At 64.6% G+C, this 47,637-nt stretch carries 34 protein-coding genes, 3 tRNA genes and 1 pseudogene (1 of these 38 only partly in view); 17 read left to right on the forward strand and 21 right to left on the reverse strand.

What is annotated here, in order from left to right:
* Window positions 1-95: the 5' end (the start) of an FAD-binding oxidoreductase gene (locus tag L5014_RS14140; RefSeq protein ID WP_420800065.1), read on the reverse strand. The gene continues 1,330 nt to the left of window position 1, outside the view; 95 of the gene's 1,425 nt are visible here — the first part of the coding sequence; it begins with the start codon at window positions 93-95; the stop codon falls past the left edge of the window.
* A 180-nt stretch (window positions 96-275) separates the two neighbouring features.
* Here L5014_RS14140 and L5014_RS14145 point away from each other — a divergent pair, with 180 nt between their 5' ends.
* Both L5014_RS14145 and hmpA read left to right on the forward strand, forming a co-directional pair.
* Window positions 276-890, forward strand: a complete 615-nt coding sequence (locus L5014_RS14145; RefSeq protein WP_238464363.1) for a cob(I)yrinic acid a,c-diamide adenosyltransferase — start codon at window positions 276-278, stop codon at window positions 888-890.
* Between the two features lie 177 nt (window positions 891-1,067).
* Window positions 1,068-2,273, forward strand: a complete 1,206-nt coding sequence (gene hmpA / locus L5014_RS14150) for an NO-inducible flavohemoprotein (protein ID WP_238464364.1) — start codon at window positions 1,068-1,070, stop codon at window positions 2,271-2,273.
* 180 nt (window positions 2,274-2,453) lie between these two features.
* On the opposite strand, the gene aroG is transcribed toward hmpA, so the two are convergent.
* The 4 genes from aroG to L5014_RS14170 all read right to left on the reverse strand — a co-directional run bounded on the left by aroG (window position 2,454) and on the right by L5014_RS14170 (window position 11,145).
* Window positions 2,454-3,527 (reverse strand): 3-deoxy-7-phosphoheptulonate synthase AroG, encoded by a 1,074-nt coding sequence (gene aroG, locus L5014_RS14155; protein WP_238464365.1) that lies wholly within the window; start codon window positions 3,525-3,527, stop codon window positions 2,454-2,456.
* A 483-nt stretch (window positions 3,528-4,010) separates the two neighbouring features.
* Window positions 4,011-5,477 carry a metalloprotease TldD gene (gene tldD / locus L5014_RS14160; RefSeq protein ID WP_238464366.1) on the reverse strand — a complete coding sequence of 489 codons (1,467 nt, stop codon included), beginning with the start codon at window positions 5,475-5,477 and terminating at the stop codon, window positions 4,011-4,013.
* A gap of 108 nt (window positions 5,478-5,585) precedes the next feature.
* Entirely contained in the window at window positions 5,586-6,467 is an 882-nt protein-coding gene (locus L5014_RS14165) for a carbon-nitrogen hydrolase family protein (RefSeq protein WP_274389366.1), read from the reverse strand.
* Window positions 6,468-6,675: 208 nt separating this feature from the next.
* Window positions 6,676-11,145 (reverse strand): YhdP family protein, encoded by a 4,470-nt coding sequence (locus tag L5014_RS14170; protein ID WP_238464367.1) that lies wholly within the window; start codon window positions 11,143-11,145, stop codon window positions 6,676-6,678.
* Between the two features lie 209 nt (window positions 11,146-11,354).
* Between L5014_RS14170 and glnE the strand changes: the two genes are divergently transcribed.
* From glnE to L5014_RS14190, 4 genes are all read left to right on the forward strand, one after another.
* Window positions 11,355-14,156 (forward strand): bifunctional [glutamate--ammonia ligase]-adenylyl-L-tyrosine phosphorylase/[glutamate--ammonia-ligase] adenylyltransferase, encoded by a 2,802-nt coding sequence (glnE, locus tag L5014_RS14175; protein ID WP_238464368.1) that lies wholly within the window; start codon window positions 11,355-11,357, stop codon window positions 14,154-14,156.
* 413 nt (window positions 14,157-14,569) lie between these two features.
* Window positions 14,570-15,304 carry a gluconate 2-dehydrogenase subunit 3 family protein gene (locus L5014_RS14180; RefSeq protein WP_238464369.1) on the forward strand — a complete coding sequence of 245 codons (735 nt, stop codon included), beginning with the start codon at window positions 14,570-14,572 and terminating at the stop codon, window positions 15,302-15,304.
* A gap of 6 nt (window positions 15,305-15,310) precedes the next feature.
* On the forward strand, window positions 15,311-17,086 hold the full coding sequence (locus L5014_RS14185) for a GMC family oxidoreductase (protein ID WP_238464370.1): 1,776 nt from the start codon (window positions 15,311-15,313) through the stop codon (window positions 17,084-17,086).
* A gap of 10 nt (window positions 17,087-17,096) precedes the next feature.
* Entirely contained in the window at window positions 17,097-18,464 is a 1,368-nt protein-coding gene (locus L5014_RS14190) for a cytochrome c (RefSeq protein WP_274389367.1), read from the forward strand.
* A 121-nt stretch (window positions 18,465-18,585) separates the two neighbouring features.
* On the opposite strand, the gene recN is transcribed toward L5014_RS14190, so the two are convergent.
* Together recN and L5014_RS14200 are read right to left on the reverse strand one after the other, a co-directional pair.
* Window positions 18,586-20,265 (reverse strand): DNA repair protein RecN, encoded by a 1,680-nt coding sequence (gene recN, locus L5014_RS14195; protein WP_238464371.1) that lies wholly within the window; start codon window positions 20,263-20,265, stop codon window positions 18,586-18,588.
* Between the two features lie 7 nt (window positions 20,266-20,272).
* Window positions 20,273-21,184, reverse strand: a complete 912-nt coding sequence (locus tag L5014_RS14200) for an NAD kinase (protein ID WP_238464372.1) — start codon at window positions 21,182-21,184, stop codon at window positions 20,273-20,275.
* 266 nt (window positions 21,185-21,450) lie between these two features.
* On the opposite strand from L5014_RS14200, the gene hrcA reads away from it, so the two are divergent.
* The 3 genes from hrcA (at window position 21,451) to L5014_RS14215 (ending at window position 24,338) form a co-directional block, all read left to right on the forward strand.
* Window positions 21,451-22,470, forward strand: coding sequence for a heat-inducible transcriptional repressor HrcA (hrcA, locus tag L5014_RS14205; RefSeq protein WP_238464373.1), 1,020 nt, complete (start codon window positions 21,451-21,453; stop codon window positions 22,468-22,470).
* Window positions 22,471-22,724: 254 nt separating this feature from the next.
* Complete coding sequence (gene hemH / locus L5014_RS14210; protein WP_238464374.1) at window positions 22,725-23,792, forward strand: ferrochelatase; 1,068 nt, start codon at window positions 22,725-22,727, stop codon at window positions 23,790-23,792.
* Between the two features lie 138 nt (window positions 23,793-23,930).
* Window positions 23,931-24,338 carry an RNA-binding S4 domain-containing protein gene (locus L5014_RS14215; RefSeq protein WP_238464375.1) on the forward strand — a complete coding sequence of 136 codons (408 nt, stop codon included), beginning with the start codon at window positions 23,931-23,933 and terminating at the stop codon, window positions 24,336-24,338.
* Here the strand turns inward: L5014_RS14215 and L5014_RS14220 are convergent.
* Window positions 24,310-24,471, reverse strand: a complete 162-nt coding sequence (locus L5014_RS14220; RefSeq protein ID WP_238464376.1) for a hypothetical protein — start codon at window positions 24,469-24,471, stop codon at window positions 24,310-24,312. The two genes, L5014_RS14215 and L5014_RS14220, sit on opposite strands and share 29 nt — an antisense overlap.
* A 402-nt stretch (window positions 24,472-24,873) precedes the next feature.
* Between L5014_RS14220 and grpE the strand changes: the two genes are divergently transcribed.
* From grpE to pabB, 4 genes are all read left to right on the forward strand, one after another.
* A complete protein-coding gene (gene grpE / locus L5014_RS14225; protein WP_238464377.1) occupies window positions 24,874-25,446 on the forward strand; it encodes a nucleotide exchange factor GrpE in 573 nt (190 codons plus the stop codon).
* A gap of 271 nt (window positions 25,447-25,717) precedes the next feature.
* Window positions 25,718-27,661 carry a molecular chaperone DnaK gene (dnaK, locus tag L5014_RS14230; protein ID WP_238464378.1) on the forward strand — a complete coding sequence of 648 codons (1,944 nt, stop codon included), beginning with the start codon at window positions 25,718-25,720 and terminating at the stop codon, window positions 27,659-27,661.
* A gap of 315 nt (window positions 27,662-27,976) precedes the next feature.
* Entirely contained in the window at window positions 27,977-29,110 is a 1,134-nt protein-coding gene (dnaJ, locus tag L5014_RS14235; RefSeq protein WP_238464379.1) for a molecular chaperone DnaJ, read from the forward strand.
* Window positions 29,111-29,169: 59 nt separating this feature from the next.
* Complete coding sequence (gene pabB / locus L5014_RS14240; protein WP_238464380.1) at window positions 29,170-31,155, forward strand: aminodeoxychorismate synthase component I; 1,986 nt, start codon at window positions 29,170-29,172, stop codon at window positions 31,153-31,155.
* Between the two features lie 190 nt (window positions 31,156-31,345).
* Here pabB and panB read toward each other — a convergent pair whose 3' ends face one another.
* The 6 genes and pseudogenes from panB to hda form a co-directional block, all read right to left on the reverse strand.
* A complete protein-coding gene (panB, locus tag L5014_RS14245) occupies window positions 31,346-32,161 on the reverse strand; it encodes a 3-methyl-2-oxobutanoate hydroxymethyltransferase (protein ID WP_238464381.1) in 816 nt (271 codons plus the stop codon).
* 42 nt (window positions 32,162-32,203) lie between these two features.
* Window positions 32,204-32,887 carry a deoxynucleoside kinase gene (locus L5014_RS14250; protein ID WP_238464382.1) on the reverse strand — a complete coding sequence of 228 codons (684 nt, stop codon included), beginning with the start codon at window positions 32,885-32,887 and terminating at the stop codon, window positions 32,204-32,206.
* The gene (gene folK / locus L5014_RS14255) at window positions 32,884-33,525 is read right to left on the reverse strand and encodes a 2-amino-4-hydroxy-6-hydroxymethyldihydropteridine diphosphokinase (RefSeq protein WP_238464383.1); all 642 of its coding nucleotides are present in this window, start codon (window positions 33,523-33,525) and stop codon (window positions 32,884-32,886) included. The genes L5014_RS14250 and folK overlap by 4 nt, the downstream gene beginning before the upstream one ends.
* Before the next feature lie 66 nt (window positions 33,526-33,591).
* Window positions 33,592-35,220 (reverse strand): polynucleotide adenylyltransferase PcnB, encoded by a 1,629-nt coding sequence (gene pcnB, locus L5014_RS14260; protein ID WP_238464384.1) that lies wholly within the window; start codon window positions 35,218-35,220, stop codon window positions 33,592-33,594.
* Complete coding sequence (locus L5014_RS14265) at window positions 35,217-35,903, reverse strand: histidinol-phosphatase (protein ID WP_238464385.1); 687 nt, start codon at window positions 35,901-35,903, stop codon at window positions 35,217-35,219. Before L5014_RS14265 ends, pcnB begins: the two co-directional genes overlap by 4 nt.
* 881 nt (window positions 35,904-36,784) lie before the next feature.
* Window positions 36,785-37,483 (reverse strand): annotated as a pseudogene (gene hda / locus L5014_RS14270) (DnaA regulatory inactivator Hda); the annotation flags it as partial.
* 226 nt (window positions 37,484-37,709) lie between these two features.
* On the opposite strand from hda, the gene purM reads away from it, so the two are divergent.
* Window positions 37,710-38,771: a phosphoribosylformylglycinamidine cyclo-ligase gene (purM, locus tag L5014_RS14275; RefSeq protein ID WP_238464386.1), complete on the forward strand. Its 1,062-nt coding sequence runs from the start codon at window positions 37,710-37,712 to the stop codon at window positions 38,769-38,771.
* A gap of 96 nt (window positions 38,772-38,867) precedes the next feature.
* Here the strand turns inward: purM and L5014_RS14280 are convergent, their stop codons facing one another.
* Both L5014_RS14280 and L5014_RS14285 read right to left on the reverse strand, forming a co-directional pair.
* The gene (locus tag L5014_RS14280; RefSeq protein ID WP_238464387.1) at window positions 38,868-39,542 is read right to left on the reverse strand and encodes a Crp/Fnr family transcriptional regulator; all 675 of its coding nucleotides are present in this window, start codon (window positions 39,540-39,542) and stop codon (window positions 38,868-38,870) included.
* Between the two features lie 415 nt (window positions 39,543-39,957).
* Complete coding sequence (locus L5014_RS14285) at window positions 39,958-40,284, reverse strand: hypothetical protein (RefSeq protein ID WP_238464388.1); 327 nt, start codon at window positions 40,282-40,284, stop codon at window positions 39,958-39,960.
* 376 nt (window positions 40,285-40,660) lie between these two features.
* On the opposite strand from L5014_RS14285, the gene L5014_RS14290 reads away from it, so the two are divergent.
* Window positions 40,661-44,218 carry a hypothetical protein gene (locus tag L5014_RS14290; RefSeq protein WP_238464389.1) on the forward strand — a complete coding sequence of 1,186 codons (3,558 nt, stop codon included), beginning with the start codon at window positions 40,661-40,663 and terminating at the stop codon, window positions 44,216-44,218.
* A gap of 70 nt (window positions 44,219-44,288) precedes the next feature.
* Here the strand turns inward: L5014_RS14290 and L5014_RS14295 are convergent, their stop codons facing one another.
* Complete coding sequence (locus L5014_RS14295; RefSeq protein ID WP_238464390.1) at window positions 44,289-44,516, reverse strand: hypothetical protein; 228 nt, start codon at window positions 44,514-44,516, stop codon at window positions 44,289-44,291.
* Between the two features lie 17 nt (window positions 44,517-44,533).
* Here L5014_RS14295 and L5014_RS14300 point away from each other — a divergent pair, with 17 nt between their 5' ends.
* Window positions 44,534-44,653, forward strand: a complete 120-nt coding sequence (locus L5014_RS14300; protein ID WP_238464391.1) for a DUF6447 family protein — start codon at window positions 44,534-44,536, stop codon at window positions 44,651-44,653.
* Window positions 44,654-45,166: 513 nt separating this feature from the next.
* A complete protein-coding gene (locus L5014_RS14305) occupies window positions 45,167-45,409 on the forward strand; it encodes a hypothetical protein (RefSeq protein WP_238464392.1) in 243 nt (80 codons plus the stop codon).
* A gap of 560 nt (window positions 45,410-45,969) precedes the next feature.
* Here L5014_RS14305 and L5014_RS14310 read toward each other — a convergent pair.
* From L5014_RS14310 to L5014_RS14325, 4 genes are all read right to left on the reverse strand, one after another.
* Window positions 45,970-46,683: a Crp/Fnr family transcriptional regulator gene (locus L5014_RS14310; RefSeq protein ID WP_238464393.1), complete on the reverse strand. Its 714-nt coding sequence runs from the start codon at window positions 46,681-46,683 to the stop codon at window positions 45,970-45,972.
* 353 nt (window positions 46,684-47,036) lie between these two features.
* Window positions 47,037-47,111: transfer RNA gene (locus L5014_RS14315), tRNA-Thr, on the reverse strand.
* Window positions 47,112-47,124: 13 nt separating this feature from the next.
* Window positions 47,125-47,200 (reverse strand) — tRNA-Gly (locus L5014_RS14320).
* 5 nt (window positions 47,201-47,205) lie between these two features.
* Window positions 47,206-47,281, reverse strand: a tRNA-Asn gene (locus tag L5014_RS14325).
* Between the last annotated feature and the right edge of the window lie 356 nt (window positions 47,282-47,637).

The raw sequence follows: 47,637 nt of genomic DNA on the forward strand, positions 1-47,637 counted from the left end.
CGTTCGCCGAACGCGCTGCGCAGTGTGTCGAGGAGATCGGTGGGGAACGGGCGGCGAGGAACGGACGTACGGGCCAGCGGCGCGGGGTGGTTCACGCGGGGGTCTCCTTCGTTTGAACGTAATATTCAGCGCGTTTCATTTTACGCTCAAGGTTCGCTAGCGCGTCCTGCCGCCTGCGACGCGTTCGGGAATCGGCCCCGGGGCACGCGGGACACGCCCGGCTTTCGCGCGCGACAATGGCCATTCCACCTGTTTGCTATTCGGAGAGACACATCATGGGCAACCGCCTGAGCAAGATCGCCACGCGCACCGGCGACGACGGCACGACGGGCCTCGGCGACGGCAGCCGCGTGCGCAAGGACGACACGCGCATCGCCGCGATCGGCGAGGTCGACGAACTGAATTCGCACATCGGCGTGCTGCTGTGCGAGACGCTGCCCGACGACGTGCGCGCCGCGCTCACGGCGATCCAGCACGACCTGTTCGACCTGGGCGGCGAGTTGTGCATGCCAGGACACGCCATCGTCACGGACGCGCACCTCGCGCGCCTCGACGGCTGGCTTGCCGAGTACAACGCCACGCTGCCGCCGCTCAAGGAGTTCATCCTGCCAGGCGGCTCGCGCGCGGCGGCGCTCGCGCATGTTTGCCGCACCGTGTGCCGGCGCGCGGAGCGCCTGATCGTGGCGCTCGGCGCCGAGCAGGAGGCCCGTGCGGCGAGTCCATCCGACGCGCCGCTCGTGCAAATGCCGCGCCGCTACGTGAACCGGCTCTCCGACCTGATGTTCGTGTTCGCGCGCGTGCTCAACCGCGCGGCAGGCGGTGCCGATGTGCTCTGGCGCCACGACCGCGGTGCAACAAATGGATTGCCCGACACTGGCTCGGAAGAATAAAGGGATCGAAGCGAAGCGGCTGAAGAACAGCGCGCGGCCTGCAAATCCGGCCACCGATCCCGCTCGTCGTCCGCAATCAGGACAATTCAGGAAAATGCTGGGGTGCGACAAAATGCCTGGCCGGCGTGTCTCTTTAAACATGTATCGTATCTGCATGTTTAACAAGGAGAAGCCGCAATGACTGCGCTCACCGCTGACCAGATCGCCCGCGTCAAGGCCACCGCGCCCGTTTTCGCCGAACATGGCGCTACCATCACGAAGCACTTCTACAAGCGGATGTTCAAGGCGCATCCGGAACTGAAGAACATCTTCAACCAGACGCACCAGAAGAGCGGCAGCCAGCCCGAAACGCTCGCCCGCGCGGTCTACGCATACGCGGCGAATATCGACAACCTCGGCGCGCTCGGCGGCGCGGTCTCGCACATCGCGAACAAGCACGCGAGCCTGAACATCCGTCCGGAGCACTATCCGATCGTCGGCCGTCACTTGCTGGGTGCCGTGGTGGACGTGCTCGGCGAAGCCGTCGATCAACCCACGCTCGATGCCTGGGCGGTTGCCTACGAGCAACTCGCGAACATCATGATCGGTGCGGAGGCGAAGCTCTATGAAGCGGCGCCGTGGAGCGGCTTCCGTCCGTTCAAGGTGATGCGCAAGCACATCGAAAGCGACGAAATCACCTCGTTCTATCTCGCGCCCGCCGACGGCGCGCCGGCCGGCGGCTTCGAGCCGGGCCAGTACGTGAGCGTGACGCGCTATGTCGACAAGCTGGGCGTCGATCAGCCGCGCCAGTACAGCCTCTCCGACGCGCCGCACGGTCGCTGGCTGCGCATCTCGGTCAAGCGTGAAGACGGCCGCGGCGGAGTGGAGCCGGGCCACGTCTCGAACCTGATGCATGCCGGTGTGGAAGAGGGCGCGGTCGTGCACGTGAGCGCGCCGATGGGCGAATTCAAGCTCGATCGCAAGAAGACCACGCCGGTCGTGCTGATGAGTGGCGGCGTGGGCATCACGCCGATGGTGTCGATGCTCGCCACGTTGATGGCCGAGCGCAGCGAGCGCAAGGTGACCTTTGTGCATGCTTGCCGCGACAAGCGCGTACATGCGTTCCAAAGCTGGCTGCGCCATAACTCGGCCGAGCATCCGAACGTCAAGTGCGTGGTGTTCTACGAGGAAGTGGGCGCGTACGACCGCGTGGGCGTTGACTACGACTTCGAAGGTCGCGTTGATCTCGATCGCATTGCCGCCGACGCAATCCTGCCGGATGCCGACTACTACGTCTGCGGCCCGGTCGCGTTCATGCGCGCGCAGCGCGACGCGCTCGTCGAGCGCGGCGTGGATCCTGCACGCATCCACACGGAAATCTTCGGCTCGGGCATGCTCGATTGAGGTCAGGCGGCGTCTGCGGTTACTGCTGCCGCAGATGCAAAAAAAGCCCGGCGGACAGCGCCGGGCGAACTGGAAGATCCGATTCGGCTGATTCAGCGGATCGAAAAAAACGCCCGGCGAAAATCGGGGCGTTTTTCGTTGATGAGCGATGCAAAAACGCTCAGTTTCCCTCAGTTGCGCTCAGTTGCCGCTGCCGCGCGCGACGCGGCGCTGCTTGACCGCATCGGCGAGCCCTTCGAGCACGCCCACGCTTTCGTCCCAGCCGATGCACGCATCGGTGATGCTCTGGCCGTAGGTCAGCGCGCAGCCTTCCTTCAGATCCTGGCGGCCCGCCACGAGGTGCGACTCCACCATCACGCCGACGATGCGCTCGTCGCCCGCCGCCACCTGGCGGCCGATGTCGGCGCAGACCGGAATCTGGTTCTCGTGCTTCTTCGAGCTGTTCGCGTGGCTCGCGTCGATCATCAGGCGCGCCGCGAGCCCGGCCTTGCCGATGTCGCTGCACGCGACGTCCACGCTTGGCGCGTCATAGTTCGGCGTCTTGCCGCCGCGCAGGATCACGTGGCAGTCCTCGTTGCCGGCCGTCGAGACGATGGCCGAGTGGCCGCCCTTCGTCACCGAGAGGAAATGGTGCGGCTGCGAGGCGGCCTTGATCGCGTCCACGGCGATTTTCACGTTGCCGTCCGTGCCGTTCTTGAAGCCGACCGGGCACGAGAGGCCCGAAGCCAGCTCGCGGTGCACCTGCGACTCCGTCGTGCGCGCGCCGATCGCGCCCCACGAAACGAGGTCGGCGATGTACTGCGGGCTGATCATGTCGAGGTACTCGGTGCCCGCCGGCAGACCCAGCTCGTTGATCGAGACCAGCAGCTCGCGCGCGGTGCGCAGGCCGTCGTTGATCTTGAAGCTGTTGTCCATGTACGGATCGTTGATGAGGCCCTTCCAGCCCACCGTCGTGCGCGGCTTTTCGAAGTACACGCGCATCACGATCTCGAGCTCGTTCTTGAAGCGCTTGCGCTGCTCAACGAGCTTGTTCGCGTATTCGAGCGCGGCCTTGGTGTCGTGAATCGAGCACGGTCCGACGATGACGATGAGGCGATCGTCCATGCCGTGCAGGATGCGGTGCATGGCGCGGCGCGATTCGAAGATCAGCGTCGACGCGGCTTCCGAGCACGGGAACTCGCGGATCAGGTGTGCGGGCGGCGTGAGTTCCTTGAGTTCGCGGATGCGGACATCGTCGGTATTGTGCGGGGGCATGTCGTTTTCTCCTGATCCTGTGTGTAGCCTGTATGTCGCGTGCCGGCGGTTGCCCGGAGGCGATGCTTCGAAAATCGGTTAAATGAAAATTGCTGCTCGGTGACGTGCGGTTACGTGGAAGGCAAAAAAAAACCGCCAGACTTTGCTGGCGGTTTTTCGTGTATTCGGGGTCCTGCGCGTACTATCAACCCTCTCGATCCGCCAGCGGTCTGAGATACCAAAAAAAGTAAAAGTAAAACTTCGTGGCGAACATGGCGGGTTGCTTGTCTGCTTACGGGTAACGGGTTCGTTACATCGAAAAGGGTGATTGCCTTTATACCCCGAGGTTCTCGTGGCTGGCAAGCTGGGTCGAACAAAAATGCGGGCTTTCCGCGACATTTTGGTATTGCATGCAGAAAATCCGCGCGGCGATGCGGGTTTTCCGCATCGCCGCGCATGAATCCTGCAGTTCGGCGGCCTCCCGGCGGAGAGACGCCTGGTCGTTTAGACCGTGCCGCCCACCGTCATGCGGTCGATGCGCAGCGTCGGCTGGCCCACGCCCACGGGCACGCTCTGGCCCTCCTTGCCGCACACGCCCACGCCCGAGTCGAGGCGCATGTCGTTGCCGATCATGCTCACGTACTTGAGCGATTCCGGGCCGCTGCCGATCAGCGTCGCGCCCTTCACGGGGTAGGTGATCTTGCCGTCCTCGATCATGTATGCCTCGGAGGCCGAGAACACGAACTTGCCGTTGGTGATGTCGACCTGGCCGCCGCCGAAGTTCACGGCATAAAGGCCGTTCTTCACCGAAGCGATGATCTCCTGCGGATCCTTGTCGCCGTTGAGCATGTAGGTGTTGGTCATGCGCGGCATCGGCAGCGCGGCGTACGACTCGCGGCGCGCGTTGCCGGTCACGGGCATCTTCATGAGGCGCGCGTTGAGCGAGTCCTGGATGTAGCCCTTGAGAATGCCGTCCTCGATCAGCGTCGTGCACTGCGTGGGGTTGCCTTCGTCGTCGATGTTGAGCGACCCGCGGCGGTTGGGCAGCGTGCCGTCGTCGACCACCGTGACGCCCTTGGCGGCCACGCGCTGGCCGATCTGGCCCGCGAACGCCGACGAGCCCTTGCGGTTGAAGTCGCCTTCCAGGCCGTGGCCGATGGCTTCGTGCAGCAGCACGCCGGGCCAGCCCGGGCCGAGCACGACGGACATCGCGCCAGCCGGAGCCGGGCGCGCTTCCAGATTGACGAGCGCCGCGTGCACGGCGTCGTCGACGTACTTCGAGAGAATGTCGTCGGTGAAGTAGCCGTAGTCGAAGCGGCCGCCGCCGCCGCCGTTGCCGATTTCGCGGCGGCCGTTCTGCTCGGCGATCACCGTGACCGAGACGCGCACGAGCGGGCGGATGTCGGCGGCGAGCGCGCCGTCGCTGCGCGCGACCAGCACCACGTCGTATTCACCCGCGAGCGCGGCCATCACTTGGGTGACGCGCGGGTCGCGGCCACGCGCCATCTGCTCGATGCGCTCGAGCAGCTTCACCTTTTCGGTGGCTTCGAGCGAGGAAAGCGGATCGGAGGGCAGATACAGATCGCGGCCCGCGATGCCCGTGAGCGAGGTGGCCACCTTGATCTTCTGCTTGCCGCCGCCGGCCTGCGCGATCGAGCGCGTGGCGATGGCCGCCTGGCGGATCGCCTCGGGCGAGAGGTCGTCGGAATAGGCGAAGGCGGTGCGCTCGCCGGAGACGGCGCGCACGCCTACACCCTGGTCGATGCTGAAGCTGCCCGACTTGACGATGCCTTCCTCCAGGCTCCAGGCCTCGCTGCGCGTGGTCTGGAAGTAGAGGTCGGCGTAGTCGACGCGGTGCGTGAAAATCTCGCCGAGCGTGCGCGTGAGCACTGCCTCGTCGAGGCCGTAGGGCGTAAGGAGCAGGTCCTTCGCGGTCGCCAGATTGCGGATGCCGGGTTCGATGATATTCATGCGCTCAGTAAGCTTGTTAAGCAATCTCGGTAAGCAGTGGCTGTTGGATTAGATTCGGGCGTAGCGTCCTGAAATCAAGCGCTTCGGTTGCTGTTCCAGAATGGCGTGTCAGGGGCAATCGAGCACGCGGTGCCGCCACGCCGGCAGGCTCGCGCGCACGGCGGCCATGCGTTCGAGGTCGATGTCGCCGATCACCACGCCGGGATTTTCGTCGCGCACATCGACAATCTCGCCCCACGGGTCGATCAGCATGCTATGGCCCCAGGTGCGGCGGCCGTTCTCGTGCTGGCCGCCTTGCGCCGCAGCGAGCACGTAGCACTGGTTCTCGACCGCCCGGGCGCGCAGCAGGATTTCCCAGTGCGCGCGGCCCGTGGTGTACGTGAACGCGGACGGCACCACCATCAGCGCGCAGTCTCCCATGCGCCGGTAAAGCTCGGGAAAGCGCAGATCGTAGCAGACCGACAGCCCGACGCGGCCGAACGGCGCGTCGAAGGTGCGCACCTCGGCGCCGGGGCGGATCGTGCGCGCCTCGTCGAACGATTCGGTGCCTTTTTCGAAGCTGAAGAGGTGGATTTTGTCGTAGCGCGCCCGCTCGGCGCCGCTCGGGTCGAACACGAGCGTGGTGTTCAGCACGCGGGTTTCCTCTGGCGCTTTTAGTGGCAGCGTGCCGCCGATGATCCACACGCCGTGGCGCTTCGCGGCATCGGCGAGAAAACGCTGGATCGGGCCGTCTCCGTAGGCTTCGCGGATGGCGAGCTTGTCGTGCTCCTTGTGGCCCATGAAGCAGAAGTATTCGGGCAGCAGCACGAGGCGCGCGCCCTGGCTCGCAGCCTGCGCGATCAGGCGCCCGGCGTCGGCCAGGTTGCGCTCGCGATCGGGCGTGCTGACCATCTGCAACGCGGCGACGCGCGTGACGCGAAGTGGCGTGGCAGTCGGCGCGGCGGTCGAATCGCTGGAGGCGGGCGTTGCGGGAGAGGGCTTATCGCTCATCGACGGCTCTTGAATGAACAGAAAAGGGTGGTCCCGGGAACGGTGCGTCGTGTGGCGCAATCCTCGGCACAGACTCGCATGCTCCGTGCCCGGCAGGCGGCGGCCCTGGCCGCATCGGTGGCCCCGGCGGCCTCGGTGGCTTCGGTGACATCGGCCATCGGAGTCCGGCGCGAGGGCGCGCGGCGAGCCGATGGGTCTCTCAGGTCTCTCAATGCGCCGCCGCGGGAACCTGCGCGTTCATCTTACCCTGATCGCCCTGTACCCGCTCGACGAGCGGTTTGGACCAGGAACCCGTGATTGCGTAGGTGCGCGCCAGCGTCGCTTCGACGGTATGCAGGAGCGCGAAATCGGCGATCAGCGCGCCAAGGCCGAAGAGCGGGTTGATGATCGCCGCGGCAATCACGCCCGCGCCGGCGCTCACCGTGGGCACGACATGCACGCGCAGGTCCTGGGTCTTGCCGGCGAGGTCGATGTTGCCCGTCATCTGCGCGCGGCCCGGCGCGGTCACGATCTTGAAGTCGTCCGTGCGGCCGATGCCGTTCTGGATCGTTCCGGTGCCCGTCACGCTCGTGAAGGGCAGGCCGGTGCCCATCACGTCGCGGAAGTCCATGTCGGGATAGTGCGCGAGGCTTTGCAGGCTCAGCACCCCGAGCAGCGACGCCACGCCCTGATTGACCTTGAGGATCTGGCCGTGGTGCAGGTCGAGCGCGAGGTTGCCGTCGAGCGTCGGATAGTCGACCACGGTGGGGCCGCCGCGCCACGCCAGCTTGCCGGTCAGCGTGCCTTGGCCGCCCTTGATCACATGCGCCACGCCCGCGCGTTCGAGCAGCGCGCCCGCGTCCTTGATGTCGAGGTGGAAGTCGAGCGCGGTGCGGCGCGGCGTTTCGGTGGTGTGGCCGGCGATATCGGCGGGCGGCGATTCGTCGCCGATGGCGCGCCAGCTCTCGGTCGCGGTGAAATGCGCGGCCGGGTTGGCGATGTCGAGCGTGTCGAGCTGCCAGACCGGCACGCCGTTGTCGACGTAGTTATGGGCGTTCATCTGCAGGCGGCCGAGGTCGTGGCCGCGCACGATGAGCTGGTTCACGACGAGGTCGATCGACGGCATGTTCTGGGCGCGCTGCGACATGGCCTGGCCGAGCAGGTCGTTCTCGGTCGCGGCGGGCACGACGAGGCGGGCGAGCTGCGCTTCGAGCGTGCCGGGCGAGCCCGCCACGGGGCCGGGCTTCCACGCGACGTGGCCCGAGACCTGGTTCGACGCGACGTTGGCCTGCCACTCCTTGCCGGTGCGCGTGGCGCCCACGATCACGTTTTCCCAGTGACGCTTGAGCAGCGTGAGCATGCCGACGTGGACGGCGAAGCGCGAGGGCAGGTAGGGCGCGAACGCGCTGCCGGGGATGGGCGGATTGACGGTGCTCGCCGTTGCCTGCGACGCGGGTTGTGCCGGCGTGGCGGTTGCCGACGTTTGCGAAGCGGGGCGCGCGGCTGACGCGTCCGCTTGCTCGCCGCCACGGGCTTCGTGCGTGGCGCTTGCTGCGCTTTGCGCCGGATGGGTTGCCGGGCTGGCTGCGGGACCCGTCGCCGGGGTTACCGTTGCCGGGGTTACCGTCGCGATAGCCGCTGCGGCTTCGCTCGCCGCCGCCGTGCCGCGCAGCTCCTGCGCGACGCGGCGCCATGCATCGGCGTCGAAGGTGGGCACGTCGACCACCGCGATCACACCATCGGCGGGCAGATCGGCGGACCGGTTCATGGCGATCACGCCGCGCACCACGCCCGGCACGTGGCCCGGATTGCGGCGCAGCACGTAGCGCGCCGCGAGCGGTCCGAGCGCGAGATCGGCGTGTTCGTACTGGGAGGCGTCGGTGGCGGCCATCACCGTGCTCGTATCGTTGCTGTCGCCGGTGCCGGGCTGCAGCTCGAAGCGCAGCGGCATCCGCGCGCCGGCGGCCTTGCCGAACGGCGCGGGCAGGTCGATGGCCAGATCGGTCAGATCCGAGTGCGCCTTCACGTCGGGCAGGTGGCCGCGCTCGCCCGCCACCGAGAGCGACCAGGGCGCCGAGCCCGAGAAGCGGCCGAGCACCGCGGCCGCCGTGCCATGCAGGTTCAGGCTGCGCGCCGCGTTCGCATCCACGGCCACGTTGCCCGCGAGGTTCATGGCATAGCGGCCGTCCTCGCTCAAGCCGCCGTTTGCGCGCACGTCGCCGCCGAGGAAGCGTCCGGTGAGCCGCTCCACTTGCGCGCTGCGGTTCGTGAAGCGCACCTTGCCGGTGAGGCTGGAAAGCGGCGGCACGTTATCGGTGGTGAGCGTGTCGTTTTCGAAGCCGATGGCGCCCGCCACGTTCACCTTCGGCATCGGCTTGCGCGGGATCGTGAGCTTGAGCGCGAAGGTGGCCGGACCCTGGGCGTGTATCTTCTCGGTCGCATGCTTCGTCATCGCGCCGATCGAGCTGTTATCCGCGTAGTCGAGCAGATCCGCGAGCGGCCCGCGTCCGGCGCCCTCGATCACGAGATCGGAGCCCTTGATGCCCAACTCGTCGATGCGCCCGCTCACGTCGCGCAGCACGAAGTCGCGGTAATGGCCGCGCGTCACGTCAAAGCGCAGCTTGTTCTCGTGGAGCCGGAACACACCGTCGATGCCATCGAACGCGGGCCAGACGTTGGGCGCGCCGTTGCGCATCGTCTTCGGCGGATACGGCGTCGGGTCGAAGCGCCCATGCTGGAACGGCGCGACGATGCGAAACTGGCCCGCTTGCGGGTCGCGCGAGTAGGGGAATTTGGCGAGATCGCCATGAATCTCGATCGTCCCGCCCTTCGAGACACCCGCCCGGAGCCCGTGGTCCAGATAGGTGCGGGTCTTCTCGCTGATGCTGGTGGGCAGATAGCGCGGGATGGCCGCGACCTGTGCCGTGTCGAATTTGGCGACGAGGTCGAGCGCGCCGCGCCCGTGGCCGGGGTTCGTGTAGTGCGCGGTCATGTTCGCGCGCGCGTCGGCGTTCTGCACGCCCAGCTCGCTCACATCGACGGCAAATGCCTTGAGCTTGTCGCCGGGTTGGCGCTGCGCGGCGATCGTCCAGCTCATCGCGCCCCAGAGCCGGTCGAACTTCAGGCGCGGATCGTCGAACACGCCCGGCAGCGTGAGGATGGTCGCGGCCGTATCGAGGTGGAGCTTGCCGTGCGATTCGTCGGCATCGACTTGCCCCCAGAGGTTCTCGACACCGGGCAGGCCCGCGCGCGGATGGCCGCGCGGCGTGAGGCCGGGCCCCGGCTCCTGGGCCGCCACACTGATACCTTGCAGGTCGCCCTTGAAGCGGTAACGGACCACCGGCTCGACGCTCGTGGCGCGCTGCTCGGCGGCCGCTTCGCCCCCTTCGGGCGTGGCGCGTTCCATCGCGAGTTCGTAATCGGCGATCACGCCTTGCGGATTGAAGCGCACGAGCGCGTTCTGCACGCGCCCCGGCAGCGGCAGCGCGCGCATGAATTCGGTGAGGATGCCCAGGTCGATGCGGTCGCCGTTCACCGAAAAGAGCTGGCCGTGCTGCAGCGACTCCCGGCGCAAACGCCCATCCAGCGTCGTGAACGCGAGCGAGCGCGTGAGCGGCGTGCCGTCGTCGAGCGGCGGCTGCCCGAGCTCGGCATGGAAGTCGTGCATCTGCAGCGTGTAGTCGCCGGGCTCGATGCCGAGGCGCCAGCTGAACTGCGCGACCGGCAAGTCGAGGCGCGGCTGGGTCGGCTTGGTGCGCAGCGCGACGTCGTTGCCGTTCAGAACGCCGTCGGCGGACTTGATGCGGCCCGCCTCGAAGTGCGCCCAGATCGCATTGTCGATGCGTCCTGCATATGTCTCGAGCGGCAAGTGGATGTAGCGCGCGAGCGTCGGCAGGTCGACGGGGCCGGTCGAGATATAGGCGTCGCCGCTCCAGGCGATGGGCTTGCCCGCCTGGGCGAAGCGCCCGTGCCGGAAGTGCGCGCGGAAATCGAGCGGCCCGTGCAGCACCGTGCCCTCGGCGGGCGCCTGCAGCGCGATGCGGTGGTCGTAGCCGTCGTTGAGGATGGCGACGCGAATGTTCGAGAGCTTGAGTTCGGGCACATCGCGCGTGGCGTCGTTCCAGCGCAGCGTGCCGCCTCGCAGGACGATGGCCTGCTGGCGCATGAGCCAGGTCGTGAAGGTTGCATTGCCCGTGTGCGCCGTGGGCACGGGCACGCCGGCGACCGTGAGCGTGCCGTCGTCTTCGCGGGCAATCAGCACGTCGGGGCGCTCGACCACGACGCTCGAGAGCAGCGGCTCGAAGAGCACGAGCGAGCGCCACGAGAGCGCCGCCGTGGCGTGCGGCACGTTCAGCGCGATATTGCCGTGGCGGTCGCGGATCGTCAGGCCCGCGACATCGATGCCGGGCTGAAAGCCCGACCAGTGTGGCGAGAGCTTGCCGATGCGAAATTCGGCGTGGATCTTCTCGGAGACGAGCTTTTCGATGCGCGGACGAAAATCGTCGACGTAAGGCAGCACCACATAGCGCATCCCGAGCAGCAGCACCGCGACGATGAAATAGAGGACCAGCGCGATACACGCCAGCACGCGAAACGTGTGACGAAGAACAGGGTGATGGTCGTGTGAGCCCGCACCTGCATTCTCCCGGCGGGCATGTCCGGTTTGTTGCGGGCCGGCGGGGTCGTTACGCTCGGACATGCTGCGGCGGGTGGGGTATGGTAGCGTTGCGTTCTGACGTCGAAATGTATCACAGGGGGCCATGGGGCCGGCCATCCGGAGAAGCCGGGATGGCTTGCTGCGCGCTTGTGCACGGGGTTCTTCGCACGGCGGCGGGGGCGGCTGAAGCAATGCCGATGTTCACCCACCCTCCACCCAGCCCCCGCTCCACGAGCCGGGCAAGATCCACCATGACTGACATTACCCTTCTGAGTTCCTGCTATTCGCGCTATGCGGCGCGTGCCTACGCGGCGCGCGCCGGTCTGGCCGACCAGGTTCAGGCGCTCGCGGCCTCGCCGCTCACGCGCGAGCGCATCGCCGCGCGGCTCGATGCGTTGTGCGACGAGGCACGCGGCAGCACGGGCAATCCCGCGCCGCTCACCGACGAGCAGCTGAAAAAGGCGCTGCGCCAGTTGCGTGCCGAGGTCATCTGCGTGGTGATGGAGCGCGACCTCGCCGGTGTGGCCGACGTTGGCGAAGTCACCGGCGCCATGACCGATCTGGCCGAAGTGGCGATCCAGCGCGCGCTGGCGGTTGTGAGCGCGGACCTCGAAACGGTCTTCGGCGAGCCGCGCGGGCCGAACGGCGAGCGCCTGACGCTTGGCGTGGTGGGCATGGGCAAGCTCGGCGGCCGCGAGCTCAACGTTTCATCGGACATCGACCTGATCTTCGTCTACGAGGACGACGGCGAGACCACGGGCGGCCAGCGCTCGCCCATCGCCACCCAGGACTTCTTCGCGCGAGTGGGCAAGCGCTTGATCGGCGCGCTCTCCGACGTGACGGCGGACGGCTTCGTGTTTCGCGTCGACATGCGCCTGCGCCCCAACGGCGACTCGGGCCCGCTCGTGTGCAGCCTCGGCATGCTCGAGGAGTACTTCTACGTGCAGGGCCGCGAATGGGAGCGCTACGCGTGGATCAAGGGGCGGCTCGTCTCGGAGACGGCAAGCGAGAGCGCGCTGCGCCTCGCCTCGCAGCTCGAAAGGCTCGTGAAGCCCTTTGTCTACCGGCGCTATCTGGACTTCGGCGTGATCAGCGCGATTCGCTCGCTGCACATGCAGATTCGCCAGGAGGCGCAGCGCCGCGCCTCCATGCGTCCCGACAAGGCCGATGACATCAAGCTCGGGCGCGGCGGCATTCGCGAGATCGAGTTCAGCGCGCAGGTGTTCCAGCTGATTCGCGGCGGCCAGGACGCGGGCTTTCGCGTGCGGCCGACGCTCGCGGTGCTCGGCTACGCGGCGGCGCGCGGGCTGATCGCGCCCGAGGTCTGCGGCGAGCTCACGTGCGCTTACAACTTCCTGCGCGCGCTCGAACACCGGCTGCAATACCGCGACGACGCGCAGACCCACGCGATGCCCGTCGATCCCGAAGAGCGCGCGGCGCTCGCGAAGTCGATGGGTTTTGACGACTATGCCGCGCTGATGGCGGTGCTCGACGCGCACCGCGAGAAGGTCGAGCATCAGTTCGACCAGATCTTCTCCGACAAGGTGGGCGGCGGCTGCGCCGCGCCCGAAGACGGCGCGGCCGCCTGGGTCTGGAGCGATGCGCTGACCGAAGAGGGTGCCGACGGCGCGCTGCTCGAACGCCTCGCGGAACTCGGCATCGACGACCCGGCGCCGCTGCTCGCGCGCCTGCGCGGGCTGTGGCAGTCATCGCGCTATACGGGCCTGCCCGAGAAGAGCCGCGAGCGCTTCGACAGCGTCGCGCAGCGCGCGCTCGAAGCGGCGCGCACGCTGGAGCCACGCGAGCGGCGCGGCGCCACGCTCGCGCGCACGTTCGACTTGCTCGAAGCGGTGATACGGCGCGGCGCGTATCTCGCGCTGCTCACCGAATACCCGGATGCGCTCAACCGCGTGCTCAAGGTGCTGGGCGCGTCGCGCTGGGCGGCCGGCTATCTGGTTCGCCATCCGCAACTGCTCGACGAACTGCTCGACGATGAAGCCGTTGCCACGCCGTTCGACTGGCCGGAGTTCTCGCGCCTGCTGCGCGCGCGGCTCGCGGCTGCCGCCGACGTCGAATTGCAGATGGATCTGCTGCGCCACGCGCACCAGGCCGAGGTTTTCCGCATTCTGCTCAACGATCTCGCCGGCCGGCTTTCGGTCGAGCACGTGAGCGACCGGCTCTCCGAACTCGCGGACGCGGTACTCGACGTGACCATCGAGACGGTGTGGAAGCAGTTTCCGAAGCGCCACCGCGAGGTGCCGCGCTTCGCGGCGATCGCCTATGGCAAGCTCGGCGGCAAAGAGCTTGGCTACGCGTCGGATCTCGACATCATCTTCCTCTACGACGACGAGGACGAGCGCGCCTCGGAAATCTACTCGACGTTCGCGCGCCGCCTCATCACGTGGCTCACGACGTCCACGGGCGCGGGCACGCTCTTCGACGTGGACCTGCGCCTGCGGCCCAACGGCGAATCGGGGCTGCTCGTCACCGATCTCGGGTCGTTCCGGCGCTATCAGTTGCGCGAGGGCGACGCCGCGAATACCGCCTGGGTGTGGGAGCATCAGGCGCTCACGCGCGCGCGCTTTTCGGCGGGCGACGCGGCTATCGGCAATGCGTTCGAGGCGATTCGCGTGCAGGTGCTCACGACGCCGCGCGATGCGGCGCCGCTGGCTCGGGAGATCGTCGAGATGCGCCAGCGCGTCGGGGACGGCCACCCGAACCGCACCGAGCTATTCGATCTGAAGCACGACCGCGGCGGCATGGTCGACATCGAGTTCCTCGTGCAGTACTGGGTGCTGCTGCACGCGGCGCAGGATCCCGAGCTGATCCGCAACACGGGCAATATCGCGCTGTTGCGCGAGGTGTCGCGCTTCGGGCTGATGAGCGAGGAGGAGGCCGACACGATTGGCTCGGCGTACCGGCTTTATCGCAAGCTCCAGCACCAGTTGCGCCTCGACGGCATGGAGACGGCGCGCGTCGATCCCGCGCGGGTCGAGCGCGAGCGCGAAGCCGTGCTCGCGCTGTGGAAGCGGGTGTTTGGGGAGCAGGGGTGAGGTGAGGTACGGCGCCCGAGCGGGGGGCGCCGTCTTTGTCGTGCGTGTTTCGCCTGAAATATTTAGAGATCCGATTCAATTAAATCGATAACGGATCTGGACTAACGGCTCGATCGCCATTGCCAAGTCTGAAAGTTAAACATTTTCTGTCGGATGTCGGCGCTTATTCCGTGCGCCTTGTAGGCCTCTGGCTGACTTGCATCAATCCATCTGAATGAAACGTTCGGCGGGCTACTCGCAGAGCCTGGCGCATCGTTTAAGGTGTTCGTGCAATTTTCGCATGAACATCTTATGACGATCGTTGCTTGCGCATCTAAATCGAGAAAGATCGCGTTGATTGGCCCGCCTTGCGGGTTTTTACATCGTGTGTTGGCGTCGATTTCAGCGTGTCGCAGGCCAAACCGGAACAGGTCATGTCAAACAATCACGAACCGCGCCGCCGCTTCTTGCGGCAGATGCTGGCCGTCGTGCCCGCTGCTTCCGTCTCGACAGGCGCTGCGCTTTCGCTTACGGCATGCAGCGACACCGCGGCACCATCTCCCGCAAGCAGTGACGGCAGAGGCAACGCCGCGCATCCCGACTACTTCACCGCCGACGAGTGGCGCTTCCTCCAGGCCGCCGTCGATCGCCTGATTCCCGAAGACGCGTCGGGCCCCGGCGCGCTCAAGGCTGGCGTGCCGGAGTATATCGACGCCCAGATGGACACGCCTTATGGCCACGGCAAGATCTGGTACATGCAGGGGCCGTTCCACCCCGACCAGCCGCCGGAGCTTGGCTTCCAGTTGAATCTCGCGCCACGCGACATCTATCGCCACGGCATCAAGGCTTGCGACGACCATTGCCGCAAGCACTACGGCGGCAAGCCCTTCGCCCAACTCGCCGCAGCCGACCAGGACGCCGTGCTCGGTCAGGTGGAGCATGGAAAGATCGAATTCGAAACCGTACCCGCGGTTACTTTCTTCGCTTTTTTGCTAAGCAATACGAAAGAAGGTTTCTTCGCCGATCCGATCTATGGCGGCAACAAGGGCATGGTGGGCTGGAAGATGATCGGCTTCCCGGGCGCGCGCGCGGATTACGCAGACTGGATCGATCAGCCCGGGGCCAAGTACCCATACGGGCCGGTCTCGATCGACGGTAGAAGGGGGTGAAGTGTCATGACCATCAAGAAAAAGAAAGTTGACTGCGTGATCGTGGGTTTTGGCTGGACCGGCGCGATTCTCGCTCAGGAGTTGACCGATGCAGGCCTCGATGTCGTCGCGCTGGAGCGCGGCGACATGCGCGATACGCCCACCGACGCCGAATATCCCAAGGTCATCGACGAACTCAAATACGCAGTACGCGGCAAGCTGTTCCAGGATCTCTCGAAGGAAACGGTGACGATACGGCACGGCATGAACGATCTCGCCGTGCCGTATCGCCAGCACGGTTCGTTTTATCTGGGCAACGGCGTAGGCGGCGCGGGATTTCACTGGAACGGCATGCACTATCGCGTGCTGCCCGAAGAATTGCAGTTGCGCACGCGTTATGAAGAGCGCTACGGCAAGCGCTTCATGCCCGAAGGCATGCAGGTGCAGGACTTCGGCGTCACTTACGACGAACTCGAGCCGCACTTCGATTTCGCGGAGAAGGTGTTCGGCACCTCCGGCAAGGCCGGCAATCTGAACGGGGCGCTCCAGCCTGGCGGCAATCCGTTCGAAGGACGCCGCACGAGCGAATATCCCACGCCAGCGCTGAAAAATTCTCTCGGCGCGACGCTATTCGAGCAGGCCGCGCGCGAAGCGGGTTTTCATCCCTATTCGGCCCCCGCGGCCAATTGCTCGCAACCGCATACGAATCCGTATGGCGTGCGTCTCGGCCCCTGCAACTTCTGCGGCTTTTGCGAGGACTTCGGCTGCTACATGTATGCGAAGGCATCGCCGCAGACCACCATTCTGCCGGTGTTGCTCAAGAAGCCCCATTTCGAACTGCGAACCAATGCATACGTGACGAAGGTGCTGCTCGACTCGGACAAGAAGCGCGCAACCGGCGTGACTTACATCGATGCTCAGGGCCGCACGGTCGAGCAGAGCGCCGACCTGGTGATCGTCGCGGCGTTCCAGATGCACAACGTGCGTCTGTTGCTGCTCTCCGGCATCGGCAAGCCATACGACCCGAAGACGGGCGAGGGCGTCGTCGGCCGCAATTACGCGTACCAGATGAACGGCGGTGTGAATGTGCTGCTGCCCAAAGGCACGCTGCTCAACCCGTTCATCGGCACGGGCGCGGGCGGCATCAGCCTCGACGACCTCAACGGCGATCAGTTCGATCACGGCCCACTCGGCTTCGTCGGCGGCGCGAACATCCGGCACGTGCGCTACGGCGGGCGTCCGATCCAGACGACCCCGACCGTGCCCGGCACGCCTGCGTGGGGCCCGAAGTGGAAGGAAGGTGTGACCGACGCCTACCAGCGCTTCCTGACGATCGGCATCTCGGGCTCGGTCATGCCGTATCGCGACGCTTACCTCGATCTCGATCCTAACTATCGGGACGCTCATGGCCTGCCGCTTCTGCGCATGACCTTCGACTGGCACGACAACGAGTACGCCATGCTCGGCTATATGGGCAACCGCATGGAAGAAGTCGCGAAGGCGATGAAGCACGACGCATATTTCAAGGCGATCCGCGTAAAGGGGCAGCACTACGACACGCGCGCCTACCAGTCGACGCATACGACGGGCGGGGCGGTGATGGGCGCGTCGCCGCAAACGAGCGTGGTCAACAAGTACCTGCAGAGCTGGGACGTGCCCAACGTGTTCGTGACGGGCGCATCGGCTTTTCCGCAGAACATGGGCTACAACCCGACGGGCCTCGTGGCGGCGCTTGCCTGGCACACGGCGAAGGCCATCCGCAAGCAATACCTGAAGCAGCCGGCGCCGCTGGTGCAGGCTTGAGGAGACGGCCATGACGATAAAAAAACTGACGATGGCCGTGGCTTCATCGGCGCTGCTGGCAACGGCGGCGTGGACCGCGCATGCGCTTGCGCAGGATCAGCCGGCGAAGGCGCAGCAGCCCCAGGCGCCGGCGGGCAAGGGCGCCGAAGCGCAACTGCGCGAACAAGGCCGCTACCTCGCGACGGCCGCCGACTGCATCGCGTGCCACACGGCCAAGGGCGGCAAGCCGTATGCGGGCGGATTGGGCATCGCCTCGCCAATCGGCACGATCTACTCGCCCAACATCACGCCCGACAAGGCGACGGGCATCGGCGGCTATAGCTTCGAGGCGTTCGATAACGCCGTGCGCCGCGGCATCGCAAAGGATGGCTCGACGCTGTATCCCGCCATGCCTTACCCGTCCTACGCGAAGATGAAGCCATCGGACGTGAAGGCGCTGTACGCGTACTTCATGCACGATGTCACGCCGGTCGAGCAGCAGAACAAGGCCACGGCCATTCCCTGGCCGCTTTCCATGCGCTGGCCGCTGCGCTTCTGGCGCATGGCGTTTGCGCCCGATGCCGTGGGCGAGGGCGTACCTGGCGCACCTGCAACCACGAGCGAAACGGTCGCGCGCGGCCGCTATCTGGTGGAAGGCGCCGCGCACTGCGGCACGTGTCACACGCCGCGCGGCCTGGGCCTGCAGGAGAAGGCGTTGACCGATGACTTCCGGGTCTACCTGTCCGGTGGCGTGGTCGATGGCTACGTCGCGAAGAACCTGCGCGGCGACCGCAAGGACGGCCTCGGCGAATGGACGCCGGAGCAGATCGTCGCGTTCCTCAAGAGCGGGCGGAACAATCATGCGGCGGCGTTCGGCGGCATGGCGGAAGTCGTCCAGCGCAGCACGCAGAACATGAGCGACGCGGATCTCGAGGCAATTGCGGCTTATCTCAAGACGCTTTCGCCCGCGAATCCCGCGCAGTCGCCGCTGGCGGCGGACGCCACCGCCACCCAGCAACTGCGCGCAGGCACGGATCGCAGCAATGGCGCGCTGACCTTCGTGGACAACTGCGCGGCTTGCCACCGCACGAGCGGCAGCGGCTACGAAAGTACGTTCCCGACGCTCGCGCTTAGCTCCGTGGTCAATAGCGACGATCCGACCTCGCTGATCCACATCGTGCTCAAGGGCGGCCAGATGCCGTGGACGAAGGCAGCGCCGACGCACTACGGCATGCCCGGCTTCGCCGCGCGTCTCACCGACCGCGATATCGCCGACGTGCTGACCTTCGTGCGTTCGAGCTGGGGCAATCGCGCGCCGGCGGTGAGCGCCAGCGATGTCGCGAAGGTGCGCAAGGCGGTGCGTGCGGCGCCGCAGCCGGCGCGGCCAGAAAACGGCTAAGGAGGGAAGCTCGCGGGCGCGGCAATTGCCGCCACGCCTGCGGGGATCGTGCGCTGCGCCTGGAGGCGGCTATTCAGACGCATATCGACGCCGGTGCGGTGTGCCGGACGTCCCGGCAGCCTCAAGCCGCCAGCATCTCCTTCGCGTGCCGGCGCGTGGTGGCGGTGATCTCCAGCCCGCCCAGCATGCGCGCGACTTCCTCCACGCGGCCAGGCCTGTCGAGCGGCGTGACGACCGAGACGGTGCCGCCGTTGCCGTCGCCGGATTTCGAGACCTGGAAGTGGTGATCGCCGCGCGCGGCAACCTGGGGCAGGTGTGTGACGCACAGCACCTGGCGCTGGTGTCCAAGCTGATGCAACAGGCGCCCGACCACTTCGGCGACGCCGCCGCCAATGCCGGTGTCCACTTCGTCGAAGATCAGCGTGGGCGTGGGGCTCGCGGCGCTCGCGATCACGGCGAGCGCGAGGCTGATACGCGCGAGCTCGCCGCCCGAAGCGATCTTCGCGAGCGGCCGCAGCGGTACGCCCGCGTGACCCGCCACGCGAAATTCGATTTGCTCGAGACCGTGCGCGCCGCCGATCGGCTCGCCGTTCGCGCTGCTGCCGAGCGGCACCAGCGCGACCTCGAAGCTGCCGCCCGCCATCGAGAGTTCCTGCATGCCTTGCGTGACCGCCGCACCAAGTGCCTTGGCGGCTTTGGCGCGCGCCTTCGAAAGCTGGCGGGCCTCGGTGAGATACGCCTCGTGCGCCTTGTCGGCGACGGCGCGCAGCACGTCGAGATCGGAGGCGGCGTCGAGCGCGGCGAGCTGAGCGCGCCGCGCTGCGTGTTCTTCGGGCAGCGATTCCGCCTGGAGGCGGAACTTGCGCGCCGCCGAATGCAGCGCGTCGAGGCGGTACTCGACCTGCGCGAGCCGCTGCGGATCGAGATCGAGCCGTTGCGCGTAATGGGAAAGCGAATACGCCGCTTCCTGCAACTGGATCGCGGCGGGCTCGAGCGCGGCGAGCGCGTCGCCGAGCGCGGGGTCGACTTCAGCGAGATCGCGCAGCTTCGAGAGGATCGAGTTCAGATGCGAGATCATCGCTTCGTCGGATTCGGAGAGCGCCGTGAGCACGCCTTGCACACCTTCGATCAGACTCGCCGAATTCGCGAGCCGCACGTGTTCGGCGTTCACTTCTTCCCACTCGCCCGGTTGCGGCGCGAGCTTGTCGAGCTCGGCAAGCTGCCACGCGAGACGCTCGCGCTCGAGCTGCAGTTCGCGGTCGCGCGACATCGCGGTCTGCACGGCGAGGCGCGCGTCGCGGGCGACGCGCCACGTGCGCGTGACGGCGGCGGCCATGTCGATCAGGCCCGCGTGCGCGTCGAACAGTTCGCGCTGCGCGTCCGGGCGCATGAGCAACTGATGCGCGTGCTGGCCGTGAATATCGACGAGCCGCTCGCCCACGTCGCGCAACTGCGCGAGAGTGGCCGGCGTGCCGTTGATGAACGCGCGCGAGCGCCCGCCGCTATCGATCACACGGCGCAGCATCACGGTATTTTCGCCGTCGGAGGTGGCGAGCGCCTGCTCGTCGAGCCATTGCGCGACGTGCGGCGGGGCATCGAACTCGGCGGTGATGTCGGCGCGGTTTTCGCCCGTGCGCACGACGCCTGCGTCGGCGCGCGCACCGAGCGTGAGCGCGAGGGCATCGATCAGGATCGACTTGCCTGCGCCGGTCTCGCCGGAGAACACGGAAAAGCCGCTGTCGAATTCGAGGTCGAGCGCGGCGACGATCACGAAGTCGCGGATCGAAAGGTGGCGGAGCATGGCGGCGTCAGTCTTCCGGATCGTCTTGTAGCGAGGGGTGTTCGTTCCAGTGCAGCTTCTGGCGCAGGGTCCGGAAGTAGCTGTAGCCGATCGGGTGCAGGAAAGGCACGGTATGGCGCGAGCGGCGGACTTCGATCACGTCGTTGAGCTCGAGGGCCGTGAACGACTGCATGTCGAAATTCACGTTGACGTCGCGGCCCGCGACGATCTGGATGCTCACCTTGCAGTCGTCGGGCAGCACGATCGGGCGGTTCGAGAGCGCGTGCGGCGCGATTGGCACGAGCACGATGCCCTGCAACTGCGGATGCAACAGCGGCCCCTGCGACGAGAGCGAATAAGCGGTCGAGCCCGTGGGCGTGGCGACAATCAAGCCGTCCGAGCGCTGGTTGTACATGAAGCGGCCGTCCACGTGCACGCGCAGCTCTGCCATGCCCGAAAAACCGCTGCGGTTCACGACCACGTCGTTGAACGCGAGCGCGTGGTAGATCGGGTCGCCGTCGCGCGTGATGCGCGATTCGAGCAGCGAGCGCTCCTCGCGCTCGAAGCTGCCCGCGAGCAGTTGCGGCACGACTTCCTGCATGTCGGAGAACGGGATGTCCGTGATGAAGCCCAGACGACCGTGGTTGATGCCGATGAGCGGCGTGCGGTAGGGCGCAAGCTGGCGCCCGATGCCGAGCATCGTGCCGTCGCCGCCGAGCACCACGGCCACGTCCGCGCGCGCGCCGATTTCGGCGATCTGCAGCGCCGGATAGCCGATGGTGCCGATCTCCTGGGCGGTGTGCGCTTCGAACACCACGTCGAAGCCGCGCTGCGCAATATTTTGAGCGAGCGCCATCAGCGGCTCGCCGATGCCGGGCGTATTGCTGCGCCCGACGAGCGCAACCGTCTTGAACTGGCTCTGAATCTTCTGGATCTGCATGCCGGCATTACACCATAGTCGGGTCTCGAAAAGAACCTGGCGCCCCCTGCCCACGGGGCGTGGGCAAGCGCTGCGCCCCTTTTTTGCAGCTGAGCGTGACACTGCGATGACACACCGCCGGTAGCGGCGCAATTGCCGCAACCTTTCCGGATGGCGCCGGTGGCCCTAGTGGCCCCGGCAATGCCCGCCAGCCCCTGGTTTCCGGCCGCCGGCGCGCTTGCGAGCGGACTCGCCGCCAACCCGGCATTAGGCTAGAATTTTCAGTCATGCTAGATCCTCGCGCACAAACCCTCCTCAAAACGCTGATCGAGCGCTACATCGCCGAAGGTCAGCCGGTCGGCTCGCGCACGCTGTCGCGCTTTTCCGGCCTGGAGTTGAGCCCCGCGACGATCCGCAACGTGATGTCTGACCTCGAGGAGCTGGGGCTCGTGTCCAGCCCGCACACCTCGGCGGGGCGCGTGCCCACGCCGCGCGGCTACCGCCTGTTCGTCGACACCATGCTCACCGTCGAGCCCTCGGCCGACGAGGACGCGCTCACGCGCGCGGTCAAAACCACGTTGCGCCCCGGCGAGCCGCAGAAGGTCGTGGCGGCGGCAGCCAGCGTGCTCTCGAACCTCTCGCAGTTCGCGGGCGTGGTGCTCACGCCGCGGCGCAGCCACGTGTTCAAGCAGGTCGAGTTCATGCGCCTTTCGGACAAGCGCATCCTGCTCATCATCGTGACGCCCGAAGGCGACGTGCAGAACCGCATCATGGCGACGCAGCGTGATTTCACGCTTTCCGAGCTCATCGAAGCCTCCAATTACATCAATGCGCATTTCGCGGGCCTCTCGTTCGACGAGGTGCGCCAGCGCCTGCGCGAAGAGATCGACGCGCTGCGCGGCGATATGACCACGCTGATGCACGCTGCCGTGACCGCGAGCACCGACGAAACCGACACGGGCGAAACCGTGCTCATTTCCGGCGAGCGCAACCTGCTCGAGGTGGCCGATCTATCGTCGGACATGGCGCGCTTGCGCAAGCTCTTCGACGTGTTCGACCAGAAAACGAGCCTTCTGCAACTGCTCGACGTGTCGAGCCACGCCCAGGGCGTGCAGATCTTCATTGGCGGCGAGTCGAACCTCGTGCCGATCGAGGAAATGAGCGTGGTGACCGCGCCCTACGAAGTGAACGGCAAGATCGTCGGCACGCTTGGCGTGATCGGCCCGACACGTATGGCCTACAACCGCGTGATTCCGATCGTGGATATCACCGCGCGCCTGCTTTCCCTCGCGCTCAGCCAGAACTGAGCGCGCTTTCCTTGCATTTTCCTCGCGCGTTCCGCTCGTTTCCCCCTGTGGTTCCGATCATCGCCCGAAGCGGCGCGGCGCGCCATTGGCCGAATGGCCAGCGCTGCGGTCCGGCGCGCGGCGCTGCGGCGAGCGCCTCGGGGGAACGCCGTGGGTTTGCTTCGGAGCCGGCACGGCGCATCGAAACGCGCCCGCTATAATGCGCACTTGTGCAACCCTTGCCGCGCGTTGAAGTGCGGCGTTCCTGATCGCCTATGCGTTTCGACCTGGAGCGGCCCCTGCAGTCCGCCGTCGCGCATCGTGTCGCGGTGCTGCTCATCAATCTGGGCACGCCCGACGCGCCCACGCCGCGTGCCGTGCGCCGCTATCTGGCGCAGTTCCTCTCTGATCCGCGGGTGGTCGAGATTCCCGCGCCCATCTGGCAAGTCATCCTGCGCGGACTGATCCTGCCGTTTCGCGGCCGATCGTCGGCGAAAAAATACGCGGCGGTCTGGACGCCAGAAGGCTCCCCGCTGCGCGTGCACACCCAGAAGCAGGCCGACGGCCTGCGCCATCTGCTGCATCTGAACGACTACACGGTGCTCGTGGACTACGCGATGCGTTACGGCACGCCCGACATCGCTGCGATGCTCAGTCAGCTCAAGCTCGCCGGCGCCGAGCGCATCCTGCTGGTGCCGATGTATCCGCAATATTCGGCGTCGACCACGGCCACGGCTTTCGACGCTGCGTTCGCCAAGCTGCGGCGCATGCGCAATCAGCCGGAAATCCGCACGGTGCGCGCGTATCACGACCATCCGGCCTATATCGCGGCGCTCGCGGCGCAGGTGCAACAGTACTGGCAGGCGCATGGCCGCCCCGACTTCGCGGCCGGCGACCGCCTCGTGCTGAGCTTTCACGGCGTGCCGAGCCGCACGCTCGACCTCGGCGACCCGTACCATGATCAATGCCAGCAGACGGCGGCGCTCCTCACGCATGCGCTGGAGCTCACGCCCGTGGAATGCCGCGTCACGTTTCAGTCCCGCTTCGGGCGGGCCCAGTGGTTGCAGCCCTATACCGCGCCGACGCTCAGGGAGCTCGGGCAGGGCGGCGTGCGCCGCGCCGATGTGTTCTGCCCCGGTTTCACGGCGGACTGCCTCGAGACCATCGAGGAAATCGGCATGGAGGTCCGCGACGAGTTTCTGCATGGCGGCGGCAAGGAGTTCCACCGCATTCCATGCCTGAACGCGTCGCCTGCGTGGATCGCCGCGCTTGGCGAGATCGTCGCGCAGAACCTGCAGGGCTGGCCGGTGAAGGCCATGGTCCCGGCGGGCGCGGCGGCCTGAGCGCAGTGTTCTGCATGGGGCTGATGTAACGCACCGACGCTACAAGGAAGGCACCGCAAGCCGCGATATGGCGCCAAAGTGGGCGCCAAAGTGCTGATGCAGGCCGCCAGCCCCGGCGCTCAATCAGGAAGCATCGTTATGAATTACAAGATTTCGACCGAACCCGGCGCACGCCTGCGCATCGATAAATGGCTGTGGGCCGCCCGCTTCTTCAAGACGCGTTCGCTGGCGTCGGACGCCATTGGCAAGGGCCGCGTGCGCATCGGCGGCGACATCGTGAAGGCTTCCCGGGACGTGCGCGTGGGCGATCTGGTGGAAATCGAGATCGATCACGTGCTTTGGGAAGTGCAGGTGCTCGGTATCTGCGAGGTGCGCGGGCCCGCGAGCATTGCCCAGACGCTCTACGCGGAAAGCGAGCCTAGCCGTGCACGGCGCGCGGCGGAGCAGGAGCGGCGCCGGCTTTTTCGCGAGCCGGCCGCCGTGTTGCACGGCAGGCCGACCAAGCGCGACCGGCGCACTATCGACAAACTTTCACGTGAGGATTGAAGAGGGCTTCCATCGTGGCGTGGACGCCACCGTATTCTGTCGTGTTCTCGTTCACGACGCCGGACAGGCAGATGGTGGTGGTTCCGGCGATGAGTACCAGGGCGACCACCGAGATGGCAAAGGTCAGTTTCACGGTACTCCCCAAGGGAAAGCTGCAAAACGCCCAGTACGAGGCCCACTGGCAGACCGTTGGCGAGAAACATCCGCGAACGACAGAGGCCCATTCGGTGCGGTGCCGGACTCAGGGTAAACGCGTCGTGAGCAGCACCTAATGTTAAGTCTAGGTCAGGGTTGCCCCGTACTCAATTTCATTCTTGCGGCACTGCGGTAATGGTTGTAACGACCGATTTCGGTGGCTTGACCATGTATAAAAAACCGCGCGAAGCCCTTGAAATAAGCGATCCGGCACCCAAGTGCTGTCGCAATGGACAAAGCGGTCATCGCTCCGGCGCAACGCTCGCCGGCGTGACTGACACGGCGGGCAAAACGGCTCGTGCTTTGTTCCCCTTTTTACTATTCAACGACGTTCAGCGACATGGAAAACACGCAAGAGAACCCGACGAGCCAGAACCCCACGCCCGCGGACGAGGCGTCGCAGGCCGCTGCCCAGCCGCAACAACAACCGGCTGAAGGTGCCGCGCCGGCGCCGGAAGGCGATGCGCAAGCGGCTCTCGCCGAAGCTCAAGCCAAGGTTGCCGAGCTGCAAGACGCATTCGTGCGCGCCAAGGCCGAGACGGAAAACGTCCGCCGCCGCGGGCAGGAGGACGTCGCCAAGGCGCACAAGTTCGCCATCGAGAGCTTCGCCGAGCATCTGCTGCCGGTCATGGATAGCCTCGAAGCCGCGCTAGCCCACGGCTCGGACGACCTCGCCAAGGTCAACGAAGGTGTCGAGCTTACGCTCAAGCAGCTCGTCGGCGCGCTGGAGAAAGGCAAGGTGCTCCAGATCAACCCGGTCGGCGAGAAGTTCGACCCGCATCGCCACCAGGCCATCTCGATGGTGCCTTCGGAGCAGGATGCGAACACGGTCGTTGCCGTGCTGCAAAAGGGCTATGTGATTGCCGACCGCGTGCTGCGTCCGGCGCTGGTCACGGTTTCGCAGCCGAAGTAACGCACGACGTAACACACGACGTAACGCACTTCGGGCGACCGATTTGTAATGCATTGGAAAGTTTGGGCGGTGCTGCATCGATCAACGCGCCGCCGATCAAAAAAATTTAACGAATTCATAGCCCAAAGCTCTTGAAAACGCCCTTGCGGCACACATTTGGGCAGCAGTGAATTGAAACCGAATTGAACTGAGGCGAACGCCCCCGCACCACGCGAGAAGCGGCGGAGAAGCGGCGAGCGCCCAGCGATCAAAATCTGGAGATCTGGAAAAAATGGGCAAAATCATTGGTATCGACCTCGGCACCACCAACTCGTGCGTGGCGCTGATGGAAGGCAATCAGGTCAAGGTGATCGAGAACTCGGAAGGCGCCCGCACGACGCCGTCGATCATCGCCTACATGGACGACAACGAAGTGCTGGTCGGCGCGCCGGCCAAGCGCCAGTCGGTCACCAACCCGAAGAACACGCTGTACGCGGTCAAGCGCCTGATCGGCCGCCGCTTCGACGAAAAGGAAGTGCAAAAGGACATCAACCTGATGCCCTACAAGATCGTCAAGCACGACAACGGCGACGCATGGGTCGAAGCGCACGGCAACAACCTCGCGCCGTCGCAGGTTTCGGCCGAAGTGCTGCGCAAGATGAAGAAGACCGCTGAAGACTACCTCGGCGAGCCGGTCACCGAAGCCGTGATCACGGTTCCCGCGTACTTCAACGACAGCCAGCGTCAGGCCACGAAGGACGCCGGCCGCATCGCGGGTCTGGAAGTCAAGCGCATCATCAACGAGCCGACGGCAGCCGCGCTCGCCTTCGGTCTGGACAAGGCCGAAAAGGGCGATCGCAAGATCGCCGTGTTCGACCTCGGCGGCGGCACGTTCGACATCTCGATCATCGAAATCGCGGACGTTGACGGCGAAATGCAGTTCGAAGTGCTGTCGACCAACGGCGACACGTTCCTCGGCGGCGAAGACTTCGACCAGCGCATCATCGATTACATCATCGGCGAGTTCAAGAAGGAGCAGGGCGTCGACCTCTCGAAGGACGTGCTCGCGCTGCAACGCCTGAAGGAAGCCGCTGAAAAGGCCAAGATCGAGCTCTCGTCGGGCCAGCAGACCGAAATCAACCTGCCGTACATCACGGCGGATGCCTCGGGTCCGAAGCACTTGAACCTGAAGATCACGCGCGCCAAGCTGGAAGCGCTGGTCGAAGACCTGATCGAGCGCACCATCGAGCCGTGCCGTGTGGCGATCAAGGACGCGGGCGTGAAGGTTGGCGACATCGACGACGTGATTCTCGTCGGCGGCCAGACGCGCATGCCGAAGGTGCAGGAGAAGGTCAAGGAGTTCTTCGGCAAGGATCCGCGCCGTGACGTGAACCCGGACGAAGCCGTGGCCGTCGGCGCCGCGATTCAGGGCCAGGTTCTCTCGGGCGACCGCAAGGACGTGCTGCTCCTCGACGTCACCCCGCTCTCGCTCGGTATCGAGACGCTCGGCGGCGTGATGACGAAGATGATCAACAAGAACACCACGATCCCGACGAAGCACGCGCAGGTGTACTCGACGGCCGACGACAACCAAGGCGCCGTGACGATCAAGGTGTTCCAGGGCGAGCGCGAAATGGCGGTCGGCAACAAGCTGCTGGGCGAGTTCAACCTCGAAGGCATTCCGCCCGCACCGCGTGGCGTGCCGCAGATCGAAGTGAGCTTCGACATCGACGCGAACGGCATTCTGCACGTTGGCGCGAAGGACAAGGCGACCGGCAAGGAAAACCGCATCACCATCAAGGCGAACTCGGGTCTTTCGGAAGCCGAGATCGAGAAGATGGTGAAGGACGCCGAGGCGAACGCGGAAGAAGACCACCGTCTGCGTGAGCTGGCCGACGCGCGCAACCAGGGTGATGCGCTGGTTCACAGCACGAAGAAGGCCGTGGCCGAGTACGGCGACAAGATCGATGCCTCCGAAAAGGAAAAGATCGAAGCCGCGCTGAAGGACCTCGAAGAAACGCTGAAGAACGGGTCGGCCGACAAGGCCACGATCGAGGCGAAGGTCGAGGCGCTGTCGGCAGCGTCGCAGAAGCTCGGCGAGAAGATGTACGCCGACATGCAGGCGCAGCAAGGCGCGGCGGGTGCGGCAGCAGGCGCCGCAGGTGCCGAAGCTACCGCGCAGAATGCCGCCGACGACGTGGTCGACGCCGAGTTCAAGGAAGTCAAGAAGGACTAAGTCGGTTCGTTCAGGGCCAGGGCATCCGGCGTGATTCGCGCCGGATGCCGCGAGAATCGGGCCCGGACCGAAAGGGCTGAACAGACCGAAGCACGGCCGCATCGGTTACGATGCGGGTCGGCATTGCAGCGCCTGGCGGGCCTTTTGGCTCTCCGGGCACATTTGTTTTATGGAGGCCGTTCTCTTGCAGGGGCCGCCGGGGCGTGAAAGCGCCCGCGCGCGGAGGTTCGCAAGCAACGGCAAACGGGTCACGAGATCCAGCATTCAAGAGGAGCCGGCGCGTGCCGAAAGGTGGGCGGCCGGCGTTGAACCGATATGGCGAAACGGGATTACTACGAGGTTCTGGGCGTCGCGAAGAACGCGAGCGACGACGAAATCAAGAAGGCGTATCGCAAGCTGGCGATGAAGTACCACCCCGACCGTAATCCGGACAACAAGGATGCGGAAGAGCATTTCAAAGAGGTAAAAGAAGCCTACGAGATGCTGTCGGACTCGCAAAAGCGCGCGGCTTACGACCAGTACGGCCATGCGGGCGTCGATCCAAATATGGGCGGCGCCGGTGCGCAGGGCTTCGGCGGTTTCGCGGACGCCTTCGGCGACATCTTCGGTGATATTTTCGGCCAGGCCGCAGGCGGTGGCCGCGGTGCGCGCGGCGGCCCGCAGGTGTATCGCGGCGCGGATCTGCGCTACAGCATGGAAATCACGCTGGAGCAGGCGGCGCACGGCTACGAGACGCAGATTCGCGTGCCGGGCTGGAGCGGCTGTGAGGTCTGCCACGGTTCGGGCGCGAAGCCCGGCACCAAGCCTGAAACCTGCCCGACCTGCCATGGCTCGGGTCAGGTGCGTATGTCGCAGGGCTTCTTCAGCATCCAGCAGACCTGCCCGAAGTGCCATGGCACGGGTTCCTACATTCCCGAGCCCTGCACGAACTGCCACGGCGCGGGCAAGGTGAAGGAAACCAAGACGCTCGAAGTGAAGATTCCGGCGGGCATCGACGACGGCATGCGCATCCGCTCGGCCGGCAACGGCGAGCCGGGCATCAACGGCGGGCCGTCGGGCGATCTCTACGTCGAGATCCACATCAAGCAGCATTCGGTGTTCGAGCGCGACGGCGACGACCTCCATTGCCAGATGCCGATTCCGTTCACCACGGCGGCGCTTGGCGGCGAGATCGAAGTGCCTACGCTCGCGGGCCGCGCGAGCTTCACGGTGCCCGAAGGCACGCAGTCGGGCAAGACGTTCCGCCTGCGCGGCAAGGGCATCAAGGGCCTGCGCTCGAGCATCGCCGGCGATCTGTACGTGCATGTGCAGGTCGAAACGCCGGTCAAGCTCACCGAGCAGCAACGCGACCTGCTCCAACAGTTCGAGAAGTCGCTCGTGGAAGGCGGCGCGCGCCACAGTCCGCAGAGCAAGAGCTGGTTCGATCGCGTGAAGAGCTTCTTCGATTGATGCACGGCTTTGTCCAATCGCTTCGTGCGATGTTCGTTCGGTAGCAGGCGGTAACGTCAATGGCAGTGAATCAAGGCGGTGCGACGGGTGACGTGGTTTTCGCGCTGCTCGATGACGGCGACTCGACGGCGGCCAGCCGTTCGAGCCGCCTTTACACGGGGTTCGTGCGCGAGATCGCGTGCGAGCGCGCAGCGGATCTCGACGCGGCGTGCCGCGCGTTGAACGATGAGTTGCGCAATGCCGGATCGGGTGCGGCTCTTCATGCGCTCGTGCTCGGCGACTACGAATTCGGGCGCGCGCTCGAATTCGCGAAGCGCGAAATCGAAGTTCACGACCGCGGGACTCGCGACCGTCAGACTCGCGACAACGAACAACCCGACAGCGCCTCATCCAGCAAAACGCAGCACGGCAACGCCGCGCTGCGTTTTTTATTGTTTGAACGCTGCGAGCGCCTCTCGCGCGAGGAGGCCGATGCCTGGCTTGCCGCGCATGAGGGCGGCAGCGAGACGTCGGGGCCAGCGCCGGCAGGCATTGCCGACGTGACGATGGGCGTCGACCGCGAGCGTTTCGAGCGCGACATCGGCGCGGTGCAAGATGCGCTGCGCATCGGCGACTCGTATCAGATCAACTACACGTATCGGCTGAGCTTCGAGGCGTTCGGCGCGCCGGTGGCGTTGTACCGGCGCTTGCGCGAGCGTCAGCGCGTGCGCTACGGCGCGCTTATCGCGTTGCCGGGCGACCGCTGGGTGCTCTCGTGCTCGCCGGAGCTGTTCGTCGAGAAGCAGGGCGAAACGTTGCGCGCAAGGCCGATGAAGGGCACCGCCGCGCGTTGCGCCGATGCGGCCGAGGACGCCGCAGCCGCGCAATTCCTCGCGAACGATCCCAAGAATCGCGCTGAAAACGTGATGATCGTCGACCTGCTGCGCAACGACGTGTCGCGCGTCGCGCAGACGGGTTCGGTTCGCGTGCCGGCGCTCTTCAGCGTCGAGCCCTACGCGTCTGTCTGGCAGATGACCTCCACGGTCGAGGCGAAAATGCGCCCCGGCACGACTTTCGCCGACACGATGCGCGCGCTGTTTCCGTGTGGCTCGATCACGGGCGCGCCCAAGCACCACACGATGGAATTGATCGAGGCGCTCGAGCACGGTCCGCGCGGGCTCTACACGGGCACCATCGGCTGGCTGGAGGCGCCGCGCGATGGCGAGGCCTGCGGCGACTTCTGCCTCTCGGTCGTGATCCGCACGCTCACGCTCGATGCGCCTGGCGCGGGCAATGGCGCTACACGACGCGGCGAAATGGGCGTGGGCGCGGGCATCGTGCTCGACAGTGTGGCCGCAGACGAATACGAGGAGTGCCGATTGAAAGCGCGTTTTCTCACCCAGGCTGATCCCGGCATCGAACTCTTCGAAACGATGTACGCGACGCGCGCGCAAGGCGTGCGTCACGTCGAGCGCCATCTTGCGCGGCTTGCGGCTAGCGCGGCCTGGCTCGGCTTTCCGTGCGACGTTCAAGCGTTACGCGCGCGTCTCGAACAAGCATGTGCGGCATTCGCGGACGGTGATGAAAATGCGCCACATCGCTTGCGGCTTGCGCTCGGCAAGAGCGGGGCGGCAACGCTGACCGGCGCACCGCTTGCACCGCTCGCGCGCGATACGGTCGGTGTGCTGCTCGCGCCGGATCACGGCTTCGCACCGGTCGAGTCGGCCGATGCGCTGCTGTTGCGCAAGTCGACGCGCCGCGCCGAATTCGACCGCGCATGGCGCGAGGCCGAAGCACAGGGTGGCTTCGACATGCTGTTCTTCAACGAGCGCGGCGAGCTAACCGAAGGCGGGCGCTCGAACGTGTTCGTGAAACTCGATGGGCAATGGTGGACGCCGCCGCTGGCGTCGGGGCTGTTGCCCGGCGTGATGCGCGGCGTACTGCTCGACGATGCGGCGTTTGGGGCGCGGGAGCGCGTGCTCACGCGCGAGGACGTGCTGAATGCTGAGGCGCTCATGCTCACCAATGCGCTGCGCGGAGCCGTGGCCGCGCGCCTGATCCGATAAGCTGAGCGCGCGGCAGGCGCATTGGCTTGATCGGCTTGATCGGCGCGCAGGTGAACGGCCGGGCGCAGAGCCACAGGTAGAAAACAGCGAGCAATAAAAAAGCGCGTCCCGCAAGGAACGCGCTTTTTTGCATTTCGCAGTGGCGCTATGTTCTGCTGCCCGCCGCGCGTCTTGCATGGGCGAGCAGGTATCAGAACGCGTGCTCGGGTCCGGGAAAGGTGCCTTCCTTCACGGCCTTCACATAGGCGCGCACGGCCGATTCGATATCGGGCTGTCCCGCCATGAAGTCCTTCACGAAGCGCGGACGCTTGCCAGGGAAGATGCCGAGCATGTCGTGCAGCACGAGCACCTGGCCCGAGCAATCGAGGCCCGCACCAATGCCGATCGTCGGAATGCGCAGTTGCTTCGTGACTTGCGCGCCGAGCGTCGCGGGCACCGCCTCGATCACCACGAGCTGCGCGCCTGCGGCCTCGAGCGCCAGTGCGTCGCGCACGAGCTGCTCGGCGGCCGCGTCGGTCTTGCCTTGCACCTTGAAGCCGCCGAACGCGTGCACCGATTGCGGCGTGAGGCCGATGTGCGCGCACACCGGCACCGCGCGCTCGACCAGCATCTTCACCGTGGGCGCGAGCCATTCGCCGCCCTCGATCTTCACCATCTGCGCGCCCGCGCGCATGAGCTTCACCGAATTCGCAAAGGCCTCCTCGGGCGTGCCGAACGTGCCGAACGGCAGATCGGCGATGATCAACGCCTTGGGTTGCGCGCGCGCGACGCAGGCCGTGTGATAGGCGACGTCTTCGAGTGTGACGGGCAGCGTCGTGGTATGGCCCTGGAGCACATTGCCGAGCGAGTCGCCGATCAGCACGGTATCGACGCCCGCGCGGTCGCACAGCGCCGAGAAGCTCGCGTCGTAGCACGTGAGCATCGAGATCTTCTCGCCGGCGTCGCGCATCGCCTGGAGTTTGGGCACGGTGACCGCGCTGCGGCTCGTTTCCTGCAGGTAAGTCATGGGGAATCCGTTAGGGAAAAGAAAAACCGGACGGCGCGACGCTTAGAGCGACGTGCCCTTGACGAACGATTCCTTGCGGCCGCGCATCGTTTCGATACGTTCGGCGATCAGCGCAAGGTCCGCATCGGAGTCGAGCGGGTTCAGATTCTCGACGCCGACGGTCAGCACCGGCGCACGGTCGTAATGATAGAAAAATTCGTTATAGCTGTCGCACAACGCCCGCAGGAAGGTGTCGGAGATGTGCTGCTCCGCCGCCACCGCGCGCTTCTGGATACGTGCATAGAGCGCTTCGGGGCTCGCCTGCAGATACACCACGAGGTCGGGCGCAGGGGCTTCTACACGCAAGCGCGCGGCCAGCGCCTGAAAGAGCGGCAGCTCTTCTTCGGAGAGCGTCAGGCGCGCGAACAGGTCGTTGCGCTCGGCAAGGAAGTTCGTCACGAGCGGCGTACCGGCGGCGCGCTGCGCGGCCACTTGCTGCGAGAGATGCTCGCGCTGCAACGCCACGGAGAGTTGCGCGGCCAGCGCGTGGCGCGTCGTATCGCGGTAGAAGCGTTCGAGAAACGGGTTGTCAGCGCGCGAGCCAAGCAGCGTCTGCATCGACCAGCGCTCGGCCAGCCGTGTCGCGAGCGCGGTCTTGCCCGCGCCGATCGGCCCTTCGATCGCGATGTACTGGAGCGCGGTGGGGCGTGCGGCCACCGTGGTGGTGAAAGACAGGGGCGTGCTCATCGGCAAGTGCCCGGAGCGCGCTGCGACGTGTCGGCGGAGGTGTCGTCAGCCGGTTTTCCGGTACCAGCGGCAGCACCAGCAGCGGCACCAGCGGCGGCACCAGCGGCGGCACCAGCAGCGACACCAGCACCAGCACCGGACTCGGCGAGGCACTGGCACAGTGGCTTCATTTTTTCGATGCGCTGTTCCGCGACGGCGGACAAGAAGGTGCTGACCACGCCATGGCCCGGAATGGTGAGTCCGGGATCGATCTCGGCGAGCGGCGCGAGCACGAACGCGCGGGCCGTCATGCGTGGATGCGGCACGATCAGGTCGGGCTCGTCGATCACGGCCTCGCCATATAGCAGGATGTCGATGTCGAGGGTGCGCGGCGCGTTGCGAAAGGGGCGCTCGCGGCCGAAGTGGTGCTCGATGCGATGGCACAGGCCGAGCAGCTCGCGCACCGAAAGCCGCGTGTCGAGCTTCACGACGCAGTTGAAATAGTCGTCACCGCCCGCGTCGATGGGCGCGGTGCGGTACAGACTCGATTTGGCGAGCACGGTGATGGTGTGCTGCTGAGCAAGACACACCACCGCGTCTTTCAGGGTCTGGCGCGCATCCCCCAGATTCGCGCCGATTCCCAGCCAGGCAACCGTCATGGCTTCAGTTCCTGTGTTGCGCAAAGGCATTCGATATACCTGCACGGGGCTGCGTACTGCATGGCTTCAGTCCTCGTGCGGCTCGTCGTTGCCCCCGCCGTAGGTGGATGCCGCTGCGGCGCTTTCGGCACCCGCTGCGGCTTCGCCCGTCTTGCGGTTCTTTGCGCCGCCGCGACGGCGGCGCTTGCGCGGCGCGCGCTCCTTGCTGCCGCCCTGGGCGAGCAGCGTCTCGCGTGCGGCCGGGTCGCCGCTGATGAAGTCGGTCCACCATTGGCCGACTTCGGCGTCGAGCTCGCCCGATTCGCAGCGCAGCAGGAGGAAATCATACCCCGCTCTGAATCTCGGGTGTTCCAGCAGCTTGATCGCGCTGCGGCCCCGCTTTTCGAGGCGCAGTTGCAGGCCCCAGATCTCGCGCATGTCCGACGAGTAGCGGCGATGGATCGCGAGTTTTTCCGTCTGCGCGTCGATCACGTCGTCCATTGCACGATGCAGCGCCGGCACCGGGAAATCGCCCTCGGCCGTGTATTGTTGCAGGCGCTGCTGCACGTCGTGCCACAGCAGCGTGGCGAACAGGAAGCCCGGCGAGACCGGCTTGCCCGCGCGCACGCGCGCGTCGGTGTTCGAGAGCGCGAGCGTGATGAAGCGCTCGCCTTGCGGTTGCTCGAGAATCACGTCGAGCAAGGGCAGCAGACCGTGGTGCAAGCCTTCCTTGCGCAGCCACTTGAGACACTCGAGCGCGTGACCCGAGAGCAGCAGCTTGAGCATTTCGTCGAACAGACGCGCGGCCGGCACATTGTTGATGAGGTCCGCGAGCTCCAGGATCGGCGCGCGCGTATGCTCTTCGATCTCGAAGCCGAGCTTCGCCGCGAAACGCACCACGCGCATCATGCGCACCGGGTCTTCGCGGTAGCGCGTGGCCGGGTCGCCGATCATGCGCAACAGGCGCGCGCGCATGTCGGCCATGCCGTTGTGATAGTCGAGCACCGTCTGCGTGGACGGATCGTAGTACATCGCGTTGATCGTGAAGTCGCGGCGCGTGGCGTCTTCGTGCTGCTCGCCCCAGACGTTGTCGCGCAGCACGCGGCCGCTCGCGTCCACGGCGTGGGTCTTGCGGTCGAGCTCGTCGCGGCGCAGGCGCTTCGCGGGCGCGGCGTCGGCCGGCGCAGCAGGGGCGGCCGGGGCGTCCACGAGCGCGCGGAAGGTCGAGACCTCGATGATCTCCTGGCCGAACTGCACGTGCACGATCTGGAAGCGCCGGCCGATGATGCGGGCGCGGCGGAACAGCTTCTGCACCTGGTCGGGCGTGGCGTCGGTGGCGACGTCGAAGTCCTTGGGCGCGATGCCGAGCAGCAGATCGCGCACCGCGCCGCCCACGATGAACGCGCGAAAGCCCGCTTGCTGCAGGCCATCGGTCACGCGCACGGCGTTGCGGGAGATGAGCGAGGGATCGATGCCGTGGATGTCGGCGGAGAGGACGATGGGCGTGGCCGGATCGCCGACGCCCTTGCCCGCGCGGGGCTTGGGCGTCTTCTTCGCGGTGACCGTCTTGCGGCGCGGGCGGCCAGTGGCTTCGTCTGCGGCTTCGCTGTCATGCGATGCCGCGGCCAGTGCTGTGTCGCTGTTGCCGGTAGCGGCGCCTTGCGTTGCGGAGGCGTCGTCCTGGCCGAACAGCTTGCGGATGAATTTCTTGATCACGATGCCTGGAACAAATCGAGGATGCGCCAGCCTGCTTTTTGCGCGTGGGCGCGCAGGGTGTCGTCGGGGTTGGTCGCGATCGGGTCGGTGACTTTTTCGAGCAGCGGAATGTCGTTGTGCGAGTCGCTATAGAAGTAGCTGTGCTCGAAGTCGGACCAGCGCTTGCCGAGCGAAGCAAGCCATGCCTCCACACGCAGGATCTTGCCTTCGCGGTAGCTCGGCGTGCCCGTCGGGCGGCCGGTGAAGGCCGACGCCGGATGGCCGTCGACGGTTTCGACTTCGCAGCCGATCAGCTTGTCCACGCCGAACACCTCGGCGATGGGCGCCGTGATGAACTCGTTGGTGGCCGTGACCACGCAGCAGAGATCGCCCGCTTCCTTGTGCTGTTGCACGAGTTCGACGGCGGCCGGCAGGATGGTCGGCTTGATGACCTCGTGCATGTACTGGTCGTGCCATTCCTTCAACTGCGCGCGCGAATACTTCGCGAGCGGCGTGAGCATGGCGACGAGATACGCGTGGATGTCGAGCTGGCCGGCCTTGTAGTCGGCGTAGAAGCGGTCGTTCTGCTCGGCGAAGCGCTCGGCGTCGACAATGCCGAGCTTCACCATGAAGCGGCCCCATTCGTGGTCGCTGTCGGTGGGGATCAGCGTGTGATCGAGATCGAAAAGTGCAAGATTAGCCATGGGCGCTCATTTTACTTGAAGCGGGTAAAGCCGTTGCCGGTACCGGCTGCGGCCGGCGAGGCGGGGCGCTCCGGGTGTTTCGGGTCTTCTGGGCTTTCCGGTCTTTCCGGGTTTTTCTGGCGCTGGGGCCCGGAATCGGATTGCGGTGCGTCCGGAGACGCGGAGGACGTTTCGGACGATGGCGCCGACGGCGGCGTGTTCGCCGCCGTGGGCCCGGTGGGCGGATTCGCGTGCGCAGCGCCGGGCGATGCCGGATCGGTGGACGTGGTGGAGCCGGCAGGATCGGCGACGGTCGGGGCGCTCGCGGGATCGGCGGGAGGATCGAGGTCGCCGTTGAGCTCGCCGCTCATTTCGTTGCTCACGTCGGCGTTGACCTCGCCCTGGAGCTCGGCGCCCAGTTCACGGTGGACGACGTCGCGGAATCTGGCCCCCAGTTCACCTTCGACGTTGTCGGTCGGCGGCTGGAACGGCGGGGGGCCGAGCGGCGCGCGCGGTTGCAGGGCTGGAGCCTTCGGTGCTTCGTAGGCGGCGCCGGGCGCCCCGGTGCTCGAGCCGGTGTCCGCAGCTATGGATGCGGCCGTGGGTCCAGCCGTGGATCCAGCGTGCGGGGTGTCCTGAGACGGGAACAATTCCAGTTCGACGCCGCGGGCGACGTCTTGCTCACCCGTGCCAGCAGGCGCATCGGCAAGATCCGCTGGCTTGGCAGCACTGCGGTCTTGGGCCGCGGTGCTCCCGCCTGCTTCGTCCGGAAGCGTGGCGGGTGTTGCGCCGCCGCTGCGCGGGGCGGCCGCGTTATTCTCGCCATCGGGCGTGAATGTATCGACGCCCGGCAAATCGACGCCCAGCGTATCGGCATCCGGGATATCGACGCCCGACTCATCCTCTCCCGTCGCGAGCATCGTGCGCAGCAGCGGCAGCGTCACCGCGCGCTTTTGCTCGAGCGAGAAGCGGTCGAGCGCGTCGAGCAGGCGCATGAGGCTCGGCATGTCGCGCCGGAAGTGCGTGAGCAGGTAGGCGGGCACGTCGTCGGCGAGATTGATGCCGCGCTCGCGTGCCGCCTGCTTGAGCACGGCGGCCTTGCCGGCGTCCGAGAGCGGCGTGAGGTGGAACACGAGGCCCCAGCCGAGGCGCGTGCGCAGGTCCTCGCGCACCGCGAGACCCATCGGCGGCGCGTTGCCAGTGGCGACGAGCGCCGTGTTCGGGTGCGAGCGCACCTCGTTAAAGAGATTGAACAGGGCGATCTGCTGGGCGCCCGAGAGCGAGTCGCAGTCGTCGACGGCGTAAATCGGCACGCGCGGATCGAACGTGAAAGCGGCGAGACCGCTCTTCGGCCCGATATAGCGCACGCGGCCGGGCGGCGTCTCGAACGCGAGCGCGTGCAGCAGGTGCGAGCGGCCGTTGCCGGGCTCCCCCCAGATGTAGAACGTGCGGTCGACCTTCGGGTCGACGGCCGCGCTCGCGGCGAGCGCGGCGTCGAGCCCGCGCAGCCGCGCGACCAGCTCCGCATTGGCGCCGGTGTGGAAGTTGTCGAAGGTCGATGGCGGCGGGGTGCCGAGATCGAGCGTTAGCTGTCGCTGCACGGTGTGTCTGGCCGAAGGTCTGTCAGTTCCTGTGGCGCGCGGCCCACACGAAGGCCCCGCGCCGATATCGCTTGAAAATAGGTATGTTCGGCGACAAAACGTGGTCTCCGGTTGGCGGGCCCGCTCCGCTACTACCAAAATACTCGCGCATACCCACGTGCGGGGCGGCAGCGAGGCGCCATCAATCGGTTAAAATCGCATTTTACCGACCTTCTGCCTCTTCCCCATGAATCAACCGAAATCCGGCCCCGCTAATCAGGAGCAAGGGCTCTCCTACCGCGACGCAGGCGTGGACATCGACGCGGGCGACGCGCTCGTCGACCGCATCAAGCCCTTTGCGAAGAAGACCCTGCGCGACGGCGTGATGGGCGGCATCGGCGGATTCGGTGCGCTCTTCGAAGTGCCGAAAAAGTACAAGGAGCCCGTGCTCGTCTCGGGCACCGACGGCGTGGGCACCAAGCTGCGCCTCGCGTTTCATCTGAACAAACACGATACGGTTGGCCAGGATCTCGTCGCGATGAGCGTAAACGACATCCTCGTGCAGGGCGCCGAGCCGCTGTTCTTCCTCGACTACTTCGCATGCGGCAAGCTGGACGTCGATACGGCGGCCACGGTCGTCAAGGGCATCGCGCAGGGCTGCGAGCTTTCGGGCTGCGCGCTGATCGGCGGCGAAACGGCGGAAATGCCGGGCATGTACCCCGATGGCGAATACGACCTGGCCGGCTTCGCGGTTGGCGCGGTGGAGAAGAGCAAGATCATCGACGGCAGCACGATCGTCCCCGGCGACGTGGTGCTGGGCCTGGCTTCCAGCGGCATCCATTCGAACGGCTTCTCGCTCGTGCGCAAGATCATCGAGCGCGCGAATCCGGACATGAACGCCGACTTCGACGGCCGCTCGCTCGCTGACGCGCTCATGGCGCCCACGCGCATCTACGTGAAGCCGCTGCTCAAGCTGATGGAAACCATCACCGTGAAGGGCATGGCGCACATCACCGGCGGCGGTCTGGTGGAGAACATTCCGCGCGTGCTGCGCGAAGGGCTCACGGCCGAGCTGAATCATGCGGCATGGCCGCTGCCGCCGCTGTTCTCGTGGCTGCAAAAGCATGGCGGCGTGGCCGATGCGGAAATGCACCGCGTGTTCAACTGCGGTATCGGCATGGCCGTGATCGTGGCGGCGGATCAGGCCGATGCGGCGGCTTCGCTGCTGGCTGCTGCGGGTGAGCAGGTCTGGAAGATTGGTGTGGTGCGTGAGAGCAAGGAAGGCGAGGCGCAGACGGTGGTGGTCTAAGCGGCTTGCACCATAAGCACCATAAGAAATGGCCAGCGCAACGCTGGCCATTTTTGTTTGTAGCGTGCGCGCCTTGCCCCGCGCGCTGATTTACATTCAGGCGCTTGCTAGCAGATGCAGCGCGGCGCGGTCCCGTATGCGGATCGCCCGGCCTTCCCGCTTGACGATGCCGCGCTTTTCGAGCGATGAGATCACGCGCGAGACCGTCTCGCGGCTTACCTTCGCCATGGCCGCGATCGTGCTCTGATTGGGCAGTTCGACGAGAGAGAGATCGCCCGATACTCGTTCGCCGATGGTCGCCTCGATCACGGCGGACACGCGTGCGCCGGCGCGCGACTGGCTGCGTGCGCTGCGCGACGCAGCGAGACCCATATAGCGCCTCGCCATCAGACTGTTCAGTGCACGCGCGACGTCGGGGTCATTGAGTAGCTGACGCGCGTGCGCACGGTCGAGGAGGCCAACCACACTGTCCTTGGCCGCAGCCAGGTTGGCCCACACCGGCACGCGGTTGAGGATTGAAATTTCTCCCGCGCATTCGCGGCAATGGACGACGCTCACCGGGATCTCGATTCCATCCTCGGAGTACGTCGATACGCGCAACTGGCCTTCGAGGAGAAAGACGAGCGGCGCCTGCGCATCCCCCTGAAAGCAGATGTATTCGCCCTCCTTGACGCTTGCAACCTTGGTGAATTTGGCTGCAAGATCAACGACTTCGTCTCGTGCATTGCAAAGCAGAATCTGGTGTTTCAATACTTCGTAGTTGGCATTCATTTCCTATGGCATCGAAAATCGCTAGCTAAGTGCATGAGCATTCGCTGGCTTTTTCGTGCTCCCCTCGGATGGTCCGATTATTTTATTTGGTCAACATTCTGATTGGCACAACTATGTAATATTTGGTGGCTCTGGGTTTAGATTTGGCTCCTCGGGTATTGTTCGGCTCGGTCTTTTCGGGTGCTGTGTCGATTAAATGGGGGTGAATTTAATGTGACAAACGCATTACAGTTTGATCGGCGGCCAGATGTTGTTGAGCATGAGCATTGGCTCATGCACCCACATTTCCCCCAAAAAACTTGCAAGCATATGGTCGCCATACTGCCCACGAATTCCAGCGCCCAATTTCTGCTTGCCTCCCTGGTCTTAGGGCGGCGTTCCAACGGTACATCTGAAATCTTGCTGGTTCTTATCTTCAATGACCGGCGAATGCCATCTCCTGCAACGGGATAAATATAGCAGGTCGAAGAAATTTCTTCAGCCGTCTAATCTGTCGATTGAGATGAAAAAATAGCTGCCAGGCAGTTGATGATTTCTGCACCTTTGCAAGGTTTTTGTGACGATAACGTTTGCGAAGTTGAAAAACGACATGTTTTGTTGCGGTTACAACGACATCGACTCGTGGAAGCAGGGCAAACGTTTGCGATAAATTTAGATCATCACCTAATGTGCATTGCATGGAGGCTGTGGTTTGCGTGACGAACGGCTCACAGGCTGTTGTGGCAATTGTGATGGCCGTCACAGAATTACCTATTCGCGCCGTTTAGAATGGGCGGCCCCCTATGGGGCAGCCATGTAACACCCGAGCAGCAAGCCGTCGGTCCCATTAAACCGGGGTTGACGGCCCATCTCCCTGGCCTCTGCCTGTCTGCCGTTCGGCAACCGATTAGTTATCCTGCGCGTCAAGACGGCAACATAAATGCGTCGCAAGGAATTTTCGGTTTTGTGCGTGCGATCACATTTTGCCTTATTCACACATCTGACAATTCAGCCTCGTTCCGGCTCGTCCGGGGCTGGCATTGTCGATCGCTACTTGGATTGGCTTGCCTTGATTGGCGCCCGCATTGCGGCGCCGAGACATTAATCGGCAATAACAGACCTTTTTGGGGTGTTCAAACATGGCTGCTGCAGACTATTACGCTCAGGTACAACAAGCCTACATCGCCTACTACGGCCGTCCGGCCGATCCGGCTGGCCTGATTTACTGGGCGAACCAGCTCAACCAGGCTGGTGGCAACCTGAACTCGATCATCAATGCGTTCGGCAACTCGGCTGAGTCGACTGCGCTGTACAGCAGCGGCAACCTGTACGCCGAAGTCAACCAGATCTATCAAACGCTGTTCGGCCGCGCAGCAGATGTCACCGGTGCGAACTTCTACGTTCAGGGCATCCAGACCGGCCAGTTCACGCTCGCCTCGGTCGCGCTGAACATCTACAACGGCGCACAGGGTACGGACGCAACGGAGCTGGCAGCCAAGCTGGGCTACGCACAAGCCTTCACGAACGCACTGGCGCAGAACGTGTCGGAAGCTGCTGCCTACTCGGGCAACACGGCCGCGAACAACGCACGCGCGGCACTGCAAGGCGTGATCGACACGACTTCGGAACAGACGGCCATCAACAACCTGCCGACGACGCTCGCGTCCATCGGTGGCACCCCGGTTGGCCAGACGGTTACGCTCACTACTGGTGTGGATAACGTCACGCTGACGGGCAACAACAACGTCGTCAACGGCATTATTGGCAATGCTTCCGGCGGCACGGCTACTGCAGTGTCGACCTTCACGCCGCTGGACAGCATCACCGCAGCGAAGGGCAGCACGGGCAACGTGTTTAATCTCGCGGTGACGACGGCTGCCGGTGCTGCGGCTTCTGACCTCCCGGCCGGCGTTACGGTTTCGGGTGTGCAGACGGTCAACCTGGCAGATGCTGGTGCTACGGGTGTCGATAATTTCTCGAGCTGGACAGGGCTGACCCAGTTGAACGTGACCGAAGTTGGCGGCGCGCAAGGCATCACGGCTGCCGGCACGACGAACGTTTCGCTGACGGATGCTGCCGCAGCCGCTGCCGCCATCAACGTGCAGGGCGGTGCAAACGTCGCTGTCACGGCTAATGGCGTGACGACTGCTGGCGTCACCGGTGTCATTAATGTCGGTACCACCGCCGCAGTGACCGGCACGGTTACTGTCACGGAAAACATGCTGGCGACCCAAACGGGTGCCGCTACCGCTGACGCTATCAACGTCAAGGGCGGCACGACCGTGACCGTCACGGCCAACCTGACCGAAGCAGCGGGCGCGGGCAATACCGTGACGGGCGGCGCGATTGGTGTAACGGGGACGTCGGCAACGACGACCGTAACGGTCAACCAGACGGCTGACGCCGCCGCTTCAGCTGCGGTCGCTGCCACGGCTGGTTCGGCAGGAGCAACGTTGGTTACGGCTGCTCCGGGCGTGACCGGCGTGGCCGCTGCAGCCGCAACGGCCGCAACCGCCGCAAAGGCAGCGGTCGCAGGGGTAGTTGACGGCGCCGTGACCGTGACCGATGCCAACTACGGCACGACGAATGCCAACACCATTACGTCGGTGTCCCTCAGCAACTATGGTGGCGGCGCTGCCGGCACGTACGCGGTTGGTGCAACTACTTCGGTCATTAACGACAATGCACTGGCGAACCTCTCGCTGAGTGGTACGGCCGGTACATTGGCCATCGACAACAATACGACCAGCACGACCAGCGGCGCAGTGGGTACGCCGGGCACCAACTCGTCACTGAACCTGACGCTGAACGGACTGTCGGCTCCGACGGTTGCGGCCGGTGTTGTGACGTCGGCAACGGGTGGTAACAACACCATCACCGACATCAACAATGAAATCAAGACGTTGAACGTGATTACGGCCGGCGCTGATTCGACCCTCACTGCTTTCGCTGATACCGGATTGACGACGTTGAACGTGTCGGGCACGAACGTGTTGAAGCTGGGCGCAATCAACGGCAGCCTGACCGCCTTGAATGTCAGTGGTGCAGCGGGCTTCAACGACGGTGGCGTGGCAGCTGGAAGCGGTCTGGCGGCACGTGGTGCGGCCCTGGCCATCACCGACACGTCGAGCGGCAAGTTCACGGCTGTGCTGGATGCGACGACGCAATCGTTCACCGGCTCGACGGGCCAGGACGTCATCACGATTGACGACCGTGCCACTGCTACCGCCTTCAAGGCTATTGCAGCAGGTTCCGCTACCAACAATGAACTCATTTTGGACGGCGGTGCATTTGGCTTGACCGCAGCTCAAGCAGCTAAGTTGACTGGTTTCCAAACGGTCGGCGTGACGTCGAGCGTGACCGGCACGATTGACATGAGCGTGTTGAACCCTAACGCGAGCTCGTTGGACATCGTCGGCTCCACTGGTATCACGTTCAACAAGGTCGCGAAGGGTGCTTCGGTTTCCATCGATGCAAACACGACCGGAACCGTTGCGGTGAATTACGCAGATGCGACGGGTGCGTCGGATTCGACCACCCTGACCATCGGCGCAGCTACGAACAAGGCGGCAATCACCGCTTTTGGTCTGAGCTTGGCTGATGCAAACGGCGTGGGCGTGGGCACCGTGAATATCGTCAGCAACGACGTTGCGTATGACCCGGCCACCAACACGGGCAATACGATTACGACGTTGACGGATAACGGTCTGTCGACGCTGAACGTGAGCGGCACGGGCGCACTGACCATCACGAACCTGACGGAAAGCACGACTCAGGCGACGTCGTTCACATTGAACAACACCGACAGCGGCGTTGGCGGTCTGTCCATCGGAACATTCACGGATGCCAACCTCGGTAACCTGACGTTCACGGGTTCGGGCAACACGTCGATTTCGACTCTCGTCGACAACGCTTCGGTGCTGAACGTCGCGAACAGTGGTACTGGCGTTGTTAGCATCGGCACGTTGACTGATTCGCTGACAAGCCTGACGCTGAACGGTAACGTGGCTCTGGGTCAAGTGGGCACGACCGCTGCTGAAAAGAGCATGGGCCTGCAAGATGCGTTCGCTAACGGCGTTACCATCTCGGGTGCTAGCGATAACGCGCACGTCACGGTGAATCTGACGACCGGTGCCGCTGCTACGTTCACGGACAGCATCACGCTTGGCAACGGTAACAACTATGTTATCGATGCGTCGACCGCAGGCAAGGTGAACGTCACCGTGGGTACGGGTTCGAACCTGATTGATTTGTCAGCAGGTGGCACGGCTGCGACCTACTCGGCAAACGTCACGCTGGGTGCGCACTCGGCTGCTACCGGCTCGGATTCGATTCTGACCGGCGTCGTTACCGCAGGTGCAGTTGCTCCGAATACGGTTATCAACGGTGCTGTTGCCGGCGACATCATCACCCTGAAGGACGCTGCGTTCGCGTCGGTTGGCCAGGTCACGGCTGCGCAACAAACGTCGATTAGCGCGGCAGCGAACCTGGCGGCTGCAGTCGCCGCTGCGGACAACGGTCTGGCTTCGCACGCTGCTGTTGCGTTCCAGTATGGTGGCAACACCTACGTCGTTGAGAACAGCGGTGCTGGCGCTGGTACGGGTACTCTGGCCGCTGGCGATACGCTCATCCAGCTGACGGGTGCTCATACCGTCGGTTCGACGATTACCGCTGGTCACTTCGCTCTGACGGCCTAAGTCGTAAGGTTTGTAGAGTTGTAGCGATTGAACCCCGTCCCTCACAAGGGGGCGGGTTTTTGTTTTTGGCTTACTTGGATAACCAAGCAAAGCTTTCCGGCCGTTTTCCGGCCCTCTCCACTGTGCCGGCGATGCCATGACCCCCATGGATACCGTTGGTATCCCTGTTATCGCCGTTCGACAGGTCAATCAGGCTGTGGCCCGTTCCGACAGTCACGTTGACGGTGCCATTCGAATCACCATCGACGACATCGCGTAGCAAATCGCTTACGAGATCGAAACCTGAGCGATGCAGCAAGGCAGCAACTCACAAACGTGCCGGTCACCGACGCTGAAATCCAGCGCCTGCAAGCTCAACTGGACATTGCGACGACCGCGCGCGTAACTTACGCACAGGTGTTGAAGGTCGAGCTGCCGCATGCTATTTCGCACTGATCTCTTGCGACCGCTGTCGTGCCCAAGGTGCGCGACGCAATCGGGTATGGGCCGCATGCATGCGAATGCTGACCGCGAGGTTCTGGCCGTTTATGCGAAATATCTATGCTGGATTTAAATCGTTCCGCGTGCCGCGCGTCAATCAAGGTGAGAGCAGCGCGTCAATCAGGATGAAAGTGCAGGCGTGGCGGCAGCGGTGAAGGGCGTAGCGCGGAACCGCTGCCGCCACGCCGCGCCGAGGAGCCCCCGTCATTGGAGAGCCTTGTCGGTGGTCGCGGTAGCTCGGGTATGAACTGAGTATTCCGTGTCAAGGGAGGCGCAGTGCCTGAACGACACATCAACGACCATCAGATGAGGCTCTACATGAAGTACAGACTCAAGGAAGGACCCGCTCAGGCGGCTGCGCGCGCCGGTACCGATACACTGTTTGCACGCGTGGTCAAGGTGTTCGGGGTAGGGAAGCCCCATCTGCGAACCTGTTTGCCAATCGGCACTCGACTCGAATGAAGGTGCTTGGCTGCCGCATGGCGGCTAAACAAGGGACGCCTCGTTTGGACAAACGGCGAGCAGGCGGTGAGCGTGGGGCTCAGTCCTGAACGGATACGCGAACTGAACGCAAAGCTGATGGCAGAGATCACCGAGAAAGAAAGAGTCTTGCAGTACCGGCAAACGCGTATCGACCAGCTTACGGACGAATTCTCGGTCATCAAGCAGCAGTTCGGCATCGCAGTGAGCAACTTAACAAGGAGCAACTGAGCAGTCCCACATTAGAGTTTTTCTAAATTATTGGGGATGTGATTTTTATCACTGCGCCTAGATAACGTTTTTCTGATAATCACTTCCGCCAATACCTCCCGAGTCTCGGCCCTCGGAAAATGCTTGGGAGTTTTGCGCCGGGCTTAGGCTCGGCTTTTTTTCGCCTGGAGCATAAACGCGCGTTGCGTCTAACTACGCCTGAGACCGGGCTGGCCTGGCGTGGCCTTTAGCTGCGCAGAGCGGCAATTCCGAAGAGTGTCACCAGCAGGGCAGCGCTAATGACGGCAATAGAAATGAGCGCGCGTCCGATGGCGCTCCATCTGCGAGCCGGGTTGCGCTTCGTGTTCCGTGCCTGTCGGGCGAGCTCACGGATTTCGCGTTTTGACAGCGTCTTCATTGCGGCGATGTGGCTTTCGAAGCAAGTCGGCGGTCTCCTGAGTCGTTTGCACGCACTAAAGCCGCAAACAGAATTTCATCCGGTCTGACGCGCCGCTGATCGGCATGCCGATGAGAGATGCGTGACTCAGCGGGATAAGCGCATGAGCCGCGCCAAAGAAAGGCTACGGTTTGCCATCTTGGGGGGCATGCGACACGCCGGTCGCGAGTTGCTGAAGGGCGGCAGGGTTCGTGACGATAATCTGGTGCCCTTGCTTGATGATGATATTGCGGCGTGCAAGCGACGAGAGCACGCGCGTGACGGTTTCGCGACTGACTTCAGCAACGGCGGCCAGCGAGGCATGGGTCGGGATGCCGAATGGCTTCGCAGGGTCCGCACCCGAGTCAATGAACATCGCATAGATGATTGCGCACACCCTGGCGGTCGCTCGCGGGGTTCCTATGGCCGTCTGGTTCTCAACGGTGCCCTTAATCAGCCTCGCGAACATCGCGTTGACTTCGCGGGCTACACCCGGTTCGGAGAACAACCGGCGTGCATCGGCGCGATTGATCAGCGCGACGGTACTCGCCTTAACGGCGACAATGCTTTTCATGCTTGGAGCGCCATGAATGATGGATGCGGCTCCTGTCGCATCCCCGGCGTTGAGCAGGTGAAGCGCAATTTCGCGGCCGTCCTCGGTAAGAAGGCAGGTGCGCAGCTGGCCGGAGAGCAAGATGACCAACGGCGACGCTCTATCGCCTTGACGGACCAGATAATCATCAGCTTTGACCTTCACCACACGAGACGAATTGCGGGCAAGCTCAATCGTGCTGTTATCGCTTGATTTAAACAGAAATTGCTGTCTCAAACATTCTTCGAGATTGTAGTCAGCGCTCATTTTTGTTCAGGCACGTCGCGTGACGCGCTAATCGTCGATGATCAATCAGTTGCACGGACTCCGGGATGCGCCCGTTCATAGGGTTTTATTGGCGCTGATGCATTCAGATAAATTGAATGTTAGGAAAAAAATGTCCGCAGGTTGCGAAATTTTGCTCTGCATTTACGTGCGCGCGAGCACAGACGACCCGTGGAATTTTCTACCTGGAGGGCGCGTGATGCGTGCTATCGCAACGATCGACACGCCAGAATCGCAAGGAGCGCCCGCAAGGCGGAAGTCCTGCGTTGGCGTGGCGAAGAAGAAACTGTGGATGTGAAGGCTGGCCCGAGCGGGCCGCTGAGACGGCAAAAGAGTGGTGCCCATGGGCAGGATCGAACTGCCGACCTCTCCCTTACCAAGGGAGTGCTCTACCACTGAGCCACATGGGCAGATGATGAGTGCTGGAGCGGGAGACGAGTCTCGAACTCGCGACCTCAACCTTGGCAAGGTTGCGCTCTACCAACTGAGCTACTCCCGCATCTCTGGCTCCCCGACCTGGGCTCGAACCAGGGACCTACGGATTAACAGTCCGGCGCTCTACCGACTGAGCTATCGGGGATCAGAAGGAGCAGAATTCTACATCACGGTTCGTGGATTTTTGTGATCGCGATCACAATTTCATTGAAATATATTCCTCGGCCTTTGCACGGTAGTCGTTGCGCGCGTAGTGGCAAAAGTGATCGTTGTCACTGCGCCGGGTTGAGAGCTTCGAGATAATCGATGATGTCAACGCCTCCCGGGTCCCCCGCGATCTCAAGTCGCCCTCGGGAGGTTTCGCGCCGGGCTTCTGCCCGGCTTTTTTTGTGCGCCGAGCATGCGCAACAGCTTGGGGGTGAGAGTCCCCTGCCCAGCCAGATGGGGCGAAGGGCTAGTGAAACGCAAGGGCGTCGTCGCGAGGCGGGGTCTGAAGGAAGC

Origin of the sequence: Paraburkholderia tagetis (genome assembly GCF_022213065.1) — a bacterium.
In the GTDB taxonomy this organism is placed as follows: domain Bacteria; phylum Pseudomonadota; class Gammaproteobacteria; order Burkholderiales; family Burkholderiaceae; genus Paraburkholderia; species Paraburkholderia tagetis.

Bases quoted from the DNA above. Each gene is read 5' to 3' on its own strand.
- L5014_RS14145 (WP_238464363.1), top strand. From the start codon at position 276: ATGGGCAACCGCCTGAGCAAGATCGCCACGCGCACCGGCGACGACGGC.
- hmpA (WP_238464364.1), top strand. From the start codon at position 1,068: ATGACTGCGCTCACCGCTGACCAGATCGCCCGCGTCAAGGCCACCGCG.
- aroG (WP_238464365.1), bottom strand. From the start codon at position 3,527: ATGCCCCCGCACAATACCGACGATGTCCGCATCCGCGAACTCAAGGAA.
- tldD (WP_238464366.1), bottom strand. From the start codon at position 5,477: ATGAATATCATCGAACCCGGCATCCGCAATCTGGCGACCGCGAAGGAC.
- L5014_RS14165 (WP_274389366.1), bottom strand. From the start codon at position 6,467: ATGAGCGATAAGCCCTCTCCCGCAACGCCCGCCTCCAGCGATTCGACC.
- L5014_RS14170 (WP_238464367.1), bottom strand. From the start codon at position 11,145: ATGTCCGAGCGTAACGACCCCGCCGGCCCGCAACAAACCGGACATGCC.
- glnE (WP_238464368.1), top strand. From the start codon at position 11,355: ATGACTGACATTACCCTTCTGAGTTCCTGCTATTCGCGCTATGCGGCG.
- L5014_RS14180 (WP_238464369.1), top strand. From the start codon at position 14,570: ATGTCAAACAATCACGAACCGCGCCGCCGCTTCTTGCGGCAGATGCTG.
- L5014_RS14185 (WP_238464370.1), top strand. From the start codon at position 15,311: ATGACCATCAAGAAAAAGAAAGTTGACTGCGTGATCGTGGGTTTTGGC.
- L5014_RS14190 (WP_274389367.1), top strand. From the start codon at position 17,097: ATGACGATAAAAAAACTGACGATGGCCGTGGCTTCATCGGCGCTGCTG.
- recN (WP_238464371.1), bottom strand. From the start codon at position 20,265: ATGCTCCGCCACCTTTCGATCCGCGACTTCGTGATCGTCGCCGCGCTC.
- L5014_RS14200 (WP_238464372.1), bottom strand. From the start codon at position 21,184: ATGCAGATCCAGAAGATTCAGAGCCAGTTCAAGACGGTTGCGCTCGTC.
- hrcA (WP_238464373.1), top strand. From the start codon at position 21,451: ATGCTAGATCCTCGCGCACAAACCCTCCTCAAAACGCTGATCGAGCGC.
- hemH (WP_238464374.1), top strand. From the start codon at position 22,725: ATGCGTTTCGACCTGGAGCGGCCCCTGCAGTCCGCCGTCGCGCATCGT.
- L5014_RS14215 (WP_238464375.1), top strand. From the start codon at position 23,931: ATGAATTACAAGATTTCGACCGAACCCGGCGCACGCCTGCGCATCGAT.
- grpE (WP_238464377.1), top strand. From the start codon at position 24,874: ATGGAAAACACGCAAGAGAACCCGACGAGCCAGAACCCCACGCCCGCG.
- dnaK (WP_238464378.1), top strand. From the start codon at position 25,718: ATGGGCAAAATCATTGGTATCGACCTCGGCACCACCAACTCGTGCGTG.
- dnaJ (WP_238464379.1), top strand. From the start codon at position 27,977: ATGGCGAAACGGGATTACTACGAGGTTCTGGGCGTCGCGAAGAACGCG.
- pabB (WP_238464380.1), top strand. From the start codon at position 29,170: ATGGCAGTGAATCAAGGCGGTGCGACGGGTGACGTGGTTTTCGCGCTG.
- panB (WP_238464381.1), bottom strand. From the start codon at position 32,161: ATGACTTACCTGCAGGAAACGAGCCGCAGCGCGGTCACCGTGCCCAAA.
- L5014_RS14250 (WP_238464382.1), bottom strand. From the start codon at position 32,887: ATGAGCACGCCCCTGTCTTTCACCACCACGGTGGCCGCACGCCCCACC.
- folK (WP_238464383.1), bottom strand. From the start codon at position 33,525: ATGACGGTTGCCTGGCTGGGAATCGGCGCGAATCTGGGGGATGCGCGC.
- L5014_RS14265 (WP_238464385.1), bottom strand. From the start codon at position 35,903: ATGGCTAATCTTGCACTTTTCGATCTCGATCACACGCTGATCCCCACC.
- purM (WP_238464386.1), top strand. From the start codon at position 37,710: ATGAATCAACCGAAATCCGGCCCCGCTAATCAGGAGCAAGGGCTCTCC.
- L5014_RS14280 (WP_238464387.1), bottom strand. From the start codon at position 39,542: ATGAATGCCAACTACGAAGTATTGAAACACCAGATTCTGCTTTGCAAT.
- L5014_RS14290 (WP_238464389.1), top strand. From the start codon at position 40,661: ATGGCTGCTGCAGACTATTACGCTCAGGTACAACAAGCCTACATCGCC.
- L5014_RS14310 (WP_238464393.1), bottom strand. From the start codon at position 46,683: ATGAGCGCTGACTACAATCTCGAAGAATGTTTGAGACAGCAATTTCTG.